The sequence below is a fragment of the Citrobacter farmeri genome, assembly GCF_019048065.1.
Taxonomy (GTDB): Bacteria; Pseudomonadota; Gammaproteobacteria; order Enterobacterales; family Enterobacteriaceae; genus Citrobacter_A; species Citrobacter_A farmeri.
Map to the genome: position 1 here is coordinate 2470669 of NZ_CP077291.1, position 56962 is coordinate 2527630.

54 protein-coding genes, 2 tRNA genes and 1 pseudogene (2 of these 57 running past the window's edge) are annotated in these 56962 nt (G+C 54.1%); 30 read left to right on the forward strand and 27 right to left on the reverse strand.

Going from position 1 to position 56962, the window contains the following annotated elements:
* The 3 genes from nth to gstA all read left to right on the forward strand — a co-directional run.
* On the forward strand, positions 1-361 hold the 3' portion of the coding sequence (gene nth / locus I6L53_RS11580; RefSeq protein ID WP_042319194.1) for an endonuclease III. 275 nt of this gene lie to the left of the window's left edge; 361 of the gene's 636 nt are visible here — the last part of the coding sequence; its start codon lies beyond the left edge, outside the window; its stop codon occupies positions 359-361.
* Positions 362-967: 606 nt separating this feature from the next.
* Positions 968-2473 carry a dipeptide/tripeptide permease DtpA gene (dtpA, locus tag I6L53_RS11585; protein ID WP_042319196.1) on the forward strand — a complete coding sequence of 502 codons (1506 nt, stop codon included), beginning with the start codon at positions 968-970 and terminating at the stop codon, positions 2471-2473.
* 105 nt (positions 2474-2578) lie between these two features.
* Positions 2579-3184 carry a glutathione transferase GstA gene (gene gstA, locus I6L53_RS11590; RefSeq protein ID WP_042319198.1) on the forward strand — a complete coding sequence of 202 codons (606 nt, stop codon included), beginning with the start codon at positions 2579-2581 and terminating at the stop codon, positions 3182-3184.
* A 48-nt stretch (positions 3185-3232) separates the two neighbouring features.
* On the opposite strand, the gene pdxY is transcribed toward gstA, so the two are convergent.
* The 5 genes from pdxY to anmK all read right to left on the reverse strand — a co-directional run bounded on the left by pdxY (position 3233) and on the right by anmK (position 7814).
* Entirely contained in the window at positions 3233-4093 is an 861-nt protein-coding gene (pdxY, locus tag I6L53_RS11595) for a pyridoxal kinase PdxY (protein WP_042319199.1), read from the reverse strand.
* A gap of 66 nt (positions 4094-4159) precedes the next feature.
* Complete coding sequence (tyrS, locus tag I6L53_RS11600) at positions 4160-5434, reverse strand: tyrosine--tRNA ligase (RefSeq protein WP_042319202.1); 1275 nt, start codon at positions 5432-5434, stop codon at positions 4160-4162.
* Positions 5435-5560: 126 nt separating this feature from the next.
* Positions 5561-6217 carry a pyridoxamine 5'-phosphate oxidase gene (gene pdxH, locus I6L53_RS11605; protein WP_042319203.1) on the reverse strand — a complete coding sequence of 219 codons (657 nt, stop codon included), beginning with the start codon at positions 6215-6217 and terminating at the stop codon, positions 5561-5563.
* Between the two features lie 58 nt (positions 6218-6275).
* Positions 6276-6599: a C-type lysozyme inhibitor gene (gene mliC / locus I6L53_RS11610; RefSeq protein ID WP_042319205.1), complete on the reverse strand. Its 324-nt coding sequence runs from the start codon at positions 6597-6599 to the stop codon at positions 6276-6278.
* 93 nt (positions 6600-6692) lie between these two features.
* Positions 6693-7814, reverse strand: a complete 1122-nt coding sequence (gene anmK / locus I6L53_RS11615) for an anhydro-N-acetylmuramic acid kinase (protein WP_042319206.1) — start codon at positions 7812-7814, stop codon at positions 6693-6695.
* 272 nt (positions 7815-8086) lie between these two features.
* On the opposite strand from anmK, the gene slyB reads away from it, so the two are divergent.
* Entirely contained in the window at positions 8087-8554 is a 468-nt protein-coding gene (gene slyB, locus I6L53_RS11620; protein ID WP_042319207.1) for an outer membrane lipoprotein SlyB, read from the forward strand.
* A gap of 44 nt (positions 8555-8598) precedes the next feature.
* Here the strand turns inward: slyB and slyA are convergent, their stop codons facing one another.
* The gene (gene slyA, locus I6L53_RS11625; protein ID WP_084196570.1) at positions 8599-9039 is read right to left on the reverse strand and encodes a transcriptional regulator SlyA; all 441 of its coding nucleotides are present in this window, start codon (positions 9037-9039) and stop codon (positions 8599-8601) included.
* A 222-nt stretch (positions 9040-9261) separates the two neighbouring features.
* Between slyA and I6L53_RS11630 the strand changes: the two genes are divergently transcribed.
* The 3 genes and pseudogenes from I6L53_RS11630 (at position 9262) to I6L53_RS11640 (ending at position 12405) form a co-directional block, all read left to right on the forward strand.
* Positions 9262-9471 (forward strand): DUF1656 domain-containing protein, encoded by a 210-nt coding sequence (locus tag I6L53_RS11630; protein WP_042320050.1) that lies wholly within the window; start codon positions 9262-9264, stop codon positions 9469-9471.
* A 2-nt stretch (positions 9472-9473) separates the two neighbouring features.
* The gene (locus I6L53_RS11635; RefSeq protein ID WP_042319208.1) at positions 9474-10331 is read left to right on the forward strand and encodes an efflux RND transporter periplasmic adaptor subunit; all 858 of its coding nucleotides are present in this window, start codon (positions 9474-9476) and stop codon (positions 10329-10331) included.
* A pseudogene (locus tag I6L53_RS11640) lies at positions 10332-12405 on the forward strand (FUSC family protein). It begins immediately after the preceding gene.
* Here the strand turns inward: I6L53_RS11640 and sodC are convergent.
* From sodC to I6L53_RS11655, 3 genes are all read right to left on the reverse strand, one after another.
* Positions 12348-12869, reverse strand: coding sequence for a superoxide dismutase [Cu-Zn] SodC (gene sodC / locus I6L53_RS11645; protein ID WP_042319212.1), 522 nt, complete (start codon positions 12867-12869; stop codon positions 12348-12350). The pseudogene I6L53_RS11640 and the gene sodC sit on opposite strands and share 58 nt — an antisense overlap.
* Positions 12870-12947: 78 nt before the next feature.
* Complete coding sequence (locus I6L53_RS11650) at positions 12948-13844, reverse strand: aldo/keto reductase (RefSeq protein ID WP_042319213.1); 897 nt, start codon at positions 13842-13844, stop codon at positions 12948-12950.
* Between the two features lie 49 nt (positions 13845-13893).
* The gene (locus tag I6L53_RS11655) at positions 13894-14133 is read right to left on the reverse strand and encodes a DUF1289 domain-containing protein (RefSeq protein WP_042319216.1); all 240 of its coding nucleotides are present in this window, start codon (positions 14131-14133) and stop codon (positions 13894-13896) included.
* Positions 14134-14234: 101 nt separating this feature from the next.
* Between I6L53_RS11655 and I6L53_RS11660 the strand changes: the two genes are divergently transcribed.
* From I6L53_RS11660 to I6L53_RS11680, 5 genes are all read left to right on the forward strand, one after another.
* Entirely contained in the window at positions 14235-14834 is a 600-nt protein-coding gene (locus I6L53_RS11660) for a TetR/AcrR family transcriptional regulator (RefSeq protein WP_042319218.1), read from the forward strand.
* 57 nt (positions 14835-14891) lie between these two features.
* On the forward strand, positions 14892-15989 hold the full coding sequence (gene nemA / locus I6L53_RS11665) for an alkene reductase (RefSeq protein WP_042319220.1): 1098 nt from the start codon (positions 14892-14894) through the stop codon (positions 15987-15989).
* Positions 15990-16086: 97 nt separating this feature from the next.
* Positions 16087-16494 carry a lactoylglutathione lyase gene (gloA, locus tag I6L53_RS11670; RefSeq protein WP_042319221.1) on the forward strand — a complete coding sequence of 136 codons (408 nt, stop codon included), beginning with the start codon at positions 16087-16089 and terminating at the stop codon, positions 16492-16494.
* A 104-nt stretch (positions 16495-16598) separates the two neighbouring features.
* A complete protein-coding gene (gene rnt, locus I6L53_RS11675) occupies positions 16599-17246 on the forward strand; it encodes a ribonuclease T (protein ID WP_042319222.1) in 648 nt (215 codons plus the stop codon).
* 145 nt (positions 17247-17391) lie between these two features.
* The gene (locus I6L53_RS11680; RefSeq protein WP_042319224.1) at positions 17392-22071 is read left to right on the forward strand and encodes an ATP-dependent helicase; all 4680 of its coding nucleotides are present in this window, start codon (positions 17392-17394) and stop codon (positions 22069-22071) included.
* A gap of 74 nt (positions 22072-22145) precedes the next feature.
* On the opposite strand, the gene grxD is transcribed toward I6L53_RS11680, so the two are convergent.
* Positions 22146-22493, reverse strand: a complete 348-nt coding sequence (gene grxD, locus I6L53_RS11685; protein WP_042319226.1) for a monothiol glutaredoxin 4 — start codon at positions 22491-22493, stop codon at positions 22146-22148.
* Between the two features lie 335 nt (positions 22494-22828).
* On the opposite strand from grxD, the gene I6L53_RS11690 reads away from it, so the two are divergent.
* Positions 22829-23662: a C40 family peptidase gene (locus I6L53_RS11690; RefSeq protein ID WP_042319227.1), complete on the forward strand. Its 834-nt coding sequence runs from the start codon at positions 22829-22831 to the stop codon at positions 23660-23662.
* Positions 23663-23788: 126 nt separating this feature from the next.
* On the forward strand, positions 23789-24370 hold the full coding sequence (sodB, locus tag I6L53_RS11695; RefSeq protein ID WP_042319230.1) for a superoxide dismutase [Fe]: 582 nt from the start codon (positions 23789-23791) through the stop codon (positions 24368-24370).
* Between the two features lie 46 nt (positions 24371-24416).
* Here sodB and I6L53_RS11700 read toward each other — a convergent pair whose 3' ends face one another.
* Positions 24417-25583: an MFS transporter gene (locus I6L53_RS11700; RefSeq protein WP_042319231.1), complete on the reverse strand. Its 1167-nt coding sequence runs from the start codon at positions 25581-25583 to the stop codon at positions 24417-24419.
* Between the two features lie 169 nt (positions 25584-25752).
* Positions 25753-25842, reverse strand: coding sequence for a cytochrome bd-I oxidase subunit CydH (gene cydH, locus I6L53_RS11705; RefSeq protein ID WP_125368037.1), 90 nt, complete (start codon positions 25840-25842; stop codon positions 25753-25755).
* A 293-nt stretch (positions 25843-26135) separates the two neighbouring features.
* Here cydH and purR point away from each other — a divergent pair, with 293 nt between their 5' ends.
* Positions 26136-27161 carry an HTH-type transcriptional repressor PurR gene (gene purR / locus I6L53_RS11710; RefSeq protein WP_042319232.1) on the forward strand — a complete coding sequence of 342 codons (1026 nt, stop codon included), beginning with the start codon at positions 26136-26138 and terminating at the stop codon, positions 27159-27161.
* Here the strand turns inward: purR and punR are convergent.
* Positions 27158-28090 carry a DNA-binding transcriptional activator PunR gene (gene punR / locus I6L53_RS11715; protein WP_042319233.1) on the reverse strand — a complete coding sequence of 311 codons (933 nt, stop codon included), beginning with the start codon at positions 28088-28090 and terminating at the stop codon, positions 27158-27160. The genes purR and punR overlap by 4 nt on opposite strands.
* 111 nt (positions 28091-28201) lie before the next feature.
* Here punR and punC point away from each other — a divergent pair, with 111 nt between their 5' ends.
* Both punC and cfa read left to right on the forward strand, forming a co-directional pair.
* The gene (gene punC / locus I6L53_RS11720; RefSeq protein WP_042319235.1) at positions 28202-29407 is read left to right on the forward strand and encodes a purine nucleoside transporter PunC; all 1206 of its coding nucleotides are present in this window, start codon (positions 28202-28204) and stop codon (positions 29405-29407) included.
* Between the two features lie 291 nt (positions 29408-29698).
* Entirely contained in the window at positions 29699-30847 is a 1149-nt protein-coding gene (cfa, locus tag I6L53_RS11725) for a cyclopropane fatty acyl phospholipid synthase (protein ID WP_042319238.1), read from the forward strand.
* Between the two features lie 38 nt (positions 30848-30885).
* Here cfa and I6L53_RS11730 read toward each other — a convergent pair whose 3' ends face one another.
* On the reverse strand, positions 30886-31527 hold the full coding sequence (locus I6L53_RS11730; RefSeq protein WP_042319240.1) for a riboflavin synthase: 642 nt from the start codon (positions 31525-31527) through the stop codon (positions 30886-30888).
* Between the two features lie 218 nt (positions 31528-31745).
* On the opposite strand from I6L53_RS11730, the gene mdtK reads away from it, so the two are divergent.
* From mdtK to I6L53_RS11745, 3 genes are all read left to right on the forward strand, one after another.
* Positions 31746-33119: an MdtK family multidrug efflux MATE transporter gene (gene mdtK, locus I6L53_RS11735; RefSeq protein ID WP_042320052.1), complete on the forward strand. Its 1374-nt coding sequence runs from the start codon at positions 31746-31748 to the stop codon at positions 33117-33119.
* Between the two features lie 151 nt (positions 33120-33270).
* Positions 33271-33347, forward strand: a tRNA-Val gene (locus tag I6L53_RS11740).
* 14 nt (positions 33348-33361) lie between these two features.
* A tRNA-Val gene (locus tag I6L53_RS11745) sits at positions 33362-33438 on the forward strand.
* 55 nt (positions 33439-33493) lie between these two features.
* On the opposite strand, the gene I6L53_RS11750 is transcribed toward I6L53_RS11745, so the two are convergent.
* The gene (locus I6L53_RS11750) at positions 33494-35152 is read right to left on the reverse strand and encodes a phospholipase D-like domain-containing protein (protein WP_052425381.1); all 1659 of its coding nucleotides are present in this window, start codon (positions 35150-35152) and stop codon (positions 33494-33496) included.
* Positions 35153-35277: 125 nt separating this feature from the next.
* Positions 35278-36339, reverse strand: coding sequence for a hypothetical protein (locus tag I6L53_RS11755; protein ID WP_094465403.1), 1062 nt, complete (start codon positions 36337-36339; stop codon positions 35278-35280).
* A gap of 376 nt (positions 36340-36715) precedes the next feature.
* Here I6L53_RS11755 and I6L53_RS11760 point away from each other — a divergent pair, with 376 nt between their 5' ends.
* Positions 36716-37021 carry a monooxygenase gene (locus I6L53_RS11760; RefSeq protein WP_042319246.1) on the forward strand — a complete coding sequence of 102 codons (306 nt, stop codon included), beginning with the start codon at positions 36716-36718 and terminating at the stop codon, positions 37019-37021.
* Between the two features lie 37 nt (positions 37022-37058).
* Here the strand turns inward: I6L53_RS11760 and I6L53_RS11765 are convergent, their stop codons facing one another.
* The gene (locus I6L53_RS11765) at positions 37059-37856 is read right to left on the reverse strand and encodes an MBL fold metallo-hydrolase (protein WP_042319248.1); all 798 of its coding nucleotides are present in this window, start codon (positions 37854-37856) and stop codon (positions 37059-37061) included.
* 108 nt (positions 37857-37964) lie between these two features.
* On the opposite strand from I6L53_RS11765, the gene I6L53_RS11770 reads away from it, so the two are divergent.
* Together I6L53_RS11770 and I6L53_RS11775 are read left to right on the forward strand one after the other, a co-directional pair.
* Positions 37965-39575 (forward strand): FAD-NAD(P)-binding protein, encoded by a 1611-nt coding sequence (locus I6L53_RS11770; RefSeq protein WP_042319251.1) that lies wholly within the window; start codon positions 37965-37967, stop codon positions 39573-39575.
* A gap of 83 nt (positions 39576-39658) precedes the next feature.
* Positions 39659-39799: a hypothetical protein gene (locus I6L53_RS11775; RefSeq protein WP_094465401.1), complete on the forward strand. Its 141-nt coding sequence runs from the start codon at positions 39659-39661 to the stop codon at positions 39797-39799.
* 118 nt (positions 39800-39917) lie between these two features.
* Here I6L53_RS11775 and I6L53_RS11780 read toward each other — a convergent pair whose 3' ends face one another.
* Positions 39918-40109 carry a hypothetical protein gene (locus I6L53_RS11780; protein WP_042319252.1) on the reverse strand — a complete coding sequence of 64 codons (192 nt, stop codon included), beginning with the start codon at positions 40107-40109 and terminating at the stop codon, positions 39918-39920.
* Positions 40110-40339: 230 nt separating this feature from the next.
* Between I6L53_RS11780 and I6L53_RS11785 the strand changes: the two genes are divergently transcribed.
* From I6L53_RS11785 to I6L53_RS11800, 4 genes are read left to right on the forward strand one after another with little or no spacing between them, the layout of a single operon-like run.
* Positions 40340-41173 carry an ABC transporter substrate-binding protein gene (locus tag I6L53_RS11785; RefSeq protein WP_042319255.1) on the forward strand — a complete coding sequence of 278 codons (834 nt, stop codon included), beginning with the start codon at positions 40340-40342 and terminating at the stop codon, positions 41171-41173.
* A gap of 1 nt (position 41174) precedes the next feature.
* On the forward strand, positions 41175-41993 hold the full coding sequence (locus tag I6L53_RS11790) for an amino acid ABC transporter ATP-binding protein (RefSeq protein WP_042319258.1): 819 nt from the start codon (positions 41175-41177) through the stop codon (positions 41991-41993).
* Entirely contained in the window at positions 41990-42772 is a 783-nt protein-coding gene (locus tag I6L53_RS11795) for an amino acid ABC transporter permease (protein WP_167382409.1), read from the forward strand. The genes I6L53_RS11790 and I6L53_RS11795 overlap by 4 nt, the downstream gene beginning before the upstream one ends.
* Entirely contained in the window at positions 42762-43439 is a 678-nt protein-coding gene (locus tag I6L53_RS11800; protein ID WP_042319261.1) for an amino acid ABC transporter permease, read from the forward strand. The genes I6L53_RS11795 and I6L53_RS11800 overlap by 11 nt, the downstream gene beginning before the upstream one ends.
* A 4-nt stretch (positions 43440-43443) precedes the next feature.
* Here I6L53_RS11800 and ydhT read toward each other — a convergent pair whose 3' ends face one another.
* From ydhT to ttrS, 9 genes are all read right to left on the reverse strand, one after another.
* Positions 43444-44253: a protein YdhT gene (gene ydhT, locus I6L53_RS11805; protein WP_042319262.1), complete on the reverse strand. Its 810-nt coding sequence runs from the start codon at positions 44251-44253 to the stop codon at positions 43444-43446.
* Positions 44254-44256: 3 nt separating this feature from the next.
* Positions 44257-45042 carry a thiosulfate reductase cytochrome B subunit gene (phsC, locus tag I6L53_RS11810; RefSeq protein WP_042319263.1) on the reverse strand — a complete coding sequence of 262 codons (786 nt, stop codon included), beginning with the start codon at positions 45040-45042 and terminating at the stop codon, positions 44257-44259.
* A complete protein-coding gene (locus tag I6L53_RS11815; protein ID WP_042319264.1) occupies positions 45039-45707 on the reverse strand; it encodes a 4Fe-4S dicluster domain-containing protein in 669 nt (222 codons plus the stop codon). Before I6L53_RS11815 ends, phsC begins: the two co-directional genes overlap by 4 nt.
* Before the next feature lie 50 nt (positions 45708-45757).
* The gene (locus I6L53_RS11820) at positions 45758-46408 is read right to left on the reverse strand and encodes a YdhW family putative oxidoreductase system protein (RefSeq protein WP_042319267.1); all 651 of its coding nucleotides are present in this window, start codon (positions 46406-46408) and stop codon (positions 45758-45760) included.
* A gap of 10 nt (positions 46409-46418) precedes the next feature.
* Positions 46419-48521, reverse strand: a complete 2103-nt coding sequence (locus I6L53_RS11825) for an aldehyde ferredoxin oxidoreductase (RefSeq protein WP_042319269.1) — start codon at positions 48519-48521, stop codon at positions 46419-46421.
* 20 nt (positions 48522-48541) lie between these two features.
* The gene (locus I6L53_RS11830) at positions 48542-49168 is read right to left on the reverse strand and encodes a ferredoxin-like protein (RefSeq protein ID WP_042319271.1); all 627 of its coding nucleotides are present in this window, start codon (positions 49166-49168) and stop codon (positions 48542-48544) included.
* Positions 49169-49630: 462 nt separating this feature from the next.
* Complete coding sequence (fumD, locus tag I6L53_RS11835) at positions 49631-49840, reverse strand: fumarate hydratase FumD (RefSeq protein WP_042319275.1); 210 nt, start codon at positions 49838-49840, stop codon at positions 49631-49633.
* 93 nt (positions 49841-49933) lie between these two features.
* On the reverse strand, positions 49934-50536 hold the full coding sequence (ttrR, locus tag I6L53_RS11840) for a tetrathionate respiration response regulator TtrR (RefSeq protein ID WP_042319277.1): 603 nt from the start codon (positions 50534-50536) through the stop codon (positions 49934-49936).
* Positions 50511-52283, reverse strand: coding sequence for a tetrathionate respiration histidine kinase TtrS (gene ttrS / locus I6L53_RS11845; RefSeq protein ID WP_094465397.1), 1773 nt, complete (start codon positions 52281-52283; stop codon positions 50511-50513). Before ttrS ends, ttrR begins: the two co-directional genes overlap by 26 nt.
* Before the next feature lie 179 nt (positions 52284-52462).
* On the opposite strand from ttrS, the gene ttrB reads away from it, so the two are divergent.
* The 3 genes in view from ttrB to ttrA are tightly spaced (each overlapping or abutting the next) and all read left to right on the forward strand, a layout consistent with a single transcriptional unit that may run on beyond the window.
* Positions 52463-53191 (forward strand): tetrathionate reductase subunit TtrB, encoded by a 729-nt coding sequence (gene ttrB, locus I6L53_RS11850; RefSeq protein WP_042319279.1) that lies wholly within the window; start codon positions 52463-52465, stop codon positions 53189-53191.
* Positions 53191-54213, forward strand: coding sequence for a tetrathionate reductase subunit TtrC (gene ttrC / locus I6L53_RS11855; RefSeq protein WP_042319282.1), 1023 nt, complete (start codon positions 53191-53193; stop codon positions 54211-54213). The genes ttrB and ttrC overlap by 1 nt, the downstream gene beginning before the upstream one ends.
* Positions 54206-56962 carry the 5' portion of a tetrathionate reductase subunit TtrA gene (gene ttrA / locus I6L53_RS11860; protein ID WP_042319284.1) on the forward strand. Its footprint extends 309 nt past the window's final position, so 2757 of the gene's 3066 nt are visible here — the first part of the coding sequence; it begins with the start codon at positions 54206-54208; its stop codon lies off the right edge, out of view. Before ttrC ends, ttrA begins: the two co-directional genes overlap by 8 nt.

A 56962-nucleotide genomic window follows, 5' to 3' on the forward strand; every position in this document is an offset into this window, starting at 1 on the left:
CTGCCGCATCCTGCTTGAGCAACACCATGGCGAGGTGCCTGAAGATCGTGCGGCGCTTGAAGCGCTGCCGGGCGTGGGCCGTAAGACGGCGAACGTGGTACTGAATACCGCCTTCGGCTGGCCAACCATCGCCGTCGACACGCATATCTTTCGCGTCTGTAATCGTACCCAGTTTGCTCCCGGCAAGAACGTTGAGCAGGTGGAAGAAAAATTACTGAAAGTGGTCCCCGCAGAATTTAAAGTCGACTGCCATCATTGGCTTATCCTGCACGGGCGTTACACCTGCATTGCCCGTAAACCGCGTTGTGGCTCCTGTATCATCGAAGATCTCTGCGAATTCAAAGAGAAGGTAGATATTTGATCGACGGGGCGGATAAATTGCCCCGACATCACTTTTTGTTATCCTCTGTTTCTTGCTCTTCAATCCGTCAATGATTCCACTTTCTCCTGCCAGGACAAATGAATAATCCTGGCTATAAGCACTTATTCAGGTAAATCCTTTTTTTAATAACGAAAATTTCTATCCAATTGTGATCCCGATCATAGTGATAACGCTATGTAAATTTTTCTGTTAATTTTAGTTAATCTGACAATCAGATGACGATGAGTCAGTTTTTATACACAAAACATTACACTGGCTATTTTTTAGATGCTGGCCTTTATCACTGCATTAAGCGACATATAGTAGAACATATCGCCATACAGGCCGTTTCCCGGAAACCTGACAGCGTAATAAACTGCCATTACTCAATTAATAAAATTTAACGCTAGATAACATTTATCCACCCCGTGTAATCCACCACGCGAGATATATGTAACAGATTATTACAAAAGACTTGTCTGAAAGTGCAAGATAGTGAACATTACTCGCCGTTTCCCCTCCCACTATAACAATTTCACGGCTACCCAAGAGGTATCACGTGACAGAACACCCCCGTTAATATGGGATGTAAAAAAAGAGGTTAAAGTGTCTACTGCAAACAAGAAACCAACGGAAAGCGTCAGTCTTAACGCTTTCAAACAGCCGAAGGCGTTCTATCTCATTTTCTCGATTGAGCTCTGGGAACGTTTCGGTTATTACGGCTTACAAGGAATCATGGCCGTTTACCTGGTTAAACAACTGGGTATGTCAGAAGCGGATTCAATCACTCTTTTCTCATCCTTTAGCGCCCTGGTTTACGGTCTGGTCGCCATTGGTGGCTGGTTAGGCGATAAAGTTCTCGGGACCAAGCGCGTCATAATGCTTGGTGCGGTGGTACTGGCTATTGGTTATGCCCTGGTGGCATGGTCCGGACACGACGCTGGTGTCGTTTATATGGGGATGGCCGCCATTGCCGTCGGTAATGGTCTGTTTAAGGCTAACCCGTCCTCTCTGCTCTCAACCTGCTACGCAAAAGATGACCCGCGTCTTGATGGTGCATTTACGATGTACTACATGTCCGTCAATATCGGTTCCTTCTTCTCTATGCTGGCAACACCGTGGCTGGCTGCGCATTACGGCTGGAGCACCGCGTTCGCGTTGAGCGTTGTCGGTATGCTGATAACCGTAGTGAACTTTGCGTTCTGCCAGCGTTGGGTGAAAAACTACGGTTCTAAACCTGACTTCGAACCGATCAACTTCCGCAACCTGCTGCTGACCATTGTCGGCGTTATCGCGCTGATCGCGATCGCGACCTGGCTGCTGCATAACCAGCAAATCGCCCGTATGGTTCTGGGTGTAATTGCGCTCGGTATCGTGATTATCTTCGGTAAAGAAGCCTTCTCTATGCAGGGTGCGGCCCGCCGTAAAATGATTGTGGCGTTCATTCTGATGCTGGAAGCGATCATTTTCTTCGTACTGTACAGCCAGATGCCGACGTCGCTGAACTTCTTCGCTATCCGTAACGTTGAGCACTCCATCCTCGGTATCGCATTTGAACCAGAACAGTATCAGGCGCTGAATCCGTTCTGGATCATCATTGGTAGCCCTATCCTCGCGGCTATCTATAACAAGATGGGTGACACTCTGCCGATGCCAACCAAGTTTGCCATTGGTATGGTGCTGTGTTCTGGCGCGTTCCTGATCCTGCCGCTGGGTGCCAAATTCGCATCCGATGCGGGCATCGTTTCCGTTAACTGGCTGATCATTTGCTACGGCCTGCAAAGTATCGGTGAGCTGATGATTTCCGGTCTGGGTCTGGCCATGGTGGCACAGCTGGTTCCACAACGTCTGATGGGCTTCATCATGGGTAGCTGGTTCCTGACTACCGCTGGTGCCAACATCATTGGCGGTTATGTCGCCAGCATGATGGCAGTTCCTGAAAACGTGACTGACCCGCTGATGTCTCTGGAAGTGTATGGTCGCGTGTTCCTGCAGATTGGCGTGGCGACCGCAGTGATCGCTGTTCTGATGCTGCTGACGGCACCGAAACTGAATCGTATGACTCAGGACGACGAACCTCGCGAGAACGCGTCTAAAACCGCTGCCGCGTAAATTTCTGGGAAACGCATAATGAAGCTGCTAACTTTGCGTTAGCGGCTTTTTTTTTGCCTGAACCCGAACCAGGAAACGTTAAACCTCAGTTGAAAGGAGTTATCGATGAAACTGTTCTACAAGCCAGGCGCCTGCTCTCTTGCTTCTCATATTACCCTACGTGAGAGCGGGAAAGACTTCACGCTGGATGGTGTGGATTTGATGAAAAAGCGTCTGGAAAATGGCGATGATTTTTTCGCGGTCAACCCGAAAGGACAGGTCCCCGCCCTGCTGCTTGATGACGGCACGCTGCTGACCGAAGGCGTGGCGATTATGCAGTACCTCGCCGATAGCGTCCCTGACCGCCAGTTGTTGGCGCCCGTGAGCAGCATTTCGCGCTATAAGACGCTTGAGTGGCTTAACTACATTGCCACTGAGCTGCATAAAGGCTTTACGCCGCTGTTTCGTCCTGATACCCCTGAAGAGTACAAACCGACCGTTCGCGCGCTGCTGGAGAAGAAAATGCAGTACGTGGATGGTTCCCTCAAAGAGGGACAGTGGATATGCGGCTCACGTTTCACTATCGCAGATGCCTACCTTTTCACCGTGCTGCGTTGGGCGTATGGGGTAAAACTCAATATGGATGGGTTAACGCATATCGCGGCGTATATGAAGCGAATGGCTGAGCGTCCGGGCGTTGCGGCGGCGCTGAAAGCTGAAGGGTTACAGTAAACGGATTGTGCCGGATGGTGGCAGTAGAGACCTCATCCGGCATGTAAGTCAGAGTTGTGTGGCGCTAAAGTAATGTTCTGGTTGGGCAATCCTGTCCTGTGCGGCAACCACCTGGAGCTCATATTCCTGCATCGCTTTGGTGGCAATCATAATTTCATACACCGCAGCAGTGACATGCTCCAGCGCCTGCTGGTTTGTCGCGCCCTGAAGCAACTTCACTAACAGCAACCCACTGGTCACATCGCCAACGCCGACAGGCTGGCGTGCGCCAAAATCCACCAGCGGACGGCTGATATGCCAGGCATCATCGACCGTGACCAATAGCATTTCAAAACGATCCTGACTGTAACCCGCGCGCGCCAGATGTTTTACCAGCACAATCTCCGGTCCCTGCGCGATGAGCTCACGGGCAGCGACAACGGCTTCGTCCACGCTGTTCACCGCATGCTCACAGAGGATTTCCAGCTCGATCAAATTCGGTGCGATGATATCGCTGGCAGGCAGCGCGTGACGAACATGAAATTCGGCGACGCCGGGAGCGACAATACACCCCTTTTCCGGATGTCCCATCACGGGATCACAGAAATATTTCGCCGCCGGGTTGACCGCTTTCACCTGACGCACGATCCCCAGAATATGCTCGCCCTGCTCAGCAGAACCCAGGTAACCACTCAGCACCGCATCGCAGCGCTTCAGCTGATCGATATCGGCAATACCCTGCACGATCTCGGTCAGATGTGATGGCGGCATGACACAGCCTGTCCATTTTCCGTATTGTGTGTGATTAGAGAATTGAACCGTATTGAGGGGCCAGACATTGGCACCGAGGCGGCGCATCGGGAATTCCGCGGCGCTATTGCCAGCATGCCCAAAAACAACGTGGGACTGGATGGCGAGAATGTTCTTCATTTTTTGCTTACCACAACCCTGAAAAAATAAAGGGGCGTGGTCTCCCACGCCCCTGCTGACTTTCGATTACTTCCAGCATACCAGACAGTAATTCTTTTTACCGCGACGCAACAGCGTGTAGCGGCCATACAAGCGATCGCCTTCGACGAAGGTGTATTCCGGATCGGACTGCTTCTCACCGTTAATGGTAATCGCGTTTGACGCAATGGTCTTACGCGCCTGACCACGAGACGGCTGCAGTTCAGAATCCACCAGCGCCTGCATCAGGTCCGCGCCTTTTTCCATCTCAACCATCGGCACACCATCCTGCGCCAACTGTTCGAAGTCCGCTTCGCTCAAATCGCTCAGCGTACCGTTGAACAGGCTCTCAGTGATGCGTTTCGCCGCGATAAGACCTTCTTCGCCGTGCACCAGACGGGTGACCTGCTCGGCCAGAACATACTGGGCACGCGGCGCCTTACCGCTGTTCTTGTCTTCTTCTTCCAGCGCATTGATCTCTTCAATGTCCATGAAAGTGAAGAACTTCAGGAAACGATACACGTCGGCGTCCGCCGTGTTGATCCAGAACTGGTAGAATTTGTACGGGCTGGTTTTCTTCGGATCCAGCCATACTGCGCCGCCTTCGGTTTTCCCGAACTTGGTGCCATCGGCTTTGGTGATCAGCGGTACGGTCAGACCGAAGACCTGATTCTGATGCAGACGACGCGTCAGGTCTATCCCGGAGGTAATGTTACCCCACTGATCGGAGCCCCCGATTTGCAGCGCCACGCCATGCAGTTTATTCAGGCAGGCAAAGTCATAACCCTGTAACAGGTTGTAAGAGAACTCGGTGAAGGAGATCCCCTGATCGTCACGGTTCAGACGCTGCTTCACCGCTTCTTTGTTGATCATCTGGTTTACAGAGAAATGCTTACCGATATCGCGCAGGAAGGTCAGCACGTTCATGTTGCCGAACCAGTCATAGTTGTTCGCCGCGATAGCGGAGTTTTCGCCGCAGTCGAAATCCAGGAACGGAGCAACCTGTTTGCGGATTTTGTCTACCCACTCCTGAACGGTGTCTTCGGTGTTCAGTTTACGCTCGGCAGCTTTAAAGCTCGGGTCGCCAATCAGACCGGTCGCGCCGCCGACCAGCGCCACAGGTTTGTGACCTGCCTGCTGGAAGCGTTTCAGGCATAACAATGGAACCAGATGCCCCAAATGCAAGCTGTCAGCGGTAGGGTCGAAGCCGCAATAGAGCGCGATCGGGCCTTGCGCCAGTCGCTCTGCTAACGCTTCCTCGTCCGTCACCTGGGCGACCAGCCCCCGCTCTTGCAATTGTTTAATCAAGTTACTGCTTGCCATCAAAATCTCCATGTATAAAACGACTGCACCTTTGCCGGTACACGACTTTTCGCCAGACGCGAAAGCTCTATAGAATAAAGCGCTGGCGCAGACAGCGCTAGCGCTTAAAACAACAATTTTCCGGGTTTATGGCGCGAGACGGTCAATTTTCCATGCGTTATTTTCACGCTGGTATAAAAAGCGGTCATGCAGTCGGTGTTCACCTCCCTGCCAGAACTCCATCTGCTCAATGCTGACGCGGAACCCGCCCCAGAAACTGGGCAGTGGCACTTCACCCTGCTGGAATTTCTGTTTCAGTTCGAGGAATTTACTTTCGAGGATCCCGCGCGCGGAAATGCGGCTGGACTGCTTCGAGACCCAGGCGCCGATCTGGCTGTCACGCGGACGACTGTGGAAGTACTTCACCACTTCCAGCGTCGATAAGCGCTCGGCTTTGCCCGTCACCATCACCTGACGTTCCAGCATATGCCAGGGAAACAGCAGGCTAATCCGCGGATTTTTTTCAATTTGATGCGCTTTACGGCTGCCGAGGTTGGTATAGAACACCAGACCCTTTTCATCGTAGTGTTTCAACAACACAATACGTTGATAAGGTTGGCCATTCTCGTCAACGGTCGCCACGACCATGGCGGTGGGATCCGCCAGTCTGGCATCACATGCCTGAGCCAGCCAGCGTTCGAAAAGGATTAATGGTTCAGCGGGAAGATCTCGGCGGCGCAAACCGCCTTTGGTATATTCACGGCGCAGATGCGCGATTTGCTGCAATTCGTCGTTATCAGACATGGTGTTCGCTACGGATTGTCAGTGGGTGGCGCTATTGTGCGCCGCCCTGCTGGAAATCTCAACGCTTCGGATTTTGTAACTGGCAGTTATTCAGTACGATACGATCGCGTTTGTAGACGGTCGCGCCGTCACCTTTCGACCAGAACACATAAATCCCGTCGGTATAACGCGCGCCTGACGCCGAGATCCCCTGTTTCAGATTGAGCAGTTTGTTGTCATAAACAAAGTTCACCTCCTGACGGGTATTGTTCAATTTCACCGTCAGCGGTTTTTCATCACACTGGTATTCCAGCGTGTCCGTTTGCAGACGTTCAACAAACTGGTTGTAGGCGCTGCAACCGGACAGCATAAGCGGGAAACAAATGAGTAGCAGTTTTTTCATAGCCGTATCCTGAAGACTTTCCTGGTCCGGGAGGGTGAATTCACCCTCCTTAATCTCCACAGTGTAACGGCAGAAGACGAAAGAAAAATTCAGTTAACTCTGAGTTCGTGGGTTGGCGGGGAAAACAGCCCCCAGCACACTCGCTTCACGGGCACCGGTGACCGATGGCAGATTGCCCGGAAGACCGGCAAGCGTACGCCACGCCAGCCACGCAAACGCCAGCGCTTCCATATCATCGCCGCTGATCCCGGCCTCATCGGTCGTGGTCACTTCAGTTCCCGGCAGCAGTCCCGCCAGGCGCGTCATCAGCAACGGGTTACGACTACCGCCGCCACAGACCATCAGACGCTCACATCCTCCGCTCAGCAGCACCTGTTCAGAGATGGTGACCGCCGTCAGTTCCGTCAACGTCGCCTGAACATCCCGCGGGCTAATCCCCGGGAACGCCGCTACCTGGCGTTCTATCCAGCCATAGTTGAAGTATTCCCGTCCGGTACTTTTCGGTGCCGGTAGCGAAAACCAGGGATCGCTGAGCATGTTTTGCAGCAGCGGAATAATCACCGTCCCACCGCAGGCCCATTGCGCATCTTTATCATAGGGTTTACCGCACTGCCGCCAGATCCATGCATCCATCAACATATTGCCCGGCCCGGTGTCGTATCCACGAACGGGTTGTCCCGGAATCAACATCGACAGATTAGCGATACCGCCAATGTTGAGCACCATTCTTCGCTCTGTCGGATGTGCGAGCAGTGCCTGATGAAATGCGGGCACCAGTGGCGCGCCCTGCCCGCCCAGCGCGATATCCCGGCGGCGGAAGTCACCGACTACCGTGATACCGGTACGCGCCACAATCTGATTGTTATCGCCGATCTGTAACGTATGCGGTGCAGCGCCACCGGGTTCATGCCACACGGTTTGCCCGTGACAGCCGATGGCGACAATGTCCTGCGGACGCAGTTTTTCCTGCGCCAGCAGCGCGTTTACCGCCTCTGCGAACAGCGAACCTAACCGGACATCAAGCTGTCCAAACTGAGAGAGCGTCAGGGATTGTCCCTGACAGATATCGAGAATCGCCTGTTTAAGGGAAACGGGCATCGGCCAGGTGAGACTCCCCTGTTGAGCCACCATCGTGTCATCAATCGTCGCCAGTACCACATCGACACCATCAAGACTGGTGCCAGACATCACGCCAATATAACGGCCCGATTTCATACATGTTCCTTTTTTAAGCATCACGTTGCGTCAACACTCCATCACAAACGCGTAGTCAATGCTACGCTTCATTCAGGTTTTTCCTCAAAACGCTTGAACAATGCGAATTAAATAAATTCGCTGAATAGTTCGTTTAAAGTTGGTTAACCTGGCTGTTATTATGATTTCTGCATCGTTAAGACAGAACATGTGACCTTAAACGCACAAATGCCATATAATTTGACCATGAGGGATGCTTGGGTAGCGTTTCATGGTGAACAGGAGATTTTTAGATGATTAAACGTGTGCTGATCGTTTCACTGGCAGGGTTGTCTCTGGTGGGTTGTGCCAATACGGATAGCCTTTCAGGCGATGTCTACACCGCTTCCGAGGCGAAGCAGGTGCAGAATGTCACCTACGGTACGATTGTGAACGTCCGTCCGGTAAAAATTCAGGCCGGCGATAACGACAACGTGATCGGTGCCATTGGTGGTGCCGTGCTCGGTGGCTTCCTGGGTAACACGGTAGGTGGCGGAACCGGGCGTTCCCTGGCAACGGCGGCAGGCGCAGTCGCTGGTGGTGTCGCCGGACAAGGCGTACAGGGTGCGATGAACAAAACGCAGGGCGTTGAACTGGAAATCCGTAAGGATGACGGCAGCACCATCATGGTTGTTCAGAAACAAGGGGACACGCGTTTCTCTGCAGGACAGCGCGTCGTGCTGGCCAGCAACGGTCGTCAGGTTACCGTCTCTCCGCGCTAAGTGAATTAACGTGTGGTCAGGACCTGACCACACGCTTTATGCCATTAATCGTGCGACTGGAGTTCAATAATATTGTGTTCAAGTCGGGCGATCAGTTTGATCAGCAGGTCAATTTCCTGCGCAGAAATCCCTTCCAGAATTTCACCACGCGTTTTATTGATAACCGCTTCCATATCGGCAATCAGCGGCTCTGCCTTTTCCGTTAGCTTTATGCGTTTAGCACGGCGATCGCTGACACAGGTTTGACGCGAAATAAGCCCTTTCTCTTCGAGCTGATCCAGCGTACGTACCAGTGACGGCTGTTCAATGCCAATCGCTTTTGCCAGTTGTATCTGTGATTGATCCGGTGGCAATTGATGAATATTATGCAGCGTTACCCAGTGTGTCTGCGTCAATTCCAGAGGCTTAAGACGGTGGTCTATCAAAGCACGCCAAATGCGCACCAACCGTGCCAGATCAGAACCTAATGGCGATTCCAATTTCATCTCCTTATAATTAGCTTGCTAAGATATTATACTGATTTTAGAATAGTGTGCAGCAATTGTATTGCTAAAACAAATGTATTGCTGCAATTGGTTACCACCAGACATATTTTTCAGATATTACGCGAATAATGCGCGCGTCTTTCAGGTTTTTGCTAAACCTGTATACACGTAGCCTGACGTAAAGGACTATTGCTTGTGACCTCCGCACTCAATACTACAGGGATGCCCTTACAAGACCTGGTGATTGGCGCATCTGTTTACTTCCCGCCGCTGTTCAAGGCCTTTGCGCTGGGCTTTCTCCTCTGGCTCTTCATCCATCGCTTACTGCGCGAACGCATCTACTCTGGCGAAATCTGGCACCCGTTATTAATGGATCTGTCGATTTTTGCTCTCTGCGTCTGTTCGGGTCTTTTTCTATTGGTTGCGTGGTAATTATGACGTTGAAAACAGTGAAGTATTTCTCCACAATCGTGATTGCTGCCCTCGCCATACTTGCGGGATGGTTCATGTGGAATTATTACATGCAATCCCCCTGGACGCGTGACGGAAAGGTGCGTGCGGAGCAGGTCAGCATTACGCCCCAGGTGTCTGGTACGATTGTCGAACTCCTGGTAAAGGATAACCAGTTTGTTAACGTCGGCGATCTGCTTTTTCGCATCGATAAAACCCCTTTTCACATCGCCGAACTCAACGCGCAGGCCCAGCTGGCTAAGGCACAATCAGAACTGGCGAAGGCTAACAATGAAGCAAACCGACGCCGTCATTTGTCGCAGAATGTTATTTCCGCAGAAGAGTTAGACACCGCCAATCTGAACGTCAAAGCGATGCAGGCAAGCGTGGACGTGGCTCAGGCAACGCTTAAACAAGCGCAGTGGCAACTGGCGCAGACGGATGTCAGAGCCCCAGTCTCCGGTTGGATAACCAATTTATCGACGCGGACCGGCAATTTTGCTACCACCGGACTACCGCTGTTTGCTCTGGTAGATAGCAACTCCTTTTATGTAATGGGATATTTTGAAGAAACAAAATTGCGGCATATCCGCGAGGGCGCGCCGGCTCAAATTACCCTTTATAGCGGCAACATAAAGTTACAGGGTCACGTATCCAGCATTGGTCGCGCGATTTACGATCAAAGCGTGGAGAGCGATTCCGGGTTAGTGCCGGATATCAAACCCAACGTGCCGTGGGTACGTCTGGCGCAGCGCGTTCCGGTACGTATCGAATTTGATCAACTCCCTCGTGACGTGACGCTGGTTTCCGGCACGACCTGTAGCGTGGCGATCGGAAAGTAAATGAGGCGTCTGCATCTGAACCTGGGCAATACCCCCTGGTTGAAAGCGACTGCCGGACAGTGGCGCTATGCATTGCGTAATACCCTCGCGATGTGTCTGGCACTGACGTTTGCCTATTATCTCAATCTGGACGAACCCTATTGGGCCATGACCTCTGCCGCAGTGGTGAGCTTTCCCACCGTCGGTGGCGTGATCAGTAAGAGCCTCGGGCGTATTGCCGGGAGTCTGCTCGGCGCGACCGCCGCGTTGATTCTCGCCGGGCATACTCTCAACGAGCCATGGCTATTTCTGCTGAGCATGTCCGCCTGGATTGGCTTTTGTACCTGGGCCTGCGCGCAGTTTACCAATAACGTGGCCTATGCCTTCCAGTTAGCGGGATACACGGCCGCAATTATTGCCTTCCCGATGGTGAACATTGTCGAAATCACCGAACTCTGGGATATCGCTCAGGCGCGCGTCTGCGAAGTGATTGTCGGGATCCTTTGCGGCGGCACGATGATGATGATCCTGCCCAGCACCTCCGACGGCACCGCTCTGCTGACCGCACTGAAGAATATGCATGCGCGCTTACTGGAACATGCCAGTCTGCTATGGCAACCCGACATTACCGACGCCATTCGCTCCGCGCACGAAGGGGTCATCGGGCAAATTTTGACGATGAATTTACTGCGCATTCAGGCGTTCTGGAGCCATTACCGCTTCCGTCGACAGAACACGTTGCTTAATGCCCTTTTGCATAATCAGTTACGTCTCACCAGCGTCATCGCAAGTCTGCGCCGGATGTTGCTGAACTGGCCCAATCCACCGCCCCATACGCGGACGATCGTTGACCAACTTCTGACGGCGCTGACCCGCTCACAAACCGACAGTTATGCCGTTGCGCGAATCATTGCGCCACTCGCGCCTACTGACGCAAGCGACTATCGTCACGTCGCCTTCTGGCAGCGGTTACGCTACTTCTGCCGTCTCTATCTGCGCACCAGTCATCAATTACGCTTAATCGAAAATGGTGGGCCGCTGAGCACGGCCAATCTACCTCATGCGCCAGCGCTGGCACGGCATACCGACCACGCTGAAGCCCTCTGGAGCGGACTGCGCACGTTTGTCACGCTGATGGTCATTGGTGCCTGGAGTATTGCTTCGCAGTGGGAGTCGGGCTCGGCAGCGCTGACGTTGGCGGCCATCAGCAGCGTGCTCTACTCCGTCGTCGCGACACCGTTTAAATCACTTTCACTACTGATGCGCACGCTGGTGTTGCTATCGCTGTTCAGCTTCGTGGTGAAGTTTGGGCTGATGGTGCAGATTAGCGACCTCTGGCAGTTCCTGCTGTTTCTGTTCCCCTTGCTGACGACGATGCAATTACTGAAGTTACAGATGCCCAAACTGGCAGGACTCTGGGGACAACTGATTGTTTTTATGGGATCGTTTATCGCTGTAACTAACCCACCGGTCTATGATTTTGCCGATTTTCTTAATGACAACACGGCGAAAATTGTCGGCGTGGCGCTATCATGGCTGGCCTTCGCGATTTTGCGGCCCGGTTCCGATAAGCGTAAAAGTCGCCGGCATATTCGGGCGCTGCGCCGGAGCTTTATCGATCAGTTAAGTCGTTATCCGACCTACAGTGAAAACGAGTACGAATCGCTGACCTATCACCATATTAGCCAGTTAAGCAACAGTCAGGATGCGCTGGCGCGGCGCTGGTTACTACGCTGGGGCGTGGTGTTACTCAACTGCTCGCACGTCGTCTGGCAACTTCGTGCCTGGGGCGCGCTTTCCGACCCGCTGTCACAGGTCAGGGACATCTGCATTGCCTTACTGCATGATGTGATGAGTGAACGTGGCGTTCAACAGCGATCGCTTGCCGCGACGCTAACTGAACTCCTGCGGATTTGCCAGACGCTGTCGCGCCATCATCAACCCGCCGCGCAAGAACTGGCGGCGATTGTCTGGCGGCTGCATTGTTCACTTTCTCAGCTGGAACAAGCGCCGCCAGAAGGAACGCTTACCTCCTGATTACTTGATCACTCCACAGGCGAAACGAGCCCCACCGCCGCCCAGGGGTTTGGGCTGATCGGACATATTATCGCCGCCAACGTGGATCATCAGCGCTTTGTCTTTGATGTCGTCGAGAGATTTCAGACGCGTTGCGGTGACGGGAATAATGGCTTTACCTTCGTTATTCACCACCAGCACGGGCAGATCGCCCAGGTGCCCTTCACCGTCCGGCCCGGCATGCTTACCGGTTTTATGCGGGTCAAAATGCCCGCCTGCGGACTCGGCGGCAGACGCTTTGCCGTCTTTAATGGCAGGCTGACAACTGCCGTTGGCATGGATATGAAAACCATGTTCTCCCGGCGGCAGCGCTTTCAGATCTGGCGTAAACTCCAGCCCTTTCTCTGTTTGCGTGATGGTCACCTCCCCGATGGATTGCCCGACACCTTGCGAGGTAACCAGATTCATCTCCACTATCTTACTGGCGGCTTGCGCGCCGGTACAGGCTAACAGGGTTAACACGGCCAGACTCAATCGCTTCATAGGACCTCCGTTCTGTATGCATGTCGGTTAAGTGTAAACCAGTGACACCATTTTGAACGGAGATCCGCGATTTTACCCTTACGGTACGTCGTAACCCAGCGCGGCTTTACGGATACGGAACCACTGCTGACGGCTCATGTTCAGCGACTCCGCTTCCACCGCCGCGCGCACACGTTCGATTTTACCGGAACCAATGATCGGCAGCGGCTGCGACGGCAGACGCAGGATCCAGGCGTAAACCACCTGCTCAATGGAAGAGGCGTTCAGTTCCTGGGCAATAACCGCCAGCTCGTTACGCAGCGGCAGGAACGCATCGTCATTGAACAGGCGCCCGCCGCCGAGACAGGACCAGGCCATCGGGCGAATACGCAGTTGCTGAAGCTGATCGAGCGTGCCGTCTAACAGCAGCGGTTGGTGAACCGGAGAGATTTCCACCTGGTTGGTCGCCAGCGTGAACGGAAGGCGTGATTGCAGCAGCGTAAACTGCGCGGGCGTGAAGTTGGAGACGCCGAAGTGGCGCACTTTTCCGCTCTGATGCAGGTGTTTGAAGGCTTCGGCGACCTCATCGGCATCCATTAGCGGGTCCGGACGGTGGATCAGCAGCAGATCCAGATGGTCGGTTGCCAGATTGGTCAACGACTGTTCCGCACTTTTCACAATATGATCGCGGTCGGTGATGTAGTGACCGAGCGCGTTTTCCGCTCGGGCCGTGGTGGCAATCCCGCATTTGGTGACAATCTGCATGCGCTCACGCAGATGAGGAGCCAGTTTCAGCGCTTCACCAAAGGCAGCCTCGCACAGATAGCCACCATAAATATCCGCATGGTCCACGGTCGTGACACCTAAATCCAGGTGCTCTTCAATAAAGCTCACCAGCTCCCGTGGGGACATATTCCAGTCCATCAGTCGCCAGTATCCCATGACAAAGCGGGAGAATTCCGGGCCTTGTGGCGCAAGAGTAATACGCTGAACCATAACTGCTTCCTCGTGAAGTAAATTACTGCGAGTATATACAATTAGTGGTTTAAAAGAGTGAAGGCTGTTGAGGTTCTTCCGGCGCGGCGGGTTTATTTGCACGTAATTTACGCAGCAGACGCTGGCGGCATAGCCGCAGCACGTCTTGTTTTTGCGCGTCGCTCATGTTTTGCCAGTTGAACCGCTCATCTCTGCTGCGCTGACATCCCCGGCAAAAACCGCGCTCATCTGACTGGCAAATTCCCCGACACGGGCTCTGCACGGGAAAAAACTCTAACTGCTCTGCCACGCCCTTTCCTCTTCATTAGGTCTTCACTCTATTGAAGACGTAAACATGCTTTCTGGCAACCTGACTTGCATTAGACCGACTGGTCTATTACACTCCCTGCCATGAACAAACAAACTGAATACGATACCCGCGAACACTTACTGGTTACCGGTGAGCATCTTTGCATGCAGCGAGGCTTTACCGGTATGGGGCTAAGCGAGTTGCTCAAAACCGCCGGTGTGCCAAAAGGATCGTTTTATCACTACTTTCGTTCCAAAGAAGCCTTTGGCGTCGCGATGCTGGAACGGCATTTTGCCGGCTATCATCAGCGGCTGGCAGCGCACTTTGACACGGGGCCGGGCAATTATCGCGATCGCATTCTGGCTTATTATCAGGAAACGCTGAACCAGTTTTGCCAGCAAGGGATCATCAGCGGCTGTCTGACGGTTAAACTTTCCGCCGAAGTGTGCGATCTGTCGGAAGATATGCGCACCGCGATGGACCAGGGAGCCGGAAAAATTATGGCGATCCTGGCGCAGGCGCTGGAAAAAGGTCGTGACCGTCATTGTTTGACGTTTGTAGGTGAACCACTACAGCAGGCGCAAATCCTTTATGCGCTGTGGCTGGGGGCGAATCTGCAAGCCAAAATTTCGCGCTGTGCCACTCCGCTGGAAAATGCGCTGGCACATGTGAAAAGCATCATTGCGACGCCTGGTACTTAACAGGCGTTTTATTTAATCTCTCACTAGACGACCGGTCTATTCATAACGGAAAACATTATGTCATCTGATAAACTGTTTACCCCACTGAAAGTGGGCGCGATCACCGCACCTAACCGTATCTTCATGGCTCCGCTGACGCGTCTGCGCAGCATTGAGCCTGGCGACATCCCCACTCCGTTAATGGCCGAGTATTATCGCCAACGCGCCAGCGCGGGTCTAATCATCAGCGAAGCAACTCAGATTTCCGCACAGGCGAAGGGTTACGCTGGCGCACCGGGTCTGCACAGCGATGAACAAATCGCTGCATGGAAGAAAATCACCGCCGGTGTCCATGCTGAAAACGGCCGTATCGCCGTTCAGTTATGGCACACTGGCCGAATTTCTCACTCCAGCCTGCAACCGGGTGGTCAACCGCCGGTTTCGGCATCGGCTATCAGTGCCGGGACCCGCACTTCTCTGCGTGATGAACAGGGTCAGGCGATCCGCGTTGACACCTCAATGCCTCGCGCGCTGGAAACTGATGAGATCCCGGGTATTGTCAATGATTTCCGTCAGGCGATCGCTAATGCGCGTGAAGCGGGTTTCGATCTGGTTGAACTGCACTCCGCGCACGGTTACCTGCTGCATCAGTTCCTTTCCCCTTCTTCTAACCATCGTAGCGATCGGTACGGCGGTAGCGTGGAAAACCGCGCACGTCTGGTGCTGGAAGTGGTCGATGCCGGTATTCAGGAATGGGGAGCGGATCGTATCGGTATTCGCGTCTCGCCTGTCGGCACCTTCCAGAACGTCGACAATGGTCCGAATGAAGAAGCTGATGCGCTGTATCTGATTGAGGAACTGGGTAAACGTGGTATCGCTTATCTGCACATGTCTGAACCAGACTGGGCGGGCGGCAAGCCCTATACCGACGCGTTCCGCGAAAAGGTCCGCGCTCGTTTCCACGGCCCGATCATCGGCGCAGGTGCCTATACGCCGGAGAAAGCAGAAACCTTAATTGAAAAAGGGCTGATTGATGCCGTCGCCTTTGGGCGTGATTACATCGCTAACCCGGATCTGGTCGCGCGTCTGCAACGCAAAGCCGAACTCAACCCGCAGCGCAGCGAAAGTTTCTACGGCGGCGGCGCGGAAGGTTATACCGATTACCCGACGCTCTGATTTCCCCATCCGCATTACGTCATTGATAGCGGCGTAAAAACGCCGCTATACTAAAACAACATTTTGAATGTATTGACCATTTTTAAGGGGACAAAACATGCGTTTACTTCATACGATGCTGCGCGTTGGCGATCTGCAACGCTCCATTGATTTTTACACTAACGTCCTGGGCATGAAATTGCTGCGTACCAGCGAAAACACCGAATATAAATACTCTCTGGCGTTTGTCGGTTACGGCGAAGAGAGTGATGAAGCGGTGATTGAACTGACCTATAACTGGGGCGTCGATAAATACGAACTGGGCACCGCTTACGGTCATATCGCCCTGAGCGTCGATAACGCCGCTGAGGCCTGTGAACGCATTCGTCAGAATGGCGGCAACGTCACCCGTGAAGCCGGTCCGGTTAAAGGCGGCACCACCGTGATCGCCTTTGTTGAAGATCCGGACGGTTACAAAATCGAACTGATCGAAGAAAAAGATGCCGGGAAAGGTCTCGGTAACTAACGTCCTGCCGGGCGCAGTTGCTCTCTGCGCCTGTAGTTTTACTGCATCACTCCGCTTTTTTTGGCATAATGCGCGCTGCAATTTTTCTGTACTAAGAGACCCTGATGTCCGATAACGCTCAACTTACCGGTCTGTGCGACCGTTTTCGTGGTTTTTATCCCGTCGTCATTGATGTTGAAACGGCCGGGTTTAACGCCAAAACCGATGCGCTGCTTGAGATCGCCGCCATCACGCTGAAAATGGATGAACAAGGCTGGCTGATGCCGGACAGCACGCTACAATTCCACGTGGAGCCGTTTGAAGGCGCGAATTTACAGCCAGAAGCGCTGGCATTTAACGGTATCGACCCGTCTAATCCCCTGCGTGGCGCGGTAAGCGAATATGACGCCCTGCACGCCATTTTTAAAATGGTCCGTAAAGGCATTAAGGACAGCGGTTGCAGTCGCGCCATCATGGTGGCCCATAATGCGACATTCGATCATAGCTTTATGATGGCTGCCGCTGAACGCGCCTCGCTCAAGCGCAACCCATTCCATCCGTTCGTGACGTTTGATACCGCCGCGCTGAGCGGACTGGCTCTGGGACAAACGGTGCTCTCAAAAGCGTGTCTTGCGGCAGGCATGGAGTTTGACGGTACTCAGGCGCATTCTGCGCTGTACGATACCGAGCGTACTGCCGTGCTGTTTTGCGAAATCGTCAACCGCTGGAAGCGTCTGGGCGGCTGGCCGTTACCGCAGCCAGAAGAAGCCTGATTTCCTGGCCTGGTAACGCTGTTTATCAGGCCGCCCCGCCCTACCTCACTACTGTATATTTGACCAGTATCAATACACCCTGCTCATTTCCCGCTATTCTGTAAAAAGGTCTTGATCCGCCAACTCCGCAAAAGGGACAGGGAACATGTCAGCAAAAAATGCGTCGCCTCCGCTGCCGGATATTTTCTCGCAGGCAACCCGCGACTGGTTTACGTCGGCATTTCAGCACCCCACGCTGGTGCAGTCGCAAACGTGGGCGGTTACCGCGGCAAATCAGCATGCGCTGGTGATTGCCCCGACCGGTTCGGGGAAAACCCTGGCGGCGTTTCTCTACGCACTGGATCGCTTATTTCGCGAAGGTGAGGATAAATACACGACGCCTCCCTCTGGCAAAGAAAAGAACGTTACCCGCATCCTCTATATTTCTCCGATAAAAGCCCTGGGCACGGATGTCCAGCACAACCTGCAAATTCCCCTTCAGGGAATAAGTGAAGAACGGAGGAAATGCGCTTCGGCAGAGATAGCCATTCGGGTGGGTATCCGCACGGGAGATACACCGCCTCAGGAGCGAGCGAAGCTTAGTCGTCATCCGCCCGATATCCTGATCACCACGCCAGAGTCGCTTTATCTGATGCTCACCTCGCGCGCCAGAGAGTCGCTGCGCGGGGTTGAAACGGTGATCGTCGATGAAGTGCATGCAGTGGCAGGCACAAAACGCGGTGCGCACCTTGCCCTCAGTCTTGAGCGACTGGATGCGCTTCTTACGAAGTCAGCGCAGCGCATTGGTCTGTCGGCAACGGTGCGCTCTGTCACTGAAGTTGCCGCTTTTCTGGGTGGCGATCGTCCGGTTACCGTCGTCAATCCTCCCGCGACCCGTCACCCGGATATCCGCATCGTCGCCCCTGCCGCCAATCTCGATGACGTCTTAGCCGATAATAGCGATAGCGGCGATGCCATTCACAAAGGCAGAGAAGGTTCGGTCTGGCCGCGTATTGAATCCGGTATTCTCGATCAAATCCTTAGCCATCGCTCCACCATTGTCTTCACCAACTCACGCGGACTGGCAGAAAAACTGACGGCCCGCCTGAACGAACTCTATCTCTCGCGGCGGCAAGCGTTCCCTGAACCGCAGGGAGAACCGGTACACTATGACTCGTCAACCGGCTCCACCGGCAATCGGGCGCAGGATACCGGAGAATACATTGCCCGCTCGCATCATGGTTCGGTGTCCAAAGAGCAGCGGGCCGTCACGGAGCATGCCCTGAAATCTGGCGAACTTCGCTGCGTGGTGGCGACGTCAAGTCTGGAACTGGGGATCGACATGGGCGCGGTTGATCTGGTGATTCAGGTGGCAACCCCCCTTTCTGTCGCCAGCGGCCTGCAGCGCATCGGACGAGCCAGTCACCAGGTTGGTGGCGTATCGAAGGGACTGTTTTATCCGAGAACCCGCCGGGATCTGGTTGATTCTGCGGTGATTGTCGAATGTATGTACGCCGGGGAACTGGAAACCCTGACGCCTCCGCGCAACCCGCTGGATATTCTGGCACAGCAAACCGTTGCCACCGTTTCCATGGATCCGGTCCATGTGGATGACTGGTATGCCCTCGTCCGTCGGGCTTCCCCATGGAAAGATCTGCCAAGAAGCGCGTTTGACGCCACGCTGGATATGCTGGCGGGACGCTATCCCTCTGGCGATTTCGCGGTATTCCGACCGCGAATTATCTGGAATCGTGAAACCGGGTTATTAACGGCTCGCCCCGGCGCGCAACTTCTGGCGGTGACCAGCGGTGGTACGATTCCGGACCGGGGCATGTTCAGCGTGCTGCTCCCGGAAGGAGATGAACAGGCGGGTTCACGACGCGTAGGCGAACTGGACGAAGAGATGGTGTATGAGTCTCGCGTCAACGACATCATTACGCTTGGTGCCAGTTCGTGGCGTATTCAACAGATCACTCGCGATCAGGTTATCGTCGTCCCGGCACCCGGACGATCGGCCAGACTCCCGTTCTGGCGAGGCGAAGGCGTCGGACGTCCGGCAGAACTGGGAGAACGTATCGGTGATTTTATCCATACGATGTCCGATGACAACGCGGAACTACGGCTCTCACCCCGACTGCGCGATGACAATGTTCTGTCGAATATCAAAGGGCTGATTGACGATCAAAAAAATGCCACAGGCGTGCTCCCCTGGAGCCGTCATCTGGTACTTGAACGCTGTCGCGATGAAATGGGTGACTGGCGGGTTATTTTGCATTCGCCTTATGGCCGCCGGGTGCACGCCCCGTGGGCACTGGCGATTGGCGGACGTCTCCATGCGCAGTGGGGAGCTGACGCGTCGATTGTCGCCAGCGATGACGGGATTGTCGCCCGCCTTCCGGACAGCGACGGAAAACTGCCGGATGCCGCTCTATTTCTGTTCGAACCGGAAAAACTATTGCGCATTGTCCGGGAAGCCGTCAGCAGCACGGCGCTGTTTGCCGCCCGCTTCAGAGAATGCGCCGCCCGCGCTTTGTTGATGCCGGGCCGCACGCCGGGGCGCCGCTCTCCGCTCTGGCAACAGCGCCTGCGCGCAAGCCAACTTCTGGAAATCGCTGCGGGCTATCCTGATTTTCCCATTATTCTGGAAACCGCCCGTGAGTGTCTCCAGGACGTCTACGATCTTGACGCGCTTGAACAGGTTATACGTCGACTGAATACTGGCGAGATCCAAATTTCTGAAGTCACCACGCCAGCCCCTTCGCCGTTCGCCACCGACCTGCTATTTGGTTATGTCGCAGAGTTTATGTACGCCACCGATGCGCCGCTGGCGGAGCGGCGAGCTTCGGTCCTGGCGTTAGACAGCGAACTGTTGGGCAACCTGTTAGGCCAGGGCGATCCGCTGGAATTACTCGATCCGGAGATCATTCGCCAGGTTGAGGATGAACTCCAGCGACGGGCTGTGGGCAGAAAGGCCCAGGGAATGGAAGGCGTTTACGATTTACTGCGCGAGCTGGGGCCGATGACCATCGAGGAGCTTGCCGTCAGACACGAGGGAACGATCGCTGACGTCAGCTCTTGGCTCGATAATCTGTCCGCTGACAAGCGTATTTTCCCGGTAGTCATCGCGGATACTGAACAGATGGCCTGCATGGATGATGCAGCCAGGCTTCGTGATGCGCTGGGTGTCCGCCTGCCTGCGAGCCTTTCGTCTGCCTGGTTACACCCGGTGAACACACCGCTGCGGGATCTCTTTATGCGCTTCAGCCGCACCCATACGCTCTTTACCGGAACTCAGATTGCGCAGGCATTCGGATTGGGTGTGGCCGTCGCCGACGATCTCCTGCGCCAGTTACGCGATGAGGGCGTCCTGATCCAACTGCGGTCGGGAGCGGCATCCATTGCCGATGACGCGCGTGCTTCAACGTGGGTGAATGAAGAGGTATTTCATCGGCTGCGCATTCGCTCGTTGCATGCCGCCAGAGAGGCAACCCGCCCGGTCCCGGCGACGAGTTATGCCCGTCTGCTGCTGGAACGTCAGGGGATCATCTCACCCGCCGACGGCAGTCCAGCCCGTCTCCCCGCTTCTTCTGGGGGAATGCTGGAAGGAAGTGACGGTGTCACGAGAGTCATTGAACAACTGGCCGGAATCGGCCTGTCAGCCTCCTTGTGGGAAAGCCAGATTTTTCCTGCCCGGGTTCGCGATTATTCACCGGATATACTCGATGAGTTGCTGGCGACGGGTGAAGTCATCTGGTCTGGGCAAAAGAAACTGGGTGATGATGACGGACAAGTGGTACTGCATTTACGGGACTATCTGGCGGAGACGCTTTCCCCGCCGTCCGGTGACAGCGAGGCGCTTTCAGACTTACAGCGCGCGATTTTAGACGTCCTTTCAGGCGGTGGCGCATGGTTTGCGCAGCAACTGAGCGCGATGATTCAGGCCCGAACGCAAAGGTCTGGCAACGATGAGTGGATAACCCCAGCCACTCTGCATGAGGCCCTGTGGGGACTGGTCTGGCAAGGGTACATCACGACCGATATCTGGGCCCCGCTACGTGGCCTTTCGCGCACGGTCTCCGCATCGCGTCAGCCGTCACGACGCTCGCCGCGTATGCGTCGGGGACGCCCGACTTATGCCTTGCCTCGCCCGACGTCTGTCGCCGTACCGGTTTCTTACACTACCCCAGCGCTGACCGGACGCTGGTCACTGCTACCGGTTGAGACGCTGAACGATACCGAGCGCATGCTGGCCTGGACGGAGAATATGCTCGATCGCTACGGCGTGATCGGCCGACAGGCCGTGATTACGGAGAATGTCCCTGGTGGATTTCCTGCCCTGCAAACACTGTGTCGAAGCATGGAGGATTCAGGGCGCATTCTGCGTGGGCGTTTCGTCGAAGGAATGGGCGGGGCGCAGTTTGCCGAACGACATACTATCGATCGCCTTCGCGATCTGACCTCGTCGAATACGGAAAATCAGGCTTTTACGGCGGTGGCGTTATCCGCGAACGACCCGGCTAATCCCTGGGGAACGCTGCTGCCCTGGCCAACGCATCCCTCATCTCTGGTCCCGGCACGGCGTAATGGCGCATTTGTCGTCATCTCTGCTGGCCAGTTGCGGCTGTATCTCGCTCAGGGTGGGAAAAAGATGATGGTCTGGAGCGAAAATGAGGAGATGCCCTCGTCGGAGATCTTCAGCGCGCTGGCGAGTGCCTTACGCCGTGAACCGCGGCTTCGCTTTACGCTGACAGAAGTCAACGATACACCGGTACGGCAAACCACGCTGTTTACTTTGTTGCGGGAGGTTGGGTTTTCCAGTTCACCACAGGGACTGGACTGGGGGTAAGAAAGGCCGGAGGCAGGCAGAAATGAAAAGGAGCTTAGCCTGACACAGGAAAGCTCCTCTTAACCGTCTACTGATTACTCAGCGTCTGATTCTTCAGATTTGTATTTTGCAGCAGTCTCTTTGATCAGTTGCTGCAGTTCGCCGCGCTGGTACATTTCAATCAAAATGTCACAGCCGCCAACCAGTTCACCGTCAACCCACAGCTGCGGGAAGGTCGGCCAGTTGGCGTATTTTGGCAGTTCAGCGCGAATATCAGGGTTTTGCAGAATATCCACATAGGCAAAACGTTCACCACAGGCGGAAAGTGCCTGCACAGCCTGAGCCGAGAACCCACAGCTTGGCAGTTTTGGAGAACCTTTCATGTACAGGAGAATCGGGTTTTCAGCGATCTGGCGCTGGATTTTTTCGATAGTGGTGCTCATTGTCTTGCTTCCTTAACTTCTTTTACGGCAGTCGTCTGACATTGTAGCGGTTCAGAACGACATCGGAAAATAACATTTTCATTACGCTTTATTATTTTATCCTCTGAACGCTTAAGTTGCATTCCCAATAATGGTTTCCCCGGTGCTTATGCCAGAAGTGCGTGCCAAATAACCAAATTTAGCTTTGGCTGCTGTTTTTTTTTGCACTCAATAGCGAAACCGCATTTTTAACAATAAAAGCTATTAACTTTATCCATTTCTATAGATTAGAATCATCAGGTTTTGTAAATCACACGCAGGTATGATTGCGACCTGCCTTAACAGAGGAATGCTCAGTGGCGCGGATAAACCGACTTTCCCTCACGCTCTGTGCTTTGCTATTTACAACGATTCCCTTTATGCCGATGGCACATGCGTCCAAGCAAGCCAGGGACGCCTCTGCTCTTGCGCATAATAAGAAAGCCAGCGACAAAAAGAAAAGTACGGCAACAGCAAAAAAAACGCATAAAACCAGTCAAAAAACCGTCAAGAAAACCACCAGCAAAACCAGTACCAAAACCGCCTCTTCTTCTAAGAAAAAACTTACTGCTCCCGCTAAAGCCAGCAAAACCGCTAATCGCAAAGGAAAATCTGTCGCGACGAAGAAGACAGCCTCTGTCACCTGGAGCGAAAAATGCACCCCGCGCAAAGGGCACAAACCGACATGTGTGAAAGTGAAGAACACAGGGCCAGGAAAGATTGCGGATGCACATAAAGTCAAAGTGCAGAAAGCGACCAGCACAGCGATGAACAAGTTAATGAGCCAGATTGGCAAACCGTACCGCTGGGGAGGCACGTCGCCGCGCACCGGTTTCGATTGCAGCGGTCTGGTCTATTACGCCTATAAAGATCTCGTGAAATTCCGTATTCCGCGCACGGCAAATGAGATGTATCACCTGCGTGATGCCGCGCCGATTGACCGTGAGGAATTGAAAAATGGCGATCTGGTGTTCTTCCGCACTCAGGGACGCGGCACCGCCGACCACGTTGGCGTTTATGTCGGCAACGGCAAATTTATCCAGTCGCCGCGCAGCGGTCAGGAAATCCAGATCACGTCGCTCAGCGAAGATTACTGGCAACGCCACTACGTTGGCGCTCGCCGGGTCATGACCCCCAAAACCATTCGTTAAAACTTTACCCTGTTGTTAACGCAACAGGGTAAGTTCATCTTTTGTCTCACCTTTCAATTTGCTACCCTATCCTTACGCACAATAAGGTTATTGCGCGAAATACTATTAATAATAAGGAGAGAAGCAATGTCGTTCGAATTACCTGCACTACCGTATGCCAAAGATGCGCTTGCGCCGCATATTTCCGCCGAGACGCTGGAATATCATTATGGCAAACACCATCAGACCTATGTCACTAACCTGAACAACCTGATCAAAGGCACCGCCTTCGAAGGGAAATCACTGGAAGAGATCGTACGCAGCTCAGAAGGTGGCGTGTTCAATAACGCCGCTCAGGTCTGGAACCACACGTTCTACTGGAACTGCCTCGCACCGAATGCGGGCGGCGAACCAACCGGCAAACTGGCTGACGCGATTGCCGCCTCTTTTGGCAGCTTTTCAGAGTTTAAAGCGCAGTTTACTGATGCGGCTATCAAAAACTTCGGTTCTGGCTGGACCTGGCTGGTAAAAGGAAAAGATGGCAAGCTGGCCATCGTTTCAACCTCCAACGCCGGTACGCCGTTGACCACCGACGCTACCCCGCTGATGACCGTCGACGTGTGGGAACATGCGTATTACATTGACTACCGCAATGCGCGTCCTGGCTATCTGGAGCATTTCTGGGCGCTGGTGAACTGGGAGTTTGTCGCGAAGAACTTCGCCGCATAAAGAAGATAACGCAGAAGAGACTCTCTTCTGCGTTTTTGCCCTGCCGTTAACCTGCGACACACACCTGTTCAGGCTGCTTTCTCGCCGAGACAAACACCAGCAACAGCGCCATACCTGCCACTATCGCCCCCATGACCGGAACAAAACTGTAGCCTAACCCGCCTGAAATGACGGCCCCACCGGCGGCGGCGCCCAGCGCATTCCCAAGGTTAAACGCACCAATGTTCACAGAAGATGAGAGGCCAGGCGCTTCATGAGCCACACGCATGACGCGCATTTGCAGCGGAGGCACTACCGCAAAAGTCGCCGCCCCCCATACCACCATACCGATCGCCGCCCCCAGTTCATTTTGTGCCAACAAGGGGATGGCCAACATAATCATCATCAGCAGCAGCAAAAAGCCCTTCAGCGTACCGTTAACCGAGCGATCGGCCAGTTTGCCACCGAGGTAGTTACCAATGGAAAAGCCCACGCCGATCAGAACCAGCATCCCGGTAACAAAGGCCGGAGTGGCATGGGTGATGCTTTGCAGGACGGGTGAAATATAGGTATACAGCGTAAACATTGCGCCCGCCCCCAACACGGTGGTCAGCAGCGCAGAAAGCACCTGAGGACGCATTAACACCGCGAGCTCTTTTTTCACTTCCGGTCGCGCCCCGGCACCGCCTTTCGGCAACGAGAAAAAGAGACTCAGCATTGAAATCACGCCCAGACCCGCGGTTGCCATGAACGACATTCGCCAGCCGATGGTTTCACCCAGCCAGGTCGCCGCCGGAACGCCGCCGATGTTGGCGATGGTCAGCCCCATAAACATCGTGGCAACGGCGCTGGCCTGTTTGTGCTTCGGCACCACGCTGGCTGCCACAACGGAACCCAGGCCGAAGAACGCGCCGTGGTTAAGGCTGGTTAAAATGCGTGACAGCATCAGTGTGGTGTAATCCGGAGAAATCGCCGAGAGCACGTTACCAAGCGTAAAGATAGCCATCAGAAAAATCAGCGCATTACGTCGCCCGCGATGTGACAGCAGCAGCGTCATCAGCGGTGCGCCGACCATCACGCCGACCGCATAGGCGCTAATCAGCATACCAGCCGCAGGAATAGACACATCGACACCACGCGCGATGACGGGTAATAGCCCCATCGGCGAGAATTCGGTCGTGCCGATGCCGAATGCGCCGATAGCCAGCGCCAGTAACGGATAATTAATTTTCATGCAGTGATGACTCCGGCTCTTCGCGACGGATCGCGATGCTTAACTAAGAGTCAAAAGCATGACATCAATCACAAAAAAAGAGAAGTTAACAAAAATACAAAAGACTTTTGCAGATTCAATAACAATATGGCAGGAGGTTCGAGGGAGCAGACACTCCCCCGAGGGGAAATCAATGCATTGCCGCTGTCAGACCGCCAGCAACGATTAAAGCCAGAACAATAAACGTGGTCACTAATGAAAATTTCAGATCGGTGCTCATCAACTTTTCTCCTTTTTATTCCCACACAAAAAGTGATATAGCGCATTTTTGCACACTTGAGTGCAAAAATCTCCCACGATTTAGAGTGATATGTGCTTTTAATACTTCCCCTTTTCGTTAAGATCAGCCAAAATTCGACGCTTACTTGATTAGCGTACCGGCCATTGACCCCTTCCTGACGCTCTGTGGCGTTTTCCCGTCATGCCGCACCCACGATGTTGCGCACAGGATGAGTAAAGGCAAACGTTTACTTGCGTATTTTAATGTTCAGGTTGGGTCTGGAGTGAGATTTAATGGCAACAATTAAAGATGTAGCGAAACGCGCAAACGTTTCCACTACAACCGTATCACACGTAATTAACAAAACGCGTTTCGTCGCTGAAGAAACACGCAATGCAGTGTGGGCGGCAATCAAAGAATTGCACTATTCCCCCAGCGCTGTTGCCCGTAGCCTGAAGGTAAACCATACCAAGTCTATCGGTTTGCTGGCGACCAGCAGCGAAGCCCCCTACTTTGCCGAAATTATTGAAGCGGTTGAGAAGAACTGCTTCCAGAAGGGCTATACCCTGATCCTTGGTAACGTCTGGAACAATCTGGAAAAACAGCGTGCCTATCTGTCCATGATGGCGCAAAAACGCGTTGATGGTCTGCTGGTGATGTGTTCCGAATATCCCGATCCCCTGCTTTCGATGCTGGAAGAGTATCGTCATATCCCGATGGTGGTTATGGACTGGGGCGAAGCCAAAGCCGACTTCACCGATACCGTAATTGATAACGCCTTTGAAGGCGGTTATATGGCTGGCCGCTACCTGGTCGAACGCGGACACCGTGAAATTGGTGTGATTCCGGGGCTGATGGAACGCAATACGGGCGCTGGCCGTCTGGCCGGTTTTATGAAAGCGATGGATGAAGCGCTGATTAAAGTGCCAGAGAACTGGATTGTACAGGGCGACTTCGAGCCTGAATCCGGCTACCGCGCCATGCAGCAAATTTTGTCGCAAGCGCATCGCCCAACGGCGGTCTTCTGTGGCGGCGATATTATGGCAATGGGTGCCCTTTGTGCCGCCGATGAGATGGGCCTTCGCGTACCGCAGGACGTATCGCTGATCGGCTATGACAATGTGCGCAACGCCCGCTTCTTTACGCCAGCATTGACCACCATCCACCAGCCTAAAGATTCCCTGGGTGAGACAGCCTTTAACATGCTGCTGGACCGTATCGTCAATAAGCGCGAAGAGTCGCAGTCCATTGAGGTCCACCCGCGCCTGGTGGAGCGTCGCTCCGTTGCGGATGGTCCTTTCCGCGACTACCGTCGCTAAACGTCTTCTGCGGGAGTCTCGTCAGGCTCCCGCAACCACTCTTTGTTCAGCGTTTCGCTGTCTCCCAGATAGTCAAGCAGCCAGATTAGCGCGGGTGACATATCATTCTGCTGCCAGGTCAGGCAACACCCCGCATCCGGGAAAGGGTTCTCCAGGTTCAATGCCACCCACTGTCTCTTATTGAGATACGGCTTGGCAAAATGCGTCGGCACCATACCGACACAAAGCCCGGCGCTGATACAGGTCGCGGAGGAATCCCAGTCCGGAACCACCACCCGCTTCTGGTTGTCCAGCAACCAGGTCACGCGTTTCGGCAGCGTGCGGGAGGTATCTTCCAGTACCAGTGACGGCCAGTTGCGCAACGTGTCATCACTGAGAGGCCCGCTCATGGCGGCCAGCGGATGTGTGCTGGCAACGACACAACACCAGCTCAGCTTGCCCATATCGCGGAAGGTGTATCGTCCTCCGACCGGGATCGCCTGGGTTGCGCCGATAGCGAGTTCAACCCTGCCATCTGACAGCGCGTCCCAGACGCCGTTGAACACCTCCTGAAAGACCAGCAACTCCACGTCATCAAAGTGGCGGTAAAAATCGACAATCAGCTGTCGCGTACGCTCCGGGCGCACGATATTGTCCACTGCGATGGGAAGTTGTCCGCGCCAGCCGTTGGCGATCTGCTGACACTGCTGGCGCGTGATCTGCATTTTTTTGATGACAGAGCGACCTTCTTTCAAAAACCAGGCTCCCGCCGGGGTCAGCACGACATCGCGGTGACGACGTTCAAAGAGCGGAACCGCCAGCCACTCTTCCAGTTGGCGGACCGTATAGCTGACCGCCGAGGGCACCCGGTGCAACTCCTGAGCGGCGGAACTGAAACTACCGTTGCGCGCTACGGCATCAACCACTTCCAGCGCATATTCTGACCACATAATCTGCCTACAAAATTTTTGAATGCAATAAACAAATATTACCGTTTCACAAGCCGAAATTCACTCCCTACACTCTGCGCCAGTGTCATTCATTAAAATTAGAGAACAACTATGCAACCAGGAAAAGGGTTTTTAGTCTGGCTGGCAGGACTCAGCGTGTTGGGTTTTCTGGCAACCGACATGTATTTGCCCGCTTTTGCCGCCATTCAATCTGACCTGCAAACACCGGCATCTGCCGTCAGCGCCAGCCTGAGTCTTTTTTTAGCGGGCTTTGCCGTCGCGCAACTGCTGTGGGGACCGCTCTCGGACCGCTATGGCCGTAAACCGATCCTGCTACTGGGTCTGTCCATCTTCGCCCTCGGTAGCCTGGGTATGCTGTGGGTCGAAAGCGCGACGGGATTGTTGGTTCTGCGCTTTATTCAGGCAGTGGGTGTCTGTGCGGCGACAGTCATCTGGCAGGCGCTGGTCACCGATTACTATCCTTCGCACAGAATTAATCGCATTTTCGCGACGATCATGCCGCTGGTCGGGCTGTCCCCTGCACTGGCGCCGTTATTAGGAAGTTGGATCCTGACCCATCTTTCCTGGCAGGCGATCTTTGCCACGCTGTTTATCATCACGCTGCTGCTGATGGTGCCTGCACTGTTTTTAAAACCGACTTCCCGGGCGCGCGACGACAGTAAAGATAAACTGACCTTCACCACACTGCTGCGCGCGAAAACGTATCGCGGCAACGTACTGATTTACGCGGCGTGTTCTGCCAGTTTCTTTGCGTGGCTGACCGGCTCGCCGTTTATTCTGAGTGAAATGGGCTACAGCCCGGCGGTGATTGGCCTGAGCTATGTGCCGCAGACCATCGCCTTTCTGATTGGCGGCTACGGTTGTCGCGCCGCGCTGCAAAAATGGCAGGGGCAACAGCTTCTGCCCTGGCTGCTGGTTATCTATGCGCTTAGCGTGGTGGCGACATGGGCCGCAAGCTTTATTCATCACATCACGCTTGCGGAGATCCTGATCCCCTTCTGCGTGATGGCGATAGCCAATGGCGCTATTTATCCGATTGTGGTCGCCCAGGCGCTGCGCCCGTTCCCACAGGCAACGGGGCGTGCCGCTGCCCTGCAAAATACCCTGCAATTGGGTCTGTGCTTCCTGGCAAGCCTGGTGGTTTCCTGGCTTATCAGCACACCGCTGCTGACCACAACCAGCGTGATGCTGTCGACGGTCGTCCTGGCCGGAGTGGGCTACAAGATGCAACTGCAGCCCTCAGACGCCAGCGAGCAGCATGAAGATCGCGGGATTGCCCATAGCGAATCTCATTGATATCACTCACATTCGCCGTTAATTAGTCGACTAACAATTTTTGGTTGTATCATCAATTTTTGAGGCCTATACTAAATTTCGGTTGTTAAAATTACGATAATTATTATGTGTTAACGGGAACCGGAGCGTTCCCGGTTCACCATGGATGGCCTTTTCGGCAAGGGGTTCTCCCTTCCTCTGTTCTACGTCGGATAATAGACTCGCGGAATGACCCCGCGAGATTTCTCATAAAGCCCAAAAAGCGTCTACGCTGTTTTAAGGTTCTGATCACCGACCAGTGATGGAGAAACTATGAGTTCATCGTGTATAGAAGAAGTCAGCGTACCGGATGACGACTGGTACCGTATCACTAACGAATTGTTAAGCCGCGCGGGCATCGCCATCAACGGCTCTTCACCAGCAGATATACGCGTCAAAAACCCCGATTTTTTCAAACGCGTTTTACAAGAGGGGTCGCTCGGCCTGGGTGAGAGTTATATGGATGGCTGGTGGGAGTGCGATCGGCTGGACCAGTTTTTTAGCAAAGTCCTGCGCGCAGGACTTGAAAACCAACTTCCGCATCATTTCAAAGATACCCTCCGCATCGCCGGCGCTCGCCTGTTTAATTTACAAAATAAAAAACGGGCGTGGATCGTGGGTAAAGAGCATTACGATCTCGGTAACGATCTGTTCAGTCGCATGCTCGATCCGTATATGCAGTATTCCTGCGCTTACTGGAAGGATGCTGACACTCTTGAAGAGGCGCAGCAGGCTAAACTGCGGTTAATCTGCGAGAAGTTGCAGCTACAACCAGGAATGCGCGTGTTGGATATTGGCTGTGGTTGGGGCGGTTTATCGCACTATATGGCGACGAAGTACGGCGTCAGCGTGGTTGGTGTGACCATTTCCGCCGAACAGCAGAAAATGGCACAAACACGCTGTGCCGGACTGGATGTGTCGATTCTGCTACAGGATTATCGCGATCTGCACGATCGGTTCGATCGCATTGTGTCAGTAGGCATGTTTGAGCACGTCGGTCCTAAAAACTACCCGACCTATTTCGAGGTGGTCGATCGCAATCTGAAACCAGAGGGACTGTTCTTGCTGCACACTATCGGTTCGAAAAAAACCGATAATAATGTCGATCCGTGGATCAATAAGTATATCTTCCCGAACGGCTGCCTTCCGTCCGTGCGTCAGATAGCCAACGCCAGCGAAGCACACTTTGTGATGGAAGACTGGCACAACTTTGGCGCGGATTACGACACAACGCTGATGGCATGGTATGAACGTTTCCTCGCCGCCTGGCCTGAAATTGCCGACAACTATACCGAGCGCTTTAAGCGGATGTTTAGCTACTACCTGAACGCCTGCGCCGGGGCGTTTCGCGCCCGTGATATTCAGCTCTGGCAAGTGGTGTTCTCGCGCGGTGTCGAAGACGGCCTGCGCGTTGCCCGCTAATCTTCAAGCCCCCGCCGGGTTGCGGGGGCAGCGCTGTTTTACATGTCGCTGGCGGTGTTGTTCACCGCGGCTTCACGCGCGGCCAGCACGCGTTCTACCGTATCCACTACGGCCTGTGTTTGCGGGTCGATTTCGATATTGACGCGCGCCCCCAGTTTTTTCTTACCCAACGTCGTTCGTTCCAGTGTTTCCGGAATAAGATGCACGCAAAACCGCGTCGCGGTCACTTCGCCGACGGTCAGGCTGATCCCATCAATACCGATAAATCCTTTATACAGGATGTATTTCATTAACGTCGGATCCTGGACTTTGAACCAGATCTGACGGTTATTCTCTGAAGTGAGGATCTTTGACACTTCCGCCGTGGTCATGATGTGACCGGACATCAAATGCCCGCCAATCTCATCGCTGAATTTTGCCGCGCGCTCGACGTTCACCTGATCGCCAATTTTCAGATCGCCCAGATTGGTAATACGCAGCGTCTCTTTCATCAGATCAAAACTGATGCGGTTGCCGTGAATTTCAGTCACGGTCAGGCAGCAGCCGTTATGCGCCACCGATGCGCCCGTTTCCAGCGCGTCCAGCATGTATTCAGGTAATTCCACTACATGGGTGCGAAAATTTGGTTTTTCATCAATCGACACCAGTTTTGCGGTGCCCTGCACAATACCTGTAAACATACCTGCAACTCCTGAATTCAGTTAAGCCATTTCTGCCTGCCACAATAGCAGTTGGAAAATCAGGTTGCCAGTGAAGCACCCACTACCCCTGTTTTTTCACTGGAGAAATATGCATTCATCGCTACAATAGACTGAAATTTCCCCTGCATCTTCTTCTTGCTGCCACTCGTGGCGGCTTTTTTAGTCTCTCAAATAAAAACAAAATGATAGGTGTACACGTGCAGAAGTATATCAGTGAAGCGCGTCAGTTATTGGCTCTGGCAATACCGGTGATTCTTGCGCAAATCGCCCAAACCGCAATGGGGTTCGTTGATACCGTGATGGCGGGCGGCTACAGCGCCACCGACATGGCGGCCGTCGCCATTGGGACGTCTATCTGGCTGCCCGCCATACTGTTCGGTCACGGGTTGCTGCTGGCGCTGACCCCGGTGATTGCTCAGCTCAACGGCTCCGGACGTCGTGAGCGCATTGCGCATCAGGTTCGCCAGGGATTCTGGCTGGCAGGCTTCGTCTCGCTGCTGATTATGGTCGTGCTGTGGAACGCCGGCTATATCATCCGCGCGATGCACAATATCGATCCGGTTCTGGCGGATAAGGCCGTCGGCTATCTGCGCGCATTATTATGGGGCGCACCCGGCTATCTGTTCTTTCAGGTCGCGCGTAATCAGTGTGAAGGCCTCGCGAAAACCAAACCCGGCATGGTGATGGGTTTTCTCGGCCTGCTGGTCAACATCCCGGTGAACTATATCTTTATCTATGGTCACTTCGGCATGCCGGAACTTGGCGGTGTCGGCTGCGGCGTGGCAACCGCAGCGGTGTATTGGGTGATGTTCTGCGCGATGCTCTGGTATGTCAAACATGCGCGTTCGATGCGCGATATTCGTAATGAACAGCGTTTCAGTAAACCGGATAACGCGGTGATGAAACGTCTGGTGCAGTTGGGCCTGCCGATTGCGCTGGCGCTGTTTTTTGAGGTCACGCTGTTCGCGGTCGTGGCACTGCTGGTTTCACCGCTGGGTATTGTCGATGTTGCGGGTCACCAGATTGCCCTGAACTTCAGTTCGCTGATGTTTGTATTGCCAATGTCGCTGGCGGCGGCGGTCACCATTCGCGTGGGCTATCGTCTGGGACAAGGCTCGACGCTGGATGCGCAAACCGCCGCGCGTACGGGTTTAGGCGTTGGCGTCTGCATGGCGTGTTTTACGGCGATCTTCACCGTGTCGCTGCGTGAGCATATTGCCCTGCTCTATAACGACAATCCTGAAGTGGTGACGTTGGCGGCGCAACTGATGCTGCTGGCAGCGGTGTATCAAATTTCGGACTCTATCCAGGTTATCGGCAGTGGGATCCTGCGTGGTTATAAAGATACGCGCTCAATTTTCTTCATCACCTTTACCGCGTACTGGGTGCTTGGACTGCCGAGCGGTTATGTCCTCGCGCTGACCGATCTGGTGGTGGATCGCATGGGGCCGGCTGGATTCTGGATGGGTTTCATCATCGGACTGACGTCGGCCGCGATTATGATGATGCTGCGGATGCGCTTCCTGCAACGCCAGCCGTCGACGGTCATTCTGCAACGCGCTGCACGATAAAACGGCAATAGCCGCCGGTTGGCGGCTATTCTCTCGACATTTTGCGCACTTCCTCCGCAATCGGGTGAAATCCGGAAGAAAATTACCATTTCCCTCTTGCCTCATCCCGGCTCTGCCGCTAATATTCGTCCCCGTTGTCACACACAACATTGCGTTCATAGCTCAGTTGGTTAGAGCACCACCTTGACATGGTGGGGGTCGTTGGTTCGAGTCCAATTGAACGCACCATCTCATCTTGATATGCGTCTGTAGCTCAGTTGGTTAGAGCACCACCTTGACATGGTGGGGGTCGATGGTTCGAGTCCATTCAGACGCACCATTTCGTTATCTTCCTGTTATTCGATAATTTTTTCATCTGCTAAGTAGCAATCCCGTTAATGACTGAACAGTAAACGGTCGTTTTTCGCCTGACTGTCCGCGATATAGAAACGGGTAAACCAGGCCGGCTGCCCCGAGATCGCAGTGGGTTTGAGCAGTTTAAGCACCTGAATGTTGACGGCATCCTGCATTCGCTGGCGAAATTGCAGATGATCAAACACCCTGATGGCTTCAATAACGTAAGCCGTCGCAATCTTTTGATCTTCAATCATGATCAGGTGGTCACCATTATCCTTCTCACCCGAGGGGGCCAGATTGCTCGAACCGGTGAACACTTTAGCGCCTGGCAGATTAAAATCCGTCACCACAAATTTATGATGAACATTGATTCCTCCACCGCCAGCCCACTCCGTGCGAAATGGCTCTGGCGCTTTTTTCGCCAGATACGCGAAATCGGCAACGGCCAGCGTGCCGTCGGGTTTAATCACCTGTAATTTACCCGCCGTGTCCACTGTCCCATAGCTGAACACGGGTCGGGTCAGCAGTTTTGAAAGCGCAACGCCCACTGGCGATTCCTGCATCAGATTAAGAAAAGCAACGGAATAGAACACTGACGAACTCGCCTGGTTAATGGCGTTCACCACCGGGTCTAGCGAAAGCGACGTTGCGAGATGGGGAGAATACGAGACGTTAACCGTCGGACCATTAGCATGTTTTATTGTCTGTATACTCTGCGATAGCGGCGAGTGACGAAACGCTTTAGGCTCGGTGAACGCCTCATCAAACATCTGGCCGAACGATGCGGCAACGCCAGAGGAATGAAAAACCAGCACGTTATTCGCCTGAATATAAAGACCGCGGAAAGAAAAATTGGTTGAACCGCACAGCACTTTAACAGCCTGATTTTGCTTATCGCGCTGGATCAGCACCTTATGATGCTGAAGATTAAAAAAGCGGGTACGTGTTACCTTTGCTCCCGCGGCAGCCAGTCGCTCTGCGGCCATGCTTTCACTGCTATTGCTTGCGCCGTGTCCTTTCAGGACGCCCTTCTCTTTCTTTGAGGAGTCGTCAATAACCGCGCGCAGACGAGGGCCGATCGCCTCCAGTTTTTTGACCAGATCGGGTAGATTCAGATCGTAGGCCATAATATCGAGCCGGAGTTCAGGATTGTCTGATACCTCCTGAATAAATGTATCAATCAGCGTTTTTGCTTCAAATCCCAGCCAGTCATAAACGGTCTCATCCCGGTTATTTTTCACATCGTCGCGCAATTTAAAATTAAGCCCATCTTCTCCCTGACCGGGAATAATGTCAGCGTTATTATTAAACTGGTCACGATATGCCTGCGACGACGCGAAGTTGCGCGTAAAACCAATATCAACAATACCGTCGTAGGTGACCGGCGAAAGTTCAATACTGTTTTCCAGAGTAATTCCTTCGCGTAGGCGCCCATCAGGATCCATATGCATTTTAGTTGCCTGATAGTGATAAATTCCTGTTACCGGTTGCCAGGGAAAATGGATCCAGCGAAATCTCTGCAACGGTGCAATATTGGTAGCAAACAGTCGATCGCCAGTCACCGTTACCGCGGAGTAATCAAAGGCAATGCGATTTTTGAGGTAGGTAAAAGCGTGACTGTTTGGCGGGCGCACCTTTATGGCAAAGCCGACAAAGTCTGGTTCCGGGTCATCAACATCAAAACCCAGCAGTACCATTCTTTCTCCACGCCACAGTTTAAAATGAAAACCATTATCCGTGGTATAGCAGGTATATCCTGACATTGTGACCTCGCTGGCTAATTGAGTATTTCTCTACAAAGGCCTGGCCCCGACAGTCGACGCTACTGCAGTCTGACGACTGAAAAATCAACAATCGCCCTTGCGGCAAAACAGTAAGGTGCCGAACTTCTGATATCAGAGATCTTATTACCGTTCACGTCATACAGTTGGTTACTGTTGAGATCGCGAATGGCGAAATAGTACAGTTTGTCCAATGCCGTGACGCGCATACCGCCGCTGGCAGGAAGACGGCCACGGGACGGAAACATTATTGCCTTTAACTGCCCCTCTCCTGGTGGCGTAAATATCGCCAGCGTCGGTGCGGTCCCCACGGGCGCAGCGTCTTCCAGCATTTCAACGCTCAGACGCCGTCCTGGCAGAACCGCCGAAATATCCAGAGAGACCCAGGCTTCATTTTGTGCCAGTGAATCCCGTTCGGCATTCGGATCCTGGCGGGGAAGCGCGGAGCGAAAGCCAAGCCCTGTCAGAATTTTGTTTACCCCTACGCTGCCTCCGCTGACGATCATCGCAGTGAGTATCTCGGTGAACACGTCCCCGGCAACCGTGAGTCCACGGTAGGCAGAAAATAATTCAGCCATCAGGTCGAGCTTAAACGAACTGACAACGAGCCAGGAGCCCACCAGCATAATCGGGGTACGCCAGGCGCGTCCCACCACAACGGCCTGAAAAAGACGCCAGTTAAACAGTAGCGCGAAGGCGCTTTCCATCAGCAGCGCCAGCACAAAGGTTGCCATCAGCACCACGAAGGCTTGCTGGAGGGAGGCTGATGAGATCTGAGTCTGTTGCTGCGGAATGATCTGTATCTGCAACGGTTTGTCCCCAGGACAAGGAACAAGGTTGGTCTCTCCGGTATCAATCGTCACCAGGAAAGGAACCTGCTGTGCCGCGGGTACGATGATACTGGCAACGTACAGCGCCCCGTCCTTTTCCACGGCTATCTTACCGACAGAAGAAGCCTCCGGCGGCCGGATGCAGGGGGCGCGGGCAATCGCTGTGGCGACGCCCGGCTGGACAGGAACAATGGCACTCGGCGCGGCCTGTAATTCAGTCGTGGGATTTAGCAATAATAATGCGCTGACAGGAAAAATAAGAAGTGCTCGCATCGTGGCCTCGTGACGAATAATGAAGGAATATCACGTGATTCAGTTGCTTTTGTGAGAATAGCGGGTTTAAACGTATCGGGGCTAAGCGTAATCCATGATATAAGCTAGGATCTTTCACCCGTTGAGGTGATCGCAAAATAATATTTCGTTCAGAAAACAGGCGCCATTGCCCTATTACTTCTGGTCAACACGTCGTGAAGCATGAATAACGCCCATTAGCTGAGCGCGCTAAATTTTAAAAACCTTACGCCAGAGAAAATGAGTCAACATTATTGTTCCCCTGAATCTGATACAATCCAGAACATAATGTCAGAGGGAAACGCCCGGGATATTTTCATCGTGCGTTATCGTTGAGTATTTTAGATGGAGAAGCACTATGCCTAAATTATTACAGCTTCATTTCGCATTTCATGGACCGTTTGGACAAGAAATGGCAGACCAGTTGGGAGAACTGGCGGCGTCAATTAATCAGGAGCCAGGTTTTTTATGGAAGGTGTGGACGGAAAGTGAGCAAAACCAGGAAGCGGGTGGGATCTATCTTTTCGAAAATGAAGAGACCGCGCTGGCCTATCTGGACAAGCATACCGCGCGTTTGAAAAATCTCGGCGTTGAGGAAGTGATTGCCAAAATTTTTGATGTGAATATCCCGCTAAGCAAAATCAATAAAGCAAAATTCGACTAACGGAGATTGATGAGGGGGCGCTTCCCCCTCAGATGACTCAACGAGATGCCAGGCAGGAGAGATATTTTGCTCCCGCACGTTGCACAATCTCATGGGCATCGCCGACCCTATTCTGCCCTTCGAACGCGCCATACAAACTGGCGAATTTCACACCTTCCAGCCGACGCGTGATGCCTGCCACGGTTTTTGCCGACAGGGGCAACATATTGGGATAGCTCCACATAAACGATACCGCGTCGGCACCAGGGGTGATCTGCAGAATATCTCCGGTGAGGATAGTCCCTTCCCCTTCATCCTGATACAGAACGGTTCCACCAGCAAAATGGCCGCCCAGTCGCAATAGCGTGACGCCAGGCAGCAACGCGTGCTCTTCCCCTTCCCACAAGCGGATCCAGGGACTGTCGCGCATAACCCAGTCACGATCAGCGGCATGAAGCCAGACGGGCGCGTCAAACGTCTTCGCCCAGTCCTGCATCGTGGTGTAGTAGTGAGGATGGGAGATCGCGATGGCGCTTAATCCGCCCAATGCCTGGATAAGCGTTCGGGTTGCCGGATCCAGGTTTGCAATGCAATCCCAGAGAACATTTCCCACCGGCGTTCTGAGCAGAAACGCCCGTTGATTTATCGCAAAAGAAGGTACGGTTGTCAGACTAAACAGTTGCGGCGTATGCTGCTGCCACTTGTTGGTATGAGTAAGAATCAGTTCATCGAAACCGATCCATGCCTGCCCGGATACCGGCACATATTGCCGCTCATCTTCACAGATTTTACAGCCTTCGACGGCTCTCTGACTGTCGTCATACGAGGTACCACAGGCTTTACACAGCGTTATCATCTTCACTCCTGCCCTGACTAAATCAACGGTAAGTATGGCAGAGCCTGACTCATCTACACTTACTGGAAGTATCAGTAGCGGAATAAGAATAATGGGACGGACAGGAATATGAAAAAAATCGCGATTATCGGGGCTGGCCCGACAGGGGTCTATACCTTTTTTTCATTGCTAAAAGAGGAGCAGCCGCTGGAGATTGCTGTCTTTGAGCGCGGGAGTAAAGCAGGAATTGGAATGCCTTACAGTCATTCTGAAAATACCCCAATGATGTTGTCAAATATTGCCAGTATCGAAGTCCCTCCTCTTTTTGACACCTGGCTTGAGTGGTTGCAAGCCCAGGAAGCACAATACCTCGCGCATTATGGCGTTAAGAAGGAAGCGCTGCACCAGCGTCAGTTTCTGCCACGCATTTTACTGGGTGATTATTTCCGCGCGCAGTTTTTGCAGGCCGTTAGCCGGGCTGAAAGTCGGGGTTTTAAGGTCATGGTGTATGAATCCTGTGAAGTCACGGATGTTGCAGCGGATCCCACGGGCGTACAACTCTGGACAGATCAGCACGCGGAACCGCTGCATGTCGACTTAGCGATCATCGCCACTGGACATGTCTGGCCGGACAATGACGAATCCACGCACGCATTTTATCCCAGCCCCTGGTCCGGCTTGATGGAGGCTGATGTACCCGCCACCCGGGTGGGTATTCTCGGAACCTCACTGAGCGGCCTGGATGCCGCAATGGCGGTGGCGATTCAGCACGGAACGTTTCACGAAACGGAGGGAAATCAGGTCCATTTCTCACTGGATAAAGCCAGTGAAGGACTGGAGATTACGCTGATGTCCCGTTCCGGCATTTTGCCGGAGGCCGATTTCTACTGCCCTATTCCCTATGAACCGCTAGCGTGCGTTACCGAGGAGGCCATTACGCGCGAAATCGATGCCGGGCCTGCTGGACTCCTTGATCGCGTTTTTTCGCTCATGCAGCAAGAACTCGCACTGGCTGACCCGAAATGGGCTGAGCAGATATCGCTCTTTTCGTTGGATGCAGATAGCTTCTCAGTGGCGTTGTTTGCTGACAGAATGCACAGCGATCCCTTCGAATGGGCAGCTGCGAATCTGAAAGAAGTCGACGCGAATAAACGTGACAAACGCACCGTTGCCTGGCGCTATACCCTGCTGCGTTTGCATGAGAGGGTGCAGGACATCGTTGCCCACCTGGATGAAAAAGATAGCAAACGGTTCAGTTCAGGACTCGCCCGCGTATTTATAGATAATTATGCGGCGATCCCGTCAGAGTCAATTCGCCGAATGCTGGCGTTGCACGCAGCCGGAATTCTGCACATCCTCGCGCTGGGACAGGATTACGAGAAGGAGATAAAAGCGGATCGTACCGAGATTACGACGCGCAATGATCGCCTGACGTTTGATGTCTTCATCGACGCGCGTGGTCAAAAACCCCTGAAGACAGCGGATTTACCGTTTCCACGATTACGCAGCCAATTACTGTCGTGTGGTGATGAAATTCCGGAGGTTGGCGATGACTATACGCTTCAGGCGTCAGAGAGTGTACGCGGACGAATAGCCTTTGGCGCATTGCCTTACCTGATGCATGATCGGCCATTTATCCAGGGGTTAGTCGCCTGCCAGGAAATTGGCACTGCGATGGCCAGGGCAGTATCGAAACCGGCGACCCGCCTGCGCAGACGTTTATCCCTTCATGACTGGTAACGCCGCACGCATTGTGGATGCATCCGGTATTGTGTTTGCTCTATACTTGCCGAATGTCAAAAATGAATTAAAAAGGGTGAACGATGGAAATTGATCTCGACAACCTGGTCTTTAACGGCCTGGAAGAAGCACAGGAACGTAATGCGGAACGTCTGGAAGAGGCAGATAAAAAAGCAGAATCGGTGATTTCCGATGATGACTGCGGTGACGCCTGCAAAATCTGATTGCATTCAACCTGCCGCGCACGCCTGCGCGGCAGGTCTCTAAGCCGTTTTTAACCCCTCAGCATTTCCGCGATAACTGCAGATTTCATTCCAGTACACCTCGCGCATCCGACGATGTTCAGCGTGTTGTTTGATCACGAAACCACTCCGGGTCAATGTTAGCAATGTCCACGCCGTACAGGCTGGCGACAGGAAGAATAGACTCCACAACGCGCTGCAGATTGAACTCCGCACCAGGTTGTCGGGTCTTGTCAGGTGCGATCGCATCGTGCGCCCAAAAACGCACTCTCCGCATTTTCATCTTCTCCATCTCCCGCTCCTCTGCTTGTCAGGTGCTTTTCATTGCAGCGCAAACGCCGCGAAAAATGAAATGCGAATTTTTTTCACCGTTATCTGTTTTTGTTCGTTAGCAACCCTTCGTTAACACACTGTTCACTAATAACTTTTTGCATATAAATAAGTCGTTTTTCTTCTTTGGTCCTGGGTTTGGGTTGTGGGAGCGTAAAAGGACAAACCAATAAATCAGGGATATCAAAGAAAATGATGGCAACGAAAATATACAGTTCGAAAAAAACGATCCTCGCTCTCGGGGTCATGCTAGCCACGAGCTTTATCAGCGCTCAGGTACAGGCCGACCAACTCGCCGATATCAAAGCCGCAGGGGTGGTCAAAGTCGCGACGTTTGACGCCAACCCGCCGTTTGGCTCCGTTGATCCAAAAACCCACCAGATTGTCGGTTACGATGTCGATTTTGCTCAGGCACTGGCGAAATCATTGGGTGTAAAACTGGAACTGGTCGCCACTAATCCCGCCAACCGTATCCCGCTGCTGCAGTCGGGAAAAGCCGATCTGATCGTCGCTGATATTACGATTACCCCGGAGCGCGCCCAGGTAATCGACTTCTCTGTACCCTACTTTGTCACCGGGCAGCAGTTCCTGGTGCCCGTCTCATCGCCCGATAAGCTGGATGAATACAGTCGCGCACGCATCGGTGCGGTGAAGGGAACCACCGGTGAACAGGCGTTGCATCAGCGGTTCCCGCAGTCCCGTGTTCTGGCCTACGACGATATCCCGCTGGCATTCACCGCCCTGCGTAACGGCAACGTGCAGGCTATCACTCAGGATTCCACTATTCTGGCGGGGTTGCTCGGCGGCGCACCGGACAAAGCACAGTTCAAAATCCTGCCCGATTTACTGAGCAAAGAGGAGATCGGCGTGGGCGTGAAGAAAGGCGAAACCGCCTTGCTGAAGGCGGTTAACGACGAATTGCTGAGGCTCGAAACCAGCGGGCAGGCAAGCAAAATTTATGATGTCTGGTTTGGCCCGGAAACGAAAAACCCGCAGCCGCGCGCCTTTAAAATTGAGGCCAGATAAGATGCTGGCCGGTTTGTTCACGCCTTCCGCAGCCCAGGCTGCGGATTTCAGCCAGTTACACCAGGCACGGGTAGTGTTACGCGATGTGGTGAAAACGTACGGCGATCACCGGGTACTCAATGGCGTCAATCTCACCGTCGAGCCTGGCGAAGTTGTGACTATTCTTGGCCCCTCAGGATCGGGAAAATCAACTCTGATTCGCCTGATCAACCAACTGGAATCCCTAAGCGGTGGCGACATTCTTATTGATGACAGGCCTGTCGGTCGGCTAAAAGGGGCCGCGCTACGACAGCTCCGCAGCCGTATAGGCTTTGTTTTCCAGCAGTTCAACCTGTATGCCCACCTGACGGCGCAGCAGAATATCACCCTCGCCCTGGAGTACGTCCACGGCTGGAATAAAACCGATGCCACACTGCGCGCCTATGCGTTGCTGGAGCAGGTCGGGCTGGAAGAGAAGGCCGGGGCTTATCCGGCACAGCTTTCCGGCGGTCAACAACAGCGGGTGGCGATCGCCCGCGCGCTGGCCTCCTCACCGCAAATCATCCTGTTTGATGAACCCACCTCCGCGCTCGATCCAGAAATGATCGGTGAGGTTTTGCAGGTGATGAAGCGCCTGGCGCACAGCGGCATTACGATGATTGTGGTAACGCACGAGATGCACTTTGCTCGCGAAATTGCCGATCGGGTCGTGTTTATCGACGGCGGCGATATTCTTGAAGTCGCGTCTCCGGAGGCCTTTTTTACCCGACCACAGCATCCGCGTACTCAGCGCTTTCTGCAAAAGGTACTGGATCCGCTGCATCAGGAGTTATCGCGATAATGCCGTCAATGGACTGGCAGGGGGTGCTCACCGGCCTTCCCCTGCAATGGATCCTCTCCGGATTTCTCACCACGCTGTGGGTCAGCGCTGCAGGCATTTTTCTCGCCACGCTGCTGGCGATTATTCTGTTGGCCCTTCGTCTTTCCGGTCATATTACGGGTCGCCGACTGGTGGCAGGCTGGGTATCGCTGTTTCGTAACACCCCACTGCTGGTACAACTGCTGTTCTGGTACTTCGCTGGCTGGAACCTGCTGCCGCGCGGTTTCGTTGATTTCGTCAACGCTGAGCATAGCTGGTCAATCTTGCCTGGCAACGTCTGGTGGTTAACGCCTGAATTTCTTTGTTCGGCATGGGGACTCGGCGTGTTTACATCGGCTTTCCTGGTTGAGGAAATCGCCTCCGGGTTACAGGCTGTCTCTGACGGACAGCGCGAAGCCGCGGTCTCACAGGGCTTCTCCCCGTGGCTGACCTTCCGCTACATCCTGTTGCCGCAGGGGTTGACCAATGCCTGGCAACCGGTAGTCGGACAGTATCTCAACCTGATGAAACTGTCGTCATTAGCCAGCGGCATTGGCTTTGCAGAACTGACCTACCAGGTTCGCCAGATTGAAAGCTATAACGCCCATGCGCTGGAAGCCTTTGCTGTCGGTACGGTGCTTTATCTGTTTACCGGCGTGGCGCTCGGCCTGCTGCTGACCCATCTGGGCCCCGCCCCCCGGCAAGAGAAAAAGCCGCGCGTTCGCCGGGTACGATTCAGGAGTCCGCAGCATGATCGCTAATATTACCGTGATAACCGACAACCTGGACTATCTCCTGTGGGGACGCCTTGCCGACGGCCAACCCGGCGGCGTACTGTTGACTCTGATGATGGCACTGGGGGCGGCGGCACTTGCCTTACCTGTCGGTATTGCGCTGGCTGCTGTCGCCTGGCGCTTTCCGGGCATCATCCGTAAAGGATTGTTCATCTGGGCGGAGTTCATTCGCGGGATCCCACTGATCTTCGTCATTTTCTGGATGTGGTATTTGTTGCCCATGCTTACCGGCAGCGATCTGCCAGGTGCGGCAACCGTGACGCTGGCGCTGGCCTGGTTTACCGCCGCGTCAGTCATGCATTCGGTGTACGCCGGGCTCAATGCGCTGCCCGACGGGCAGTATGATGCTGCCGTAGCCCAGGGATTTAGTCCTGTTCAGGCACTAAGAGGGATTCTGCTACCCCAGGTGTTACGCCATGTACTGCCTTCGCTGACCGGGATATGCATTGGTCTACTGAAGGACACATCGCTGGCGTTTATTGTCAACGTGCCGGAACTGACAACGGTGGCGGGACAGGTTAACAGCAGGGAACAAATTTATCCGGCAGCCATCTTTATTTTTACGGGGCTGGTCTACTATCTGCTTTGCTACGGCCTGGAGAAAGCGACCCGGCGACGATTTGTTCTGCGCTAACCCGTCAGCATTCAACAAACCGGTGCGCGTCGTCGAGTCGATATTTCACGCCGGCGCGTATCCCCTCTTCACCTTCGACCGCAACGGCAAAGCGCATCCGTTCACCGTCGTGATAGGCCAGCGCGGCACAGCCCCCCGGCCCCAGCACCACGGAATCAACACCCCCCGTGCTGGCAACGATTGCGTTGTCGCCGTTGCAAATGATATGTACGTTGTCACCGCTGTTGACGATTTTGGCGTCTGCGCCAAAACTCACTATCTGGCTCAGGTCGCCATTGCTGGCGACATGGCTTCTCTCACCCAGGGTGCTCACCCGAACGCGCATGCCACTGCTGGCGATCCGCGTTCCGTCACCGGCACTGCTGATGCGTGTAGAGTTTCCGGCGGCAGCCAGCCTCGCCCGATCCCCTGAACTGCTGATATGGCTGTTATAGCCAACGCTGCCAATGCGCACGCAGTAACCTGCACTGGCAATTTGCGACGCATAGCCTGCGCTGGCGATCTTCATGTTATCGCCGGCACAGCCCAGATTCGCGTTATCCCCCGCGTTTGCCACCTGCCGATCGGCCAGTGAATCATCAGGCCTCGCCAGTCGCGACATGGCGGAGATATCCTGACGGGCAAAGTTTTCCTCATCCAGCCAGAGCGACCAGGCGTATTCCACCAGACTGTTCGCCCAATCAAGATAGCCTTCGCGACTCAACGCCCGATGCACATCGTCGTAGTTACCGCCCTCGGGAAAACGGCGCAGAAACCAGCGATATATCACCGCACCAACCCGCCAACTGCGCAAATCCTCTCGCGTGATCAGCATCGGTTAATGCCGGTGATAGCCATCGACCATGCAGCGGAATGTCTCGCCAGGCGTGCGGCCTGTGGTGCACAGGTAGAGGTGACCAAAAATAAAGAACAGGCTGATGATAGCCAGCGCAAAGTGCGCCTGTAACAACCAGTAGCGCACGCCAGGGAACAGATCTCCCACGACCTGCGGATAAAGCGCCAACAATCCGCTCAGCAGCAACAGCGGCAACAGTCCGTACATCACACCGACGTAGGTCACCTGTTGTAACGGATTAAACTTCGAGCGCGGCGTGGCCGGGAACGGATGCGCTTCACCCTGCATAATACCGTAGAGATAAAAACGGGTCTGTTTCATCGCCCGCGCCATCCAGCCCTCGGGACGAATAAGGTAATGGTGTCCGTTCCCACCCAACGCATTGATCAGAACGAAACCAACCCAACACGCCAGCAGCAGAAATCCGCAGACTTCATGTACCGTCAGCAGGCTTTTGATCACCGCTGGGCTGACCAGGGAAAAGTGATTGATAAGCCCACTGGCGAGCAGGAGTATAAACAACAATGCATTCGACCAGTGCCACAGTCTTACCGCCCGGGAGTAGAGATATACCTTCTCACCATGCCCGGCAGCAGCCTTGTTGGCCGCGCGAAAACGAAGCCAGGCGTGCAGCCCCAGCACCAGCCACATTGCCACCAGCAGTAGCCCGGCAATCACCAGCCAGACAGGCCAATACTCGGGGGAAAACACCGGCACATAGTTTGCCAGTTGAGCCTGGAACTGTTCAGCATTCTGCGACGCGTTCATACATTTTCCTTTTTAATCAAATGTTGACCGAACCGACGATACAGATGGGGCTTACCCGCGCCCGGAAGTTGATACTGGTAGTAATTATTTTCCTGCAGCCAGCGCTGGATCTCCGGGCTGTCCTCGCGACCAAACAACAACGCATGCTCAGGACAGGAAGTGACACAGATAGGCGGAAAACCTTTGGCCAGCCGGGACTGGGCGCAAAAATCGCATTTGTCCGCCACTTTGGTGATCGGGTTCAGGTAGCGCACCTGGTAGGGACACGCGCCAATGCAGTAACTGCAACCAATGCAGCGTGAACTGTCGACGCGGACGATCCCGTCCTCATCGCGCCACGACGCGCCGGTTGGGCAAACCTCAATGCAAGGCGCATCGTCACAGTGCTGACAGGACTGACGGAAGTAGTGATACAGGGTCTCGTTGTCATTATCTGAAACGGGAATATGCGCGATCGACAAGCGACTCCCCTGCGCAGGAACATGATTTGTTTTGCGACAGGCGCGGGTACAGAGGTTACAGCCGTTGCATCGCGATTCATCATGAATCATGACGTAACGAACGGGGCCGCCAGCGGTTGTCTTCGCCAGCAGCGTCTGACCGGGTCCGCTGAAGAAAATGACCGTACCCATGCCAAGCACAAATTTTCGTCGAGTGAAGGACATCTTGTTATCCTCTAATACTGTGGTCGCGCTCGTCCACGCTTTCCATGAATTCAGGGATTCTGAAACTGCTCAACTTCCAGCCATTCGCACAAACCGTACGCTTTGCCGTAACTCATAAAGCGCTCGCTGAATAAGTACGGTACGTCGTTCGACGACGCGACCGGGCGAATATCGGCATAGTCGGGATGCGTTTCAATCGCAGCCAGTGCGGCTTCTATCTGCTGAGGTGCGAAACCGTAAGGCGATTGTTCCAGCATGGCGACCTTATACGGACGCGGATATGTCTGGCAGTCAAAGCGCACCGCCTGTGCGATTGCCCGACAGATATCCTTTTCCACCACCTGGACGCACATGTCGGCATAGTTGGCGGTCATGGTCTGGGTTGAGTAGTAATATTCATCCTGAGAGCCCTGCACCCAGGCGATATCCTCCCCGGCAAGCCCCTCTTTGATGGTTTCCAGGAATGGTGCGAGCTCCGCCTCTTCCACCGAGTACGGCGGTTGCAGGAACAGTTCGCGCGCGACAAGCTGACCATTCGCCGAATACTGGCGGATAAAATCCGCCATGATCTCCGCAGGGCTTTCTGCCGTCGCCTGTTCATCAGCGTCTGTTAGTTGCTCACGTCGCCCCTGCAACCACTGCCGCTTATCAAGATCCACATCTGGCGCGTCAGGTTGACTCACATCCTCTGGATGGCTCATGCGATGTTCCTTACGCCGGCAACAGATTCTGCGCGGCCAGGTCGTCAGCGACATCTTCCAGACCGAGTCGATGCAACGTCTCACGCGTCGGGCAGCCCAACTCGGGGTGCCAGCCCATCTCTTTATAAAACAGCGTCAGGGATTCACGCATGTCGTCACGGTCCATCTTGTCGGTGCCTTCGCTAAAGACCGGAATCTTTGGATCCTTATCAAACACCCACGAGCAGATCAGATCGTGTGCATTACGCATATCGTTGGTCTGCATCAACTTCACCGTATAAGCACGATGCAGAGTAAAGATGCGTTCTGCGGCTAAATCGAGACTGGCCTGAGTGGTTTCATCGCCGGTCACGGCCTGGAAGAACTTCGCCTCCAGATCCAGATCGCCACGATAGTTGCGGCTTTTCAGCGGCGAAACGGTCATCGGCCAGACCCAGTTACACAGCGTGACGGCGTTATGCAGGCACACTTTCAGTAGCGTCCATTTGGCATATTTGATTTTTGCCGCGTTAATTGGTGTGTAATTTTTGGTTTCATCGTAGGCGTCTGGCGAACCAAACAGTTCTGCAGCCACTTCCCGCTGGAGTTTTAGAGGCAAACCCGACCCGATGAAATTGATGTGGGTGTGGGTCATACAGTCGCGGTTGAACATGCAGTTGGTAATGGCCCCCACCTGCGCCGAGGCTTCGTTGGCGTGGTGAACCGGAAAACCAAACGGCGACCACAGTTTGTTTTTTTCATACGCCCAGTATTCATCGCCCAGTTGCCAGCGCTCGGCAATGGCGTAAGAGCCATCCGCCAGATGACTAAGTTCGCCGACACGATGCGCCAGACGATAGTAGAAATCCTTGATGAAATTAGGATCGCCCGCTTCCAGTTGATCCCAACGGATCTGAGCATACTCGTCTGCTGGCAGGACGCGCTTGAACACCCCTTTGCTGTAGCAATACGTAAAGTCGCGGTGTAGCTGTCCGTAGTTACACCAGATGCCATAGTCGTCAAACAGATTCAGCCCCACGAGGTTACCGATGACGCGACCATCGTCTTTGTCTTCAAAATCTTTCGGACCGTTTGGAAAAATGGTGGTATGGACAAAGTTTGCCACGCAGGTATTCCCGCCGGTGCTCGGCACGCCAAAATCTTTCACGCGGGGAATGTTCATTTGCGTCATGCAGCGAATCGGGCAGGAATGGCAGCCGCTCATTTTGACCGTGTATTTTTCTGCTGCCGGTCCTAAGTCAAAGACCGACTTATAGGTCCGGAAACCAACGGTGTTCTGGTTGCCCGGCGGGATCTCGCCGGTCTCAATCGGCCCACCTTCTGCTGCGCCCCAGAACAGTCCTTTACGGGCAGTCCAGCGCGAAGCGGGAGAGGAATATTCCGCCCATGCCTGCGGCGTGCTGGGCACAACATGGTTGTTATTCGCGCCAATCAATTCCGTCATCATGTAATCATTCAACCGCTTCATCTCTTTGCGGTCGGCAATGTTGACGCCTTTTGTCCCTTCCACGGCAATCGCTTTCAGCTTTTTAGCACCCATCACCGCGCCGGTCCCTGCGCCGCCGCTGTGGTTACGGCTGTTGAGCATACAGGAGAGCGGTACAAGGTTTTCCCCCGCCTGACCAATCGCCGCCACGCAGGTTTCCGGCGAAGTCATCCGGCAGATTTCTTCCGTTGTCGCGCGGGTACCTTTTCCCCACAGGAAATCGGCCTTTTCGATTGTGACCTTGTCGTCTTTAATATTCAGCCAGACGGGAGACGCCGACTTGCCTTCAATAATGATGGCGTCATAACCTGCGAATTTCATTTGCGCCGCAAAGAAGCCGCCCATATGCGCATCGACAACCAGATTGCCTTTTGTGAATGTGGAAAGCGACGTGATATTAACGCGAGAGCTACAGGGTGCGCCGGATCCAGTAAGCGGTCCCGTCGCAAAAACTAATTTATTGCCTTCATCAAAGGGTTTAGTGCCAGCGGGAACTTCGTCGTACATAATTTTGTAGCCGAATCCCATACCACCGACAAATTTTTTAAATTTACTGGAATCTTCAAGGGTAATATCGCCTGTTGTAAGATTGACCCGTAAAATATTACCTGTCCAACCGTTAGCCATAATGTTTTCCTTTGCAAGACTCAAACAGTAATATCTTTCCACTCAATGATTTTTAATGCCCCTGTCGGGCAGGCGCTGGCACACTCACCGCATAAAACGCATTTTGCCGATTTCTTCGTTTCCGTATTGACGGTAGCCATCATCCAGGGACATGCGGTGGTACAGGCGCTGCAACCGATACAGCGGCGGTGATCGACAGCAATGCAACCGTCTTCCTGATTCCAGGTAATCGCCCCAATGGGACAAACCTTCATGCACTGCGGATCTTTACACTGACGACAGGTATCCGGGGTGTAGTTCAGATCGCCATACAGGCCGCCACCAGAACCTATGCCCTTGTCACCAAAGAAGAAATGACGGTGAATTTTAATGCGGGAAAAGAAGGTGCCGACTGCGCCATCATTGTAATTGGTACAGGAAATTTCACAGCGATGACAACCGGTACAGCGGGCGCGTTGGGTCACTAACACCCCTTTAGGTGTGGAGATCAACCCTACGGTGCCGCTATCGATATCTTCTTGCTTGCAGCCAAAAAGTGACAGTAACGCGGGCGCGATAGTTAACCCTGCCAGGCCTTTTCCCGATATGCGCAGGAATTCCAGCCGCGTTAAGCCAGTATCTAATAATGGACGATCAACCTGGTTCATTTATTTTGCGTCCTCTTCGCAAATGCAGTGCCGACAACACGTCCCAGGCCGATGCTAATTATGCGAAAACAGCGCCTCTGATGTTGCCTCCCACAGCTGAAGTTCTGCCGTAACCGGATTGCATAAATAACGCAATTTAACGCAAATAAACTAATCCTTTAGGGTTAGGCGAATTAAATAATGGGAGTTATTGGTGGGCATAACTTTGATCGTCATCAATTAAAAATGGGAAGAGAAATATTAAAAGCGTAGTGATATTTATTATCATAAAGACAGTGAAACACTGTTCCGTCAGTTTACAAATAAATGTGAAACTGTTCCCATATATAGAGAAAAAGATTGTCGTAATATATTCGCCAACATAACGAGTTTTGCATTCATTTTATTTTTCGACAGTAATAATACCCTGCCGGACATTTTCTCGTGACGGAAAATAAGGGATGAGTTCATCCCTCGCTGTGATTAGCCGGCCAGCGCGTTGATCGCCGTTACCATCGCCTGTTTTTCAAGGTCGCTACGCTGAATACGCTGGTTTGCCAGCGCGGTTCGTAACACCCCCGCTATCACGATATGTTTGGGTTCTTGTCCCAGATCGCGCATTTCCAGCACCACTTTGCCAACCACTCTGCACATCTCACGGTACAGTTCATCGTCTTTGGTCAGGTTTCCCATTATTGTCTCTCATTGCAGGTCCAGATAAACAGCATATATCACTCTGAATGAGATGACAAAAAACAAAGAAAATCAAATAAATAACCCACGGGACTATTCAACGCGGTGCGTTTCTTTTAACCGCTGCCATTTGTTGACCAGTTCAGCCAGATTTGCCGCCTGCATTTTTTCCATCACCCTGGCGCGATGCACCTCTACCGTGCGTACCGCGATGTTCATCGCCTGCGCAATTTCGCGGTTCATCAGTCCCTTAACGACTAACCCGGCTAACTCACGTTCTTTTGCCGTGAGCGTCCGGTAGCAGGTGGCGATTTGTTGTCGGGCAACGGCCTGTTCCGATACCTCCAGCGCATGCTCCAGCGCCGTTTGCAGTGGTTTTACACTGACCGGCTTTTGCAGGAAGTCTACCGCGCCATGTTTCATCTGTTCGACGGCCATCGGTACGTCGCCATGTCCGGTGAGAAACACCACGGCCAGCGTACTGCCGCGCTGGCGCAACGCCTCATGGACGCTCTTGCCGTCCATTACCGGCATCCGCATGTCCAGCAGCAGCACGCCCGTCTGGTATAAATCGGCCTGGGTCAGAAAAACCGCCCCTTCCTCCCAGCACGTGACCGGGTAGCCCAAGCTTTCCAGTAGAAAGGCACAGGCATCGGTGACCGCCATATCATCATCCAGTAAATGAATCATCGCCATTGCCGCCCTTCTCCCCCTGTTGTGTAAAATCCAGTTCCACCGCTACGCCGGGCAGCCCGTCGGGCGCGGTCTGATTTCGCAGGCCGATCTCTCCCTGGCCGTAACGCACCAGTCGTTGGCAGATAACCAATCCCAGCCCCATGCCCTCTTTTCGGCTGGTCATAAAGGGCTGAAAGGCCTGATGCAGCAAAACATCGTCAATGCCGCCGCCGTTATCCTGCAACGTAATGCGCACGCCATGTGGCGAAGATGAAGCATCCATCCACAGCGTGGTGGCCCCCGCCTGCGCCGCATTGAGGATCAGATTGGCGAATACCTGTTCCAGCAACACCGGTGGGAGCGAAACCGTCAGCGCGCGATCGATATTGCTGTGTAAGGTTAACGTCGGGAACTGCTGCGCCATGCGCAATAGCTGCCAGACATGATGAACCGCCTCGTAAATACTGATGTTCTCCCACTCTTCTGTACGAACCGGGCTTCCCTGCGCCTGACTCACCCAGCGCCGCAGATTACGCAGCGTCTCTGCTCCACGCTGTGCCTGTTGATCAATATGCTCCAGCGCCGACAGTAAGGTATGCGTCGGATCCTGCGACTGCAGGCGAATCAGACAGCCCTGTGCGTAATGTCGGATTGCTGAAAGCGGTTGATTCAGTTCGTGCGCAAACCCGGAGGTCATTTCTCCGAGAACGCTCATTTGCCTGGCCGTTTCCAGAGCCCGTTCCTGCTGGCGCAACTGAATGCTGTTACGTTCAAGCTGTCTGCCACGGCGGCGCACCAGCAGCATGACCCAGATGTAGTTCAGGGCCAGCAGCAACAGGATAAGCGCTGTCCCGCCCATCAGCCACTGATGCTGTATCAGCCAGCTTTTCACATCCAGCCACAAACGTCGCTGCTGCGGATGCTGCTGCACGTCACGCAGAAGCGCCTCCACCTGACTGGTTGACGCCGGCGCTCCCCAATGAAACGCCGCGCTGTCTGGCGCTGCCAACAGCACACGGGTGACGCGATCGGCCAGCGCATCGCTCACCGCAGGCAACGCAGCGAATGACCAGTCGGGATAGAGCGGCGTACTGGTTAAACAGGCAATGTCTCCGGGACGGTTAATCACTGCAACATAATCGGCTTTATCAACCAGTCCCTCCTCGTCCATTTTTTCCAGCAGGCAGACCGGGACAATTACGGCCTGTACCGCTTTCTCACGGAGTAAATAGAGCAGCGCATCGGCCGGAAAGCCGGTAAAACGCAGATTGACGTCGCGATCGGGGCGCAGACCAGCATCGTTTAACGCTTTATATCCCAGCAGGTAGCCGCCGAATGCCAGGGGATCGATGGCCCCCACCGTTTTACCGATCAGATCGTGCGCGCCGGTGATGCCACTGTCGCGACGGGTAAGGATCGCACTGCCAATGACGTTACCCGTTCCCCGCCCGGAGCGCAGAGACGCCAGCCAGCGCAGCGGCGAACGACTGTTCAACTGCACAAACTGCGCCGGGTTGGTCACCACAAATTGCACGCTTCCCTTGTTCACCGCCGTCTGCATCTGATGCAGATCCAGCGGCAGAATATGAAACTGTTCTCCGGGAAGTTGCTGGTTAAGCAGTGTTTCCAGCGGCTGCCAGTGGTCGCGGGTTGAGACCTCCCCGCGCATCGCCAGAATCCCGATATTCCATGAACCCGCCAGCGCTGTCCCACTAAACATTAAAACCGACGCCAGCAGCACCAGGCTCTTCACTGTTTGACTTCTCACACCATTATCCCTGTTGATTATGTTGTTTTAGATCAACAACCCGCCAGGTATGTGGTTAACCACAATAGAGCTGCACCCGCCACGATTTTTACACTGTAAATCATCAACATTCTTTATTCATTACTCACAAACCAATGGCGTGACAAATGTTTCGTTGTTGCCTTGAAACGGGAGAATAAATGGACAGCAGTAAACGGCAGTTTCTCCAGCAACTGGGCGTCCTGACCGCAGGCGCATCGCTGGTTCCGCTGGCGCAGGCGAAGTTTCCTTTTTCACCTGAACGCCATGGCGGTTTTGCACAGCATCGTTACGCGATGCTTATCGATCTGCGTCGCTGTATCGGCTGTCAGGCCTGCACCGTCAGTTGTGCGATTGAAAATCAGACGCCGCAGGGCGAGTTCCGTACCCATGTGAATCAATATCAGGTACAGGTGGCGGATGAGGTGACCAACGTGCTGCTACCGCGTCTGTGTAACCACTGCGACAATCCACCCTGCGTGCCGGTGTGCCCGGTACAGGCCACGTTTCAACGCGAGGACGGCATCGTCGTGGTCGACAACACCCGTTGCGTCGGTTGCGCCTACTGCGTGCAGGCCTGCCCCTACGATGCGCGCTTTATCAATCATGAGACACAGACCGCCGATAAATGCACGTTTTGCGTCCACCGTCTGGAGGCCGGACTTCTCCCTGCCTGCGTAGAATCCTGCGTGGGCGGGGCGCGTATCATCGGCGATATCCGCGATCCGCAAAGCCGGATTTCACAATTGATTCGCACCCATCACGACGCCATCAAAGTGCTGAAGCCGGAAAATGACACGGCCCCCCATGTTTTCTATCTGGGACTGGACGAGGCGTTTGTCACCCCGTTGATGGGGCGCGCACAACCCGCACTCTGGCAGGAGGTCTGATGATGCAACCCTTAATCATTGAAGAAGTGCTTACCCGGCCACAGGCGGTGAGCTGGCTTCCCTGGGCGGTACAGTATTTCTTTTTCATCGGGATTGCCGCCTGTGCGGCGCTGTTTGGCTGCGTGATCCACTGGCGTAAAAAGACCCACCCGACGCTGGAAAACCTGACGCTGCTGATTGCCCTGACCTGTGCCATTACCGCACCGCTTGCGCTGACCGCCGATCTTCACCAGACGGCCCGCGTCTGGCATTTCTACGCTTACCCTACGCCCTGGTCATGGATGCCGTGGGGTGCGCTGTTTTTACCGCTGTTCACCGTGTTCCTCGGAGTGTGGTTTCTGGCGCAGGTGTATAAACAGCTTACCGGAAAAAGTTACGCTGTCACAAAATGGTTCGCCCTTGCCAGCGCGCTCGCCGCGACCGGGCTGTTGCTTTATACCGGACGCGAAGTGTCCGTGGTTCAGGCTCGCCCCGTTTGGTTCAGCTACGCCTTTGTACTGGCGATGTTCCTGAGCGCGCTGCAGACCTTTTTTGCCCTGTTAATCGTCGGGATACGTGATGATTTTCTGTCGCAAAAGCGGCTCGCCCTCGGACAACTGCTGACGTTGTTCGCCCTCGCAATCGTCATCGTTTTCTGGATCAGCGGCAATACGCTTTCCGGTACGGCAATCCGCCAGTGGCTGGCGATCTCCGCCTCGGCCCGCCATTACGCCTTTGCCTTGCTGATAGTCGGGCTGGTTTCACTCCTCTTTAGTGTTGTCGCCCTGCGACGTCCACTGTCATTACCTCTGCGCAGTCTGCTGGCGCTCAGCGCGATGGCGCTGTGCTGGCTCATGCGCTGGACGCTACTGATTCAGGGGCAAACGCTGCCGAAATTTAACGCCCAGTTTACCCCCTACACCCTGCCCGCCGGTACCGACGGTTGGCTTGCCATCCTCGGCACCTTCGGCCTGTGGGTAGCGCTGCTTATTATTGTTCGCGAAAGCGTGAACGGACTCGCAAGGAGATTGCAACATGGCTAATTTAACCCGTCGTCAGTGGCTCAAAGTCGGCCTGGCCGTCGGCGGTATGGCAACGTTCGCCCTTAGCTATCGAGATGTGGCGAAACGCGCCATTGATGGCTTGCTCAACGGCACCTCCGGTAAAATAACCCGCGACCGCATCGTGGGCAATGCGTTAATCCCGGAAGCCAGTGCGCACCCGCGCTGGCAACAGAGTGCGCAGCAAACCATCGCCATGACCCAGTGTTTCGGCTGCTGGACGCAATGCGGCGTCAGAGTGCGCGTCGACCAGCAAACAAACCGGGTGCTGCGCATTGCCGGTAACCCGTATCATCCACTTTCCCATGAACATCATATCGACGCGTCGGTACCGTTTCGCACGGCAATGGCGCAACTGGCGGGCGAGAACGGTCTTGATGCGCGTTCGACGGCCTGCGCCAGGGGCGCAACACAGCGGGAAGGACTGTACAGCCCGCTACGCATTCTTGAGCCGATGAAGCGCGTGGGCAAACGCGGCGAAGGCAAATGGCAGCGCATCAGCTTTGAGCAATTGGTCAATGAGGTGGTGGAAGGCGGCGATCTGTTTGGCGAAGGTCACGTCGACGGCCTGCGCGCCATTTACGCCCCAGCGACGCCGATTGATCCGCAGCATCCAGGATTCGGACCTAAATCTAATCAACTTCTGGTCACCAATACCAGCGACGATGGGCGAGACACCTTTTTGCGCCGCTTTGCCCTCAACAGTTTTGGCAGCAAAAATTTTGGCGCGCACGGATCCTATTGTGGACTGGCCTATCGCGCGGGTTCCGGCGCGCTGATGGGCGATCTCGATAAAAACACCCACGTGAAACCCGACTGGGATAACGTGGAATTCGCGCTGTTTATGGGGACTTCACCCGCCCAGTCCGGCAACCCGTTTAAACGCCAGGCCAGGCAGCTTTCCAGCGCACGCCTGCGCGATGATTTCAGCTATGTGGTTGTCGCTCCGGCGTTGCCCCTAACCACCGTACTGGCTGATGACCATGGTCACTGGTTACCGGTGATCCCCGGCAGCGACTCCGCGCTGGCGATGGCGATGATCCGCTGGATTATCGAAAATCAACGTTACAACGCCGATTATCTGGCGCAACCCGGCATCCAGGCGATGCAGCACGCTGACGAGAAAAGCTGGACCAACGCCACGCATCTGGTGATCGCAGACGATCTTCCCGACCTGGCCGGACAGCATCTGACGCGTGCTCATCTGGATCCCTCCGCCGCCAGCGACCCGCTGGTTGTGAATGAAAACAATGAACTGGTCCCCGCCCATGATTGCCTGCGCGCCACGCTGTTTGTCACGCGCCAGGTTACGCTCGCCGACGGGCGCAGCGTGACGGTAAAAAGCAGTTTCCAGTGTCTGAAAGAATCGGCGGAAAAAATGACGCTCGCCCAGTACAGCCAGCGGTGTGGCGTTGCTGAGAACAACATCATCGCCCTGGCGGACGCCTTTACCCGTCACGGACGTAAAGCCGCAGTCATCACCCACGGTGGGATGATGGCGGGAAATGGCTTCTATAATGCCTGGGCGGTGATGATGCTGAACGCACTGATCGGTAACCTCAGTCTGGAAGGCGGCGTCTTTGTGGGTGGCGGGAAGTTCAACGGCGCAGCGGACGGGCCGCGCTACAACATGGCGAGTTTTCCAGGCAAAATCAAACCCAAAGGACTGAGTATCGCGCGAAGTAAAACGGCGTATGAATCTTCCGAAGAGTATCGCAACAAAGTCGCCGCCGGTGTCTCCCCGTTCCCGGCCAAAGCGCCGTGGTACCCGTTTGTCGCCGGTCAGTTGACTGAGTTGCTGAGTTCTGCGCTGGAGGGCTATCCATACCCGCTCAAGGCGTGGATCTCCAACATGACCAATCCCTTATATGGCATACCCGGTCTGCGCGCCGTTGCCGAAGAAAAGCTGAAAGATCCCGCGCGGTTACCGCTGTTTATTGCCATCGACGCCTATATGAATGAGACCACTGCCCTTGCGGATTACATCGTCCCGGACACACATAACTTTGAAAGCTGGGGATTCAGTGCGCCGTGGGCCGGCGTCACCAGCAAAGCCACTACCGCACGCTGGCCGATTGTCGACTCCGCCACTGCCACCACCGCCGATGGGCAGCCAGTTTCAATGGAGTCATTCTGCATTGCAGTGGCAAAACAATTGAATCTGCCGGGATTTGGTGACAAGGCGATTTCCGACAGCGAAGGAAACCACTATCCGCTCAATTGTGCGGAAGACTATTATCTGCGCATCGCCGCCAATATCGCGTTTATGGGAAAAGCCCCCGTCGCCGAAGCCGTAGCAGACGACATTGAACTTACTGGCGTCAGCCGCATTATGCCGGCCATTCAGCGGACGCTGAAAACGGAGGAAGTCCGTCGGGTTGCATTTATCTACTCCCGTGGCGGACGTTTCGCGTCGGATAAGAGTGGTCGGAGCGAAAATCGGGTCGGCAATGCGTGGGAAAAGCCGCTGCAAATCTGGAATGCCGAAGTTGCCGCCCATCGTCATGCGATCACCGGCGAACGCTACAGCGGCTGTCCGGCGTGGTATCCGGCAAGACTGTCCGACGGGCGTTCAGTGGACGAACTTTTTCCATTAACGCAATGGCCGCTCAGGCTTATCTCGTTCAAGTCCAACACGATGGCCAGCGCATCGGCAGTGATCCCGCGTTTACATCACGTCAAGCCGGTTAACCTGGTGGCGTTGAATCCACAGGACGGGCAGCGTTTCGGG

What these genes read in the sequence shown, in the direction of transcription:
- I6L53_RS11630 (WP_042320050.1), top strand. Translation starts at nt 9,262, where the DNA reads ATGCCCTTACAAGACCTGGTGATTGGCGCATCTGTTTACTTCCCGCCG.
- I6L53_RS11825 (WP_042319269.1), bottom strand. Translation starts at nt 48,521, where the DNA reads ATGGCTAACGGTTGGACAGGTAATATTTTACGGGTCAATCTTACAACA.
- I6L53_RS11775 (WP_094465401.1), top strand. Translation starts at nt 39,659, where the DNA reads ATGGAAATTGATCTCGACAACCTGGTCTTTAACGGCCTGGAAGAAGCA.
- I6L53_RS11760 (WP_042319246.1), top strand. Translation starts at nt 36,716, where the DNA reads ATGCCTAAATTATTACAGCTTCATTTCGCATTTCATGGACCGTTTGGA.
- sodC (WP_042319212.1), bottom strand. Translation starts at nt 12,869, where the DNA reads ATGAAGCGATTGAGTCTGGCCGTGTTAACCCTGTTAGCCTGTACCGGC.
- slyA (WP_084196570.1), bottom strand. Translation starts at nt 9,039, where the DNA reads ATGAAATTGGAATCGCCATTAGGTTCTGATCTGGCACGGTTGGTGCGC.
- I6L53_RS11765 (WP_042319248.1), bottom strand. Translation starts at nt 37,856, where the DNA reads ATGATAACGCTGTGTAAAGCCTGTGGTACCTCGTATGACGACAGTCAG.
- I6L53_RS11785 (WP_042319255.1), top strand. Translation starts at nt 40,340, where the DNA reads ATGATGGCAACGAAAATATACAGTTCGAAAAAAACGATCCTCGCTCTC.
- I6L53_RS11800 (WP_042319261.1), top strand. Translation starts at nt 42,762, where the DNA reads ATGATCGCTAATATTACCGTGATAACCGACAACCTGGACTATCTCCTG.
- ydhT (WP_042319262.1), bottom strand. Translation starts at nt 44,253, where the DNA reads ATGCTGATCACGCGAGAGGATTTGCGCAGTTGGCGGGTTGGTGCGGTG.
- cfa (WP_042319238.1), top strand. Translation starts at nt 29,699, where the DNA reads ATGAGTTCATCGTGTATAGAAGAAGTCAGCGTACCGGATGACGACTGG.
- tyrS (WP_042319202.1), bottom strand. Translation starts at nt 5,434, where the DNA reads ATGGCAAGCAGTAACTTGATTAAACAATTGCAAGAGCGGGGGCTGGTC.
- sodB (WP_042319230.1), top strand. Translation starts at nt 23,789, where the DNA reads ATGTCGTTCGAATTACCTGCACTACCGTATGCCAAAGATGCGCTTGCG.
- I6L53_RS11780 (WP_042319252.1), bottom strand. Translation starts at nt 40,109, where the DNA reads ATGGAGAAGATGAAAATGCGGAGAGTGCGTTTTTGGGCGCACGATGCG.
- I6L53_RS11680 (WP_042319224.1), top strand. Translation starts at nt 17,392, where the DNA reads ATGTCAGCAAAAAATGCGTCGCCTCCGCTGCCGGATATTTTCTCGCAG.
- I6L53_RS11730 (WP_042319240.1), bottom strand. Translation starts at nt 31,527, where the DNA reads ATGTTTACAGGTATTGTGCAGGGCACCGCAAAACTGGTGTCGATTGAT.
- I6L53_RS11650 (WP_042319213.1), bottom strand. Translation starts at nt 13,844, where the DNA reads ATGGTTCAGCGTATTACTCTTGCGCCACAAGGCCCGGAATTCTCCCGC.
- nemA (WP_042319220.1), top strand. Translation starts at nt 14,892, where the DNA reads ATGTCATCTGATAAACTGTTTACCCCACTGAAAGTGGGCGCGATCACC.
- I6L53_RS11770 (WP_042319251.1), top strand. Translation starts at nt 37,965, where the DNA reads ATGAAAAAAATCGCGATTATCGGGGCTGGCCCGACAGGGGTCTATACC.
- I6L53_RS11660 (WP_042319218.1), top strand. Translation starts at nt 14,235, where the DNA reads ATGAACAAACAAACTGAATACGATACCCGCGAACACTTACTGGTTACC.
- I6L53_RS11700 (WP_042319231.1), bottom strand. Translation starts at nt 25,583, where the DNA reads ATGAAAATTAATTATCCGTTACTGGCGCTGGCTATCGGCGCATTCGGC.
- cydH (WP_125368037.1), bottom strand. Translation starts at nt 25,842, where the DNA reads ATGAGCACCGATCTGAAATTTTCATTAGTGACCACGTTTATTGTTCTG.
- pdxH (WP_042319203.1), bottom strand. Translation starts at nt 6,217, where the DNA reads ATGTCTGATAACGACGAATTGCAGCAAATCGCGCATCTGCGCCGTGAA.
- gstA (WP_042319198.1), top strand. Translation starts at nt 2,579, where the DNA reads ATGAAACTGTTCTACAAGCCAGGCGCCTGCTCTCTTGCTTCTCATATT.
- I6L53_RS11820 (WP_042319267.1), bottom strand. Translation starts at nt 46,408, where the DNA reads ATGAGCCATCCAGAGGATGTGAGTCAACCTGACGCGCCAGATGTGGAT.
- fumD (WP_042319275.1), bottom strand. Translation starts at nt 49,840, where the DNA reads ATGGGAAACCTGACCAAAGACGATGAACTGTACCGTGAGATGTGCAGA.
- I6L53_RS11830 (WP_042319271.1), bottom strand. Translation starts at nt 49,168, where the DNA reads ATGAACCAGGTTGATCGTCCATTATTAGATACTGGCTTAACGCGGCTG.
- I6L53_RS11750 (WP_052425381.1), bottom strand. Translation starts at nt 35,152, where the DNA reads ATGGTACTGCTGGGTTTTGATGTTGATGACCCGGAACCAGACTTTGTC.
- ttrR (WP_042319277.1), bottom strand. Translation starts at nt 50,536, where the DNA reads ATGGCGATGATTCATTTACTGGATGATGATATGGCGGTCACCGATGCC.
- I6L53_RS11755 (WP_094465403.1), bottom strand. Translation starts at nt 36,339, where the DNA reads ATGCGAGCACTTCTTATTTTTCCTGTCAGCGCATTATTATTGCTAAAT.
- gloA (WP_042319221.1), top strand. Translation starts at nt 16,087, where the DNA reads ATGCGTTTACTTCATACGATGCTGCGCGTTGGCGATCTGCAACGCTCC.
- mliC (WP_042319205.1), bottom strand. Translation starts at nt 6,599, where the DNA reads ATGAAAAAACTGCTACTCATTTGTTTCCCGCTTATGCTGTCCGGTTGC.
- I6L53_RS11635 (WP_042319208.1), top strand. Translation starts at nt 9,474, where the DNA reads ATGACGTTGAAAACAGTGAAGTATTTCTCCACAATCGTGATTGCTGCC.
- punR (WP_042319233.1), bottom strand. Translation starts at nt 28,090, where the DNA reads ATGTGGTCAGAATATGCGCTGGAAGTGGTTGATGCCGTAGCGCGCAAC.
- ttrC (WP_042319282.1), top strand. Translation starts at nt 53,191, where the DNA reads ATGATGCAACCCTTAATCATTGAAGAAGTGCTTACCCGGCCACAGGCG.
- anmK (WP_042319206.1), bottom strand. Translation starts at nt 7,814, where the DNA reads ATGAAATCGGGCCGTTATATTGGCGTGATGTCTGGCACCAGTCTTGAT.
- phsC (WP_042319263.1), bottom strand. Translation starts at nt 45,042, where the DNA reads ATGAACGCGTCGCAGAATGCTGAACAGTTCCAGGCTCAACTGGCAAAC.
- slyB (WP_042319207.1), top strand. Translation starts at nt 8,087, where the DNA reads ATGATTAAACGTGTGCTGATCGTTTCACTGGCAGGGTTGTCTCTGGTG.
- I6L53_RS11815 (WP_042319264.1), bottom strand. Translation starts at nt 45,707, where the DNA reads ATGTCCTTCACTCGACGAAAATTTGTGCTTGGCATGGGTACGGTCATT.
- grxD (WP_042319226.1), bottom strand. Translation starts at nt 22,493, where the DNA reads ATGAGCACCACTATCGAAAAAATCCAGCGCCAGATCGCTGAAAACCCG.
- pdxY (WP_042319199.1), bottom strand. Translation starts at nt 4,093, where the DNA reads ATGAAGAACATTCTCGCCATCCAGTCCCACGTTGTTTTTGGGCATGCT.
- rnt (WP_042319222.1), top strand. Translation starts at nt 16,599, where the DNA reads ATGTCCGATAACGCTCAACTTACCGGTCTGTGCGACCGTTTTCGTGGT.
- I6L53_RS11790 (WP_042319258.1), top strand. Translation starts at nt 41,175, where the DNA reads ATGCTGGCCGGTTTGTTCACGCCTTCCGCAGCCCAGGCTGCGGATTTC.
- ttrB (WP_042319279.1), top strand. Translation starts at nt 52,463, where the DNA reads ATGGACAGCAGTAAACGGCAGTTTCTCCAGCAACTGGGCGTCCTGACC.
- punC (WP_042319235.1), top strand. Translation starts at nt 28,202, where the DNA reads ATGCAACCAGGAAAAGGGTTTTTAGTCTGGCTGGCAGGACTCAGCGTG.
- purR (WP_042319232.1), top strand. Translation starts at nt 26,136, where the DNA reads ATGGCAACAATTAAAGATGTAGCGAAACGCGCAAACGTTTCCACTACA.